Origin of the sequence: Devosia geojensis, assembly GCF_000969415.1 — a bacterium.
Classification (GTDB): Bacteria; Pseudomonadota; Alphaproteobacteria; order Rhizobiales; family Devosiaceae; genus Devosia; species Devosia geojensis.
In genome coordinates, this window is sequence record NZ_JZEX01000192.1 from 1 (window position 1) to 54,248 (window position 54,248).

General features: G+C 66.3%; 61 protein-coding genes and 1 tRNA gene (1 of these 62 running past the window's edge). 41 read left to right on the top strand and 21 right to left on the bottom strand.

What is annotated here, in order from left to right:
* The first annotated feature begins 436 nt into the window (after positions 1-436).
* From leuD to leuB, 5 genes are read left to right on the top strand one after another with little or no spacing between them, the layout of a single operon-like run.
* Entirely contained in the window at positions 437-1,042 is a 606-nt protein-coding gene (gene leuD, locus VE25_RS20430) for a 3-isopropylmalate dehydratase small subunit (RefSeq protein WP_046110529.1), read from the top strand.
* 2 nt (positions 1,043-1,044) lie between these two features.
* Entirely contained in the window at positions 1,045-1,434 is a 390-nt protein-coding gene (locus tag VE25_RS20435; protein ID WP_046110530.1) for a RidA family protein, read from the top strand.
* Positions 1,434-1,886 (top strand): GNAT family N-acetyltransferase, encoded by a 453-nt coding sequence (locus VE25_RS20440; RefSeq protein WP_046110531.1) that lies wholly within the window; start codon positions 1,434-1,436, stop codon positions 1,884-1,886. The genes VE25_RS20435 and VE25_RS20440 overlap by 1 nt, the downstream gene beginning before the upstream one ends.
* Positions 1,879-2,331: a GNAT family N-acetyltransferase gene (locus VE25_RS20445; RefSeq protein WP_052732119.1), complete on the top strand. Its 453-nt coding sequence runs from the start codon at positions 1,879-1,881 to the stop codon at positions 2,329-2,331. The genes VE25_RS20440 and VE25_RS20445 overlap by 8 nt, the downstream gene beginning before the upstream one ends.
* A 34-nt stretch (positions 2,332-2,365) precedes the next feature.
* Positions 2,366-3,463: a 3-isopropylmalate dehydrogenase gene (gene leuB, locus VE25_RS20450; protein ID WP_046110532.1), complete on the top strand. Its 1,098-nt coding sequence runs from the start codon at positions 2,366-2,368 to the stop codon at positions 3,461-3,463.
* A gap of 136 nt (positions 3,464-3,599) precedes the next feature.
* On the opposite strand, the gene VE25_RS20455 is transcribed toward leuB, so the two are convergent.
* Positions 3,600-4,604 (bottom strand): LLM class flavin-dependent oxidoreductase, encoded by a 1,005-nt coding sequence (locus VE25_RS20455; protein WP_046110533.1) that lies wholly within the window; start codon positions 4,602-4,604, stop codon positions 3,600-3,602.
* 221 nt (positions 4,605-4,825) lie between these two features.
* Here VE25_RS20455 and VE25_RS22095 point away from each other — a divergent pair, with 221 nt between their 5' ends.
* Together VE25_RS22095 and VE25_RS22100 are read left to right on the top strand one after the other, a co-directional pair.
* Positions 4,826-5,404 carry an acyloxyacyl hydrolase gene (locus VE25_RS22095; RefSeq protein WP_052732120.1) on the top strand — a complete coding sequence of 193 codons (579 nt, stop codon included), beginning with the start codon at positions 4,826-4,828 and terminating at the stop codon, positions 5,402-5,404.
* 76 nt (positions 5,405-5,480) lie between these two features.
* Positions 5,481-6,032, top strand: a complete 552-nt coding sequence (locus VE25_RS22100) for an acyloxyacyl hydrolase (RefSeq protein WP_052732121.1) — start codon at positions 5,481-5,483, stop codon at positions 6,030-6,032.
* 160 nt (positions 6,033-6,192) lie between these two features.
* Here the strand turns inward: VE25_RS22100 and VE25_RS20470 are convergent, their stop codons facing one another.
* The gene (locus VE25_RS20470; protein ID WP_046110534.1) at positions 6,193-7,383 is read right to left on the bottom strand and encodes a BaiN/RdsA family NAD(P)/FAD-dependent oxidoreductase; all 1,191 of its coding nucleotides are present in this window, start codon (positions 7,381-7,383) and stop codon (positions 6,193-6,195) included.
* Positions 7,384-7,701: 318 nt separating this feature from the next.
* Here VE25_RS20470 and VE25_RS20475 point away from each other — a divergent pair, with 318 nt between their 5' ends.
* From VE25_RS20475 to VE25_RS20485, 3 genes are read left to right on the top strand one after another with little or no spacing between them, the layout of a single operon-like run.
* Positions 7,702-8,742 (top strand): aspartate-semialdehyde dehydrogenase, encoded by a 1,041-nt coding sequence (locus tag VE25_RS20475; RefSeq protein ID WP_046110535.1) that lies wholly within the window; start codon positions 7,702-7,704, stop codon positions 8,740-8,742.
* Positions 8,742-9,038: a YciI family protein gene (locus VE25_RS20480; protein ID WP_046110536.1), complete on the top strand. Its 297-nt coding sequence runs from the start codon at positions 8,742-8,744 to the stop codon at positions 9,036-9,038. The genes VE25_RS20475 and VE25_RS20480 overlap by 1 nt, the downstream gene beginning before the upstream one ends.
* 44 nt (positions 9,039-9,082) lie before the next feature.
* Positions 9,083-9,946, top strand: a complete 864-nt coding sequence (locus VE25_RS20485) for an EamA family transporter (protein WP_046110537.1) — start codon at positions 9,083-9,085, stop codon at positions 9,944-9,946.
* A 38-nt stretch (positions 9,947-9,984) separates the two neighbouring features.
* Here the strand turns inward: VE25_RS20485 and VE25_RS20490 are convergent, their stop codons facing one another.
* From VE25_RS20490 to VE25_RS20500, 3 genes are all read right to left on the bottom strand, one after another.
* Complete coding sequence (locus VE25_RS20490) at positions 9,985-10,311, bottom strand: EF-hand domain-containing protein (protein WP_052732122.1); 327 nt, start codon at positions 10,309-10,311, stop codon at positions 9,985-9,987.
* A 92-nt stretch (positions 10,312-10,403) separates the two neighbouring features.
* Positions 10,404-10,652, bottom strand: a complete 249-nt coding sequence (locus VE25_RS20495) for an EF-hand domain-containing protein (RefSeq protein ID WP_046110538.1) — start codon at positions 10,650-10,652, stop codon at positions 10,404-10,406.
* Positions 10,653-11,017: 365 nt separating this feature from the next.
* Positions 11,018-11,659: a carbonic anhydrase gene (locus VE25_RS20500; RefSeq protein ID WP_046110539.1), complete on the bottom strand. Its 642-nt coding sequence runs from the start codon at positions 11,657-11,659 to the stop codon at positions 11,018-11,020.
* Positions 11,660-11,732: 73 nt separating this feature from the next.
* Here VE25_RS20500 and VE25_RS20505 point away from each other — a divergent pair, with 73 nt between their 5' ends.
* Positions 11,733-11,939: a DUF1737 domain-containing protein gene (locus tag VE25_RS20505; RefSeq protein ID WP_046110540.1), complete on the top strand. Its 207-nt coding sequence runs from the start codon at positions 11,733-11,735 to the stop codon at positions 11,937-11,939.
* Between the two features lie 109 nt (positions 11,940-12,048).
* On the opposite strand, the gene VE25_RS20510 is transcribed toward VE25_RS20505, so the two are convergent.
* A complete protein-coding gene (locus VE25_RS20510) occupies positions 12,049-12,309 on the bottom strand; it encodes a YdeI/OmpD-associated family protein (RefSeq protein ID WP_046110541.1) in 261 nt (86 codons plus the stop codon).
* 9 nt (positions 12,310-12,318) lie between these two features.
* Positions 12,319-12,723: a VOC family protein gene (locus VE25_RS20515; protein WP_046110542.1), complete on the bottom strand. Its 405-nt coding sequence runs from the start codon at positions 12,721-12,723 to the stop codon at positions 12,319-12,321.
* Between the two features lie 77 nt (positions 12,724-12,800).
* Between VE25_RS20515 and VE25_RS22105 the strand changes: the two genes are divergently transcribed.
* Positions 12,801-13,286: a MarR family winged helix-turn-helix transcriptional regulator gene (locus VE25_RS22105; RefSeq protein WP_052732123.1), complete on the top strand. Its 486-nt coding sequence runs from the start codon at positions 12,801-12,803 to the stop codon at positions 13,284-13,286.
* 4 nt (positions 13,287-13,290) lie between these two features.
* Here VE25_RS22105 and VE25_RS20525 read toward each other — a convergent pair whose 3' ends face one another.
* On the bottom strand, positions 13,291-13,857 hold the full coding sequence (locus VE25_RS20525) for an NUDIX domain-containing protein (protein ID WP_046110543.1): 567 nt from the start codon (positions 13,855-13,857) through the stop codon (positions 13,291-13,293).
* Between the two features lie 195 nt (positions 13,858-14,052).
* Between VE25_RS20525 and VE25_RS22110 the strand changes: the two genes are divergently transcribed.
* The 21 genes from VE25_RS22110 (at position 14,053) to VE25_RS20630 (ending at position 32,755) form a co-directional block, all read left to right on the top strand.
* Entirely contained in the window at positions 14,053-14,577 is a 525-nt protein-coding gene (locus tag VE25_RS22110; protein WP_052732124.1) for a hypothetical protein, read from the top strand.
* A gap of 170 nt (positions 14,578-14,747) precedes the next feature.
* Positions 14,748-15,134 carry a succinate dehydrogenase, cytochrome b556 subunit gene (gene sdhC / locus VE25_RS20535; protein ID WP_046110544.1) on the top strand — a complete coding sequence of 129 codons (387 nt, stop codon included), beginning with the start codon at positions 14,748-14,750 and terminating at the stop codon, positions 15,132-15,134.
* Entirely contained in the window at positions 15,134-15,529 is a 396-nt protein-coding gene (gene sdhD / locus VE25_RS20540; RefSeq protein ID WP_052732125.1) for a succinate dehydrogenase, hydrophobic membrane anchor protein, read from the top strand. The genes sdhC and sdhD overlap by 1 nt, the downstream gene beginning before the upstream one ends.
* A gap of 5 nt (positions 15,530-15,534) precedes the next feature.
* Positions 15,535-17,346, top strand: a complete 1,812-nt coding sequence (gene sdhA / locus VE25_RS20545) for a succinate dehydrogenase flavoprotein subunit (RefSeq protein WP_046110545.1) — start codon at positions 15,535-15,537, stop codon at positions 17,344-17,346.
* On the top strand, positions 17,346-17,798 hold the full coding sequence (locus tag VE25_RS20550; protein ID WP_046110546.1) for a hypothetical protein: 453 nt from the start codon (positions 17,346-17,348) through the stop codon (positions 17,796-17,798). Before sdhA ends, VE25_RS20550 begins: the two co-directional genes overlap by 1 nt.
* Positions 17,795-18,226 carry a DUF3052 family protein gene (locus VE25_RS20555; protein WP_046110547.1) on the top strand — a complete coding sequence of 144 codons (432 nt, stop codon included), beginning with the start codon at positions 17,795-17,797 and terminating at the stop codon, positions 18,224-18,226. Before VE25_RS20550 ends, VE25_RS20555 begins: the two co-directional genes overlap by 4 nt.
* A complete protein-coding gene (locus VE25_RS20560) occupies positions 18,223-18,513 on the top strand; it encodes a hypothetical protein (protein WP_046110548.1) in 291 nt (96 codons plus the stop codon). Before VE25_RS20555 ends, VE25_RS20560 begins: the two co-directional genes overlap by 4 nt.
* Before the next feature lie 100 nt (positions 18,514-18,613).
* On the top strand, positions 18,614-19,396 hold the full coding sequence (locus tag VE25_RS20565; RefSeq protein ID WP_046110549.1) for a succinate dehydrogenase iron-sulfur subunit: 783 nt from the start codon (positions 18,614-18,616) through the stop codon (positions 19,394-19,396).
* A complete protein-coding gene (locus tag VE25_RS20570; RefSeq protein WP_052732126.1) occupies positions 19,396-20,112 on the top strand; it encodes a class I SAM-dependent methyltransferase in 717 nt (238 codons plus the stop codon). Before VE25_RS20565 ends, VE25_RS20570 begins: the two co-directional genes overlap by 1 nt.
* 16 nt (positions 20,113-20,128) lie before the next feature.
* Positions 20,129-20,344, top strand: coding sequence for a hypothetical protein (locus tag VE25_RS20575; protein WP_046110550.1), 216 nt, complete (start codon positions 20,129-20,131; stop codon positions 20,342-20,344).
* 187 nt (positions 20,345-20,531) lie between these two features.
* Entirely contained in the window at positions 20,532-21,212 is a 681-nt protein-coding gene (locus VE25_RS20580; protein WP_046110551.1) for an AprI/Inh family metalloprotease inhibitor, read from the top strand.
* A gap of 15 nt (positions 21,213-21,227) precedes the next feature.
* Complete coding sequence (gene zapE / locus VE25_RS20585; protein ID WP_046110552.1) at positions 21,228-22,370, top strand: cell division protein ZapE; 1,143 nt, start codon at positions 21,228-21,230, stop codon at positions 22,368-22,370.
* Positions 22,371-22,477: 107 nt separating this feature from the next.
* A complete protein-coding gene (gene mdh / locus VE25_RS20590) occupies positions 22,478-23,440 on the top strand; it encodes a malate dehydrogenase (protein ID WP_046110553.1) in 963 nt (320 codons plus the stop codon).
* A 44-nt stretch (positions 23,441-23,484) separates the two neighbouring features.
* The gene (sucC, locus tag VE25_RS20595) at positions 23,485-24,678 is read left to right on the top strand and encodes an ADP-forming succinate--CoA ligase subunit beta (RefSeq protein WP_046110554.1); all 1,194 of its coding nucleotides are present in this window, start codon (positions 23,485-23,487) and stop codon (positions 24,676-24,678) included.
* A 5-nt stretch (positions 24,679-24,683) separates the two neighbouring features.
* A complete protein-coding gene (locus VE25_RS20600; RefSeq protein ID WP_046110555.1) occupies positions 24,684-25,220 on the top strand; it encodes a hypothetical protein in 537 nt (178 codons plus the stop codon).
* A gap of 3 nt (positions 25,221-25,223) precedes the next feature.
* Positions 25,224-25,598, top strand: coding sequence for a cupin domain-containing protein (locus VE25_RS20605; protein ID WP_046110556.1), 375 nt, complete (start codon positions 25,224-25,226; stop codon positions 25,596-25,598).
* An 8-nt stretch (positions 25,599-25,606) separates the two neighbouring features.
* Entirely contained in the window at positions 25,607-26,515 is a 909-nt protein-coding gene (gene sucD / locus VE25_RS20610; protein WP_046110557.1) for a succinate--CoA ligase subunit alpha, read from the top strand.
* A 167-nt stretch (positions 26,516-26,682) separates the two neighbouring features.
* The gene (locus VE25_RS20615; protein WP_046110558.1) at positions 26,683-29,685 is read left to right on the top strand and encodes a 2-oxoglutarate dehydrogenase E1 component; all 3,003 of its coding nucleotides are present in this window, start codon (positions 26,683-26,685) and stop codon (positions 29,683-29,685) included.
* 21 nt (positions 29,686-29,706) lie between these two features.
* A complete protein-coding gene (odhB, locus tag VE25_RS20620; RefSeq protein WP_046110559.1) occupies positions 29,707-31,002 on the top strand; it encodes a 2-oxoglutarate dehydrogenase complex dihydrolipoyllysine-residue succinyltransferase in 1,296 nt (431 codons plus the stop codon).
* 195 nt (positions 31,003-31,197) lie between these two features.
* Positions 31,198-31,662 carry a hypothetical protein gene (locus tag VE25_RS20625; RefSeq protein ID WP_046110560.1) on the top strand — a complete coding sequence of 155 codons (465 nt, stop codon included), beginning with the start codon at positions 31,198-31,200 and terminating at the stop codon, positions 31,660-31,662.
* A 178-nt stretch (positions 31,663-31,840) separates the two neighbouring features.
* Entirely contained in the window at positions 31,841-32,755 is a 915-nt protein-coding gene (locus VE25_RS20630) for an IS30 family transposase (protein ID WP_046110561.1), read from the top strand.
* Between the two features lie 294 nt (positions 32,756-33,049).
* On the opposite strand, the gene VE25_RS20635 is transcribed toward VE25_RS20630, so the two are convergent.
* The 5 genes from VE25_RS20635 to VE25_RS20655 form a co-directional block, all read right to left on the bottom strand.
* Complete coding sequence (locus VE25_RS20635; protein WP_046110600.1) at positions 33,050-35,701, bottom strand: FtsK/SpoIIIE family DNA translocase; 2,652 nt, start codon at positions 35,699-35,701, stop codon at positions 33,050-33,052.
* A gap of 266 nt (positions 35,702-35,967) precedes the next feature.
* Entirely contained in the window at positions 35,968-37,335 is a 1,368-nt protein-coding gene (locus VE25_RS20640) for an ammonium transporter (RefSeq protein WP_046110562.1), read from the bottom strand.
* Positions 37,336-37,362: 27 nt separating this feature from the next.
* Complete coding sequence (locus VE25_RS20645) at positions 37,363-37,701, bottom strand: P-II family nitrogen regulator (RefSeq protein WP_046110563.1); 339 nt, start codon at positions 37,699-37,701, stop codon at positions 37,363-37,365.
* Between the two features lie 397 nt (positions 37,702-38,098).
* Complete coding sequence (locus VE25_RS20650) at positions 38,099-39,481, bottom strand: ammonium transporter (RefSeq protein ID WP_083989092.1); 1,383 nt, start codon at positions 39,479-39,481, stop codon at positions 38,099-38,101.
* A 35-nt stretch (positions 39,482-39,516) separates the two neighbouring features.
* Positions 39,517-39,855: a P-II family nitrogen regulator gene (locus VE25_RS20655; RefSeq protein WP_046110564.1), complete on the bottom strand. Its 339-nt coding sequence runs from the start codon at positions 39,853-39,855 to the stop codon at positions 39,517-39,519.
* A 281-nt stretch (positions 39,856-40,136) separates the two neighbouring features.
* On the opposite strand from VE25_RS20655, the gene VE25_RS20660 reads away from it, so the two are divergent.
* From VE25_RS20660 to VE25_RS20680, 5 genes are all read left to right on the top strand, one after another.
* Positions 40,137-41,369: an FAD-dependent monooxygenase gene (locus VE25_RS20660; protein ID WP_046110565.1), complete on the top strand. Its 1,233-nt coding sequence runs from the start codon at positions 40,137-40,139 to the stop codon at positions 41,367-41,369.
* 81 nt (positions 41,370-41,450) lie between these two features.
* Positions 41,451-41,804 (top strand): ArsR/SmtB family transcription factor, encoded by a 354-nt coding sequence (locus VE25_RS20665; protein ID WP_046110566.1) that lies wholly within the window; start codon positions 41,451-41,453, stop codon positions 41,802-41,804.
* Positions 41,805-41,826: 22 nt separating this feature from the next.
* Positions 41,827-42,321 carry an SRPBCC family protein gene (locus tag VE25_RS20670; protein ID WP_046110567.1) on the top strand — a complete coding sequence of 165 codons (495 nt, stop codon included), beginning with the start codon at positions 41,827-41,829 and terminating at the stop codon, positions 42,319-42,321.
* A 45-nt stretch (positions 42,322-42,366) separates the two neighbouring features.
* A complete protein-coding gene (locus VE25_RS20675) occupies positions 42,367-42,909 on the top strand; it encodes an SRPBCC family protein (RefSeq protein ID WP_083989093.1) in 543 nt (180 codons plus the stop codon).
* A gap of 3 nt (positions 42,910-42,912) precedes the next feature.
* Complete coding sequence (locus VE25_RS20680; protein WP_046110568.1) at positions 42,913-43,644, top strand: DNA alkylation repair protein; 732 nt, start codon at positions 42,913-42,915, stop codon at positions 43,642-43,644.
* On the opposite strand, the gene VE25_RS20685 is transcribed toward VE25_RS20680, so the two are convergent.
* From VE25_RS20685 to trxA, 3 genes are read right to left on the bottom strand one after another with little or no spacing between them, the layout of a single operon-like run.
* Positions 43,641-43,850 (bottom strand): Trm112 family protein, encoded by a 210-nt coding sequence (locus VE25_RS20685; protein ID WP_046110569.1) that lies wholly within the window; start codon positions 43,848-43,850, stop codon positions 43,641-43,643. The genes VE25_RS20680 and VE25_RS20685 overlap by 4 nt on opposite strands.
* Before the next feature lie 17 nt (positions 43,851-43,867).
* Positions 43,868-44,536 (bottom strand): LON peptidase substrate-binding domain-containing protein, encoded by a 669-nt coding sequence (locus tag VE25_RS20690; RefSeq protein ID WP_046110570.1) that lies wholly within the window; start codon positions 44,534-44,536, stop codon positions 43,868-43,870.
* A 54-nt stretch (positions 44,537-44,590) separates the two neighbouring features.
* Positions 44,591-45,535 carry a thioredoxin gene (gene trxA, locus VE25_RS20695; RefSeq protein WP_046110571.1) on the bottom strand — a complete coding sequence of 315 codons (945 nt, stop codon included), beginning with the start codon at positions 45,533-45,535 and terminating at the stop codon, positions 44,591-44,593.
* Positions 45,536-45,720: 185 nt separating this feature from the next.
* Between trxA and VE25_RS20700 the strand changes: the two genes are divergently transcribed.
* Positions 45,721-45,795 (top strand) — tRNA-Gly (locus VE25_RS20700).
* 314 nt (positions 45,796-46,109) lie between these two features.
* Here the strand turns inward: VE25_RS20700 and VE25_RS20705 are convergent.
* Positions 46,110-47,915, bottom strand: a complete 1,806-nt coding sequence (locus tag VE25_RS20705; protein WP_046110572.1) for an ABC transporter ATP-binding protein — start codon at positions 47,913-47,915, stop codon at positions 46,110-46,112.
* 311 nt (positions 47,916-48,226) lie between these two features.
* Here VE25_RS20705 and VE25_RS20710 point away from each other — a divergent pair, with 311 nt between their 5' ends.
* Together VE25_RS20710 and VE25_RS20715 are read left to right on the top strand one after the other, a co-directional pair.
* Complete coding sequence (locus VE25_RS20710; RefSeq protein WP_160300011.1) at positions 48,227-49,309, top strand: four-carbon acid sugar kinase family protein; 1,083 nt, start codon at positions 48,227-48,229, stop codon at positions 49,307-49,309.
* Positions 49,306-50,049, top strand: coding sequence for a FadR/GntR family transcriptional regulator (locus VE25_RS20715; protein WP_083989094.1), 744 nt, complete (start codon positions 49,306-49,308; stop codon positions 50,047-50,049). The genes VE25_RS20710 and VE25_RS20715 overlap by 4 nt, the downstream gene beginning before the upstream one ends.
* A 129-nt stretch (positions 50,050-50,178) precedes the next feature.
* On the opposite strand, the gene VE25_RS20720 is transcribed toward VE25_RS20715, so the two are convergent.
* The 4 genes from VE25_RS20720 to VE25_RS20735 all read right to left on the bottom strand — a co-directional run.
* Positions 50,179-51,345 (bottom strand): iron-containing alcohol dehydrogenase, encoded by a 1,167-nt coding sequence (locus tag VE25_RS20720; RefSeq protein ID WP_083989095.1) that lies wholly within the window; start codon positions 51,343-51,345, stop codon positions 50,179-50,181.
* Positions 51,345-52,304: an ABC transporter permease gene (locus tag VE25_RS20725; RefSeq protein WP_046110574.1), complete on the bottom strand. Its 960-nt coding sequence runs from the start codon at positions 52,302-52,304 to the stop codon at positions 51,345-51,347. Before VE25_RS20725 ends, VE25_RS20720 begins: the two co-directional genes overlap by 1 nt.
* A 4-nt stretch (positions 52,305-52,308) precedes the next feature.
* Positions 52,309-53,256: an ABC transporter permease gene (locus VE25_RS20730; protein ID WP_046110575.1), complete on the bottom strand. Its 948-nt coding sequence runs from the start codon at positions 53,254-53,256 to the stop codon at positions 52,309-52,311.
* Between the two features lie 66 nt (positions 53,257-53,322).
* On the bottom strand, positions 53,323-54,248 hold the 3' portion of the coding sequence (locus VE25_RS20735; protein WP_046110576.1) for an ABC transporter substrate-binding protein. It continues 700 nt past the right edge of the window; the window shows 926 of its 1,626 coding nt (coding positions 701-1,626); the start codon falls outside the window, past its right edge; it ends in the stop codon at positions 53,323-53,325.

The following is a 54,248-nucleotide window of genomic DNA, read 5'->3' on the forward strand; positions in this document are numbered from 1 at the left end:
GGGAGGCAGTGCCCAACCCATTGATCTGGCGCGAGAATAAAAACTTATCCCCGCGCCTTCCACCGGCCCTATCCTCTTCCTCGCACCCCGCCGCTACACACGCGGCATGGACGAGATGTCGGGCGGGGGCGTTGGGGCAGCCGGGTCGCCGGCGGGCAGGGTGTCTGTTACGGACCGGCGGATCAACGAGCGTCCGCATGCTTCGTGTACGGCTCACAAATCCCAGCGTGTGGGGCGGCTAACGCTTCCCATCTAAAACTAAATAGGAGGCGAAAGCCGCCCCGCATTCGTGTGTCCGAAAGGACCACAACCGCAGGACCGAGCGTCCGGGCGGCGCACCCGCACGCGCCGCCGAACGCTTTGCCCGCAAGCCGCACTTGACCTAAACCGCGCATTTGCGTCAAAGGAAGGCCAGTTTCGCGAAGGCTCGTTCCCGATGGAAAAATTCACGACATTGACGGGTGTGGCGGCTCCGCTGCCGATCATCAATATCGACACGGACATGATCATCCCCAAGCAGTACCTCAAGACCATCAAGCGCACCGGTCTTGGCACGGCGCTGTTCTCGGAGATGCGCTACAACGAGGACGGCTCGGAGAACCCGGAGTTCGTGCTCAACAAGAGCGCCTACCGCGATGCCAAGATCATCGTGGCGGGCGACAATTTCGGCTGCGGATCTTCGCGCGAGCATGCGCCCTGGGCGCTCCTCGACTTCGGCATCCGCTGCGTCATCTCGACGAGCTTTGCCGACATCTTCTACAACAACTGCTTCAAGAACGGCATCCTGCCGATCGTCGTCACCCCCGAGCAGCTGAAGCTCCTGCTCGACGATGCCGAGCGCGGCTCCAACGCAACGCTCACCGTCGATCTGGAAAGCCAGACGATCAAGGGTCCGGACGGCGGCACGGTGCATTTCGACATCGATCCGGCCCGCAAGCACATCCTGCTCGAAGGGCTCGACGACATCGCCGGCACGCTGAAGTCCGACCCGTCCATCTCCGCCTTCGAGGGCAAGATGGCGGCCGCGCGTCCCTGGCTCTAAAGATGGTCCAGCGGATCTCGACGGGATCGCCGTTCGAAGCGACCTTCGGCTATTCGCGCGCCGTGCGGCACGAGGACACCGTCTATGTCTCGGGCACCACCGGCTACGACTACGCCACCATGACCATGCCCGAGGGGGTCGGCGAGCAGGCGAGGAACGCGCTCGCCACCATCGACACGGCCTTGAAGCAAGCGGGGTCGGGCATCGAGGACACGGTGCGCGTCGTCTACTATGTGGGCGACCGCGCTCATGTCGACGAAGTCGTCGCCGCCGTCGGCCCGGTCTTCCGCGACATCCGCCCCGCCGCCTCCATGCTCATCGTCTCGATGATCGAGCCGGGCATGAAGATCGAGATCGAGGTCACCGCCCGCATCGGGGCGCACAAGAGCTGATGGACATCGCCCTCAAGCTCGATCCCGACGAGGCCGACGTCAGGGCGGTGCGCGACGGATTGATCGCCTTCAACCGCAAGGCCTCGGGCCGGGAAGCGGGCTGGCAGCCTTTTGCCGTCCACCTCAACGATCCCACGAGCGGCGAAGCCGTAGGCGGGATAACCGGCTTTACCACTTTCGATTGGGTGTTCGTCGAGCTCTTTCATATTCCGGAGCACTTGCGCGGGCAGGGTCACGGCCGCGCGCTCATGGCAAAGGTCGAAGCGTTCGGACGTGAGCGCGGCTGCATCGGCATCTGGCTCGATACCTTCAGCTTCCAGGCCCGTCCCTTCTACGAAAAGCTCGGCTTTTCCGTTTTCGGCACGCTCGAGGATCATCCGATCGGCGGCCGGCGTTACTTCATGAGCAAACGGCTCGATGCCGCGAATGCGCTGGAGAACGACAATGGCTGACGACCGCGATAACCATGAGCCAAAGGTGGACATCCGGTTCACCCTCGAGCCCGCCGATGCCGATATCGGCGTCCTCGTGCAGACGATCCGCGACGCCAATACGGCCAACGGGGCGGGCCCGGACGGCTACCAGCCGGTCGGCTTCTTCATCGCGGACGAGACGACTGGCGAGACCATCGGCGGCCTCAGCGGCTATGCGCTCTTCGACTGGCTCTTCGTCCAGTTCCTCGCCGTGCCCGAGACTTTGCGCGGAAAGGGCCTCGGCGCCGAGCTGCTGAACCAGGCCGAGAGCTGGGCGCGCGAGCGCGGGCTCGCCGGCATCTGGCTCGACACCTTCGCGTTCGGCGCTCCGGACTTTTACCGCAAGCACGGCTTTACCGAATTCGCCGCGATCGAGGACCATCCGCCCGGTTCGCGCCGCCATTTCTTCCTCAAGCGCTTCTGACGCGCACCGCACCAACGCAAACGGAACCTTCCCAATGTCCCATTCCCTCCTCCTCCTTCCCGGCGACGGCATCGGCACCGAGATCATGGTCGAGGTCGAAAAGATCATCGCCTGGACCAACGGCGAGGGCCTGACGGACTTTTCGACCGACCACGGGCTCGTCGGCGGCGCCGCCTTCGACAAGCACCAGGTCGCCGTGACGGAAGAGGACGTCGAGAAGGCCAAGGCCGCCGATGCGGTGATCTTCGGGGCGGTCGGCGGGCCGAAATGGGACGACGTGCCCTATGAGCACCGGCCGGAAGCCGCGCTCCTGCGGCTGCGCAAGGAGCTCGGCGTCTTCGCCAACCTGCGTCCCGCCATCTGCTACCCGGCGCTCGCCGAAGCCTCCTCGCTGAAGCGCGAGCTCATCGAGGGGCTCGATATCCTCATCGTGCGCGAATTGACGGGCGGCGTCTATTTCGGCGAGCCCAAGCAGATCACCGACCTCGGCAACGGGCAGAAGCGCGCCGTCGACACCCAGGTCTACGAGACCTATGAGATCGACCGCATCGCGCGCGTCGCCTTCGATCTCGCCCGCACCCGCTCGGGCAAGGTGCATTCGGCCGACAAGAAGAACGTCATGAAGTCCGGCGTCCTCTGGGACGAGGTGGTGCGCAGCGTCGCCAGGGACTATCCGGACGTCGAGTTCCACCACATCCTCGCCGACAACGCCGCCATGCAGCTGGTGCGCAATCCCAAGCAGTTCGACGTGATGGTCACCGACAACCTCTTCGGCGACATCCTCTCGGACGCCGCCGCGATGCTGACCGGGTCGCTCGGCATGCTGCCCTCCGCCTCCCTCGGCGCGCCCGATCCGGTCACCGGCAAGCGCAAGGCCTTCTACGAGCCCGTCCACGGCTCGGCCCCCGACATCGCCGGCAAGGGCATCGCCAACCCCATCGCCATGATCGCGTCCTTCGCCATGGCGCTGCGCTATTCGTTCGGGCTGGTCGAGCTCGCCGGCAAGGTGGAGGCGGCGATCGCCGCCGTCCTCGGCGATGGCCTGCGGACCGCCGACATCGGCGAGAGCAACCGCAAGACCATCGGCACCGAAGAAATGGGCGCGGCGATCCTCAGCAAGCTCAAGGTTTAAGATTCCGCTCTGGAGCCATTTCCCCACGGGGTCATCCCCGCGCAAGCGGGGAACTCTGTTTGCCGGTACGAGTCAGGAAACGGAGATTCCCGCTTTCGCGGGAATGACCCTGTGGAGAGACCAGTGTTCTGCCACCTCAAGCCTCCAGCCCGAACGCCTCGGCGATCAGCCGGTAGCTCTCCCGCCGCTTCTCGTAGGAGTGCATCTGCGTGGTGATCATCACCTCGTCAGCACCGGTCTCCTCGCGCTTCTCCTCGATCCTGGCCTTGACCGTTTGCGGGCTGCCGATGATCCAGAGCGGGCGCTGGTTCTCGATGATGGCGAGCTCGCGCTCGGTATAGTCGTGGGCGGCCGCTTCCTCGGGGGGCACGAGCTTTCGCTGCTGGCCGGAATGGAAGAGCGCCCAGGAGAGCGCCTGCGAGCCGGAAAGGAACTGCGCCTCCTCATCGGTTTCGGCGCAGATCACCGAGACGCAGACGATGGATTTCGGTTCCGGGAACGCCGGGCTCGGCACGAACGCGTTGCGGTAAGCGGCGATCGCCGGTCCGCCCGGGGCCGGGCTGAAATGGGCGGCGAACGCATAGCCCATGCCGAGCTCGCCGGCCCCGCTGGCGCTCGCGCCCGAGGAACCGAGGAGCCACATCGGCGGCAGGCCGACGCCGCCCGGCGCCACGGCGACCCGCGAGAGCGGATGGTCGGCGGGGAAGGTGCCCTCCTCGAAGGCCATCAGCTCGGCAAGGTAGTGCGAAAATTCCTCGCCCCCGCCGGTCCTCAGCGCGCGCATCGCATAGCCGTCGCCCCCCGGCGCGCGCCCGAGCCCCAGGTCGATGCGCCCGGGATTGAGCGCCTCGAGCGTCCTGAACGCCTCGACGATCCGCAGCGGCGCATGGTTGAGGAGCATCACCCCGCCCGAGCCGACGCGGATGCGGCTGGTCGCCGCCGCGGCGCTGGCGATCAGCACTTCGGGGGAGGCCGAGCCGATCGAGGGCATGCCGTGGTGCTCGGCGAACCACAGCCGCGAATAGCCCAGCGCCTCGCCCGTCTGCGCCAGCTTGACCGTCTCGGCCAATGCCTCGCTCGTCGTCACCCCCTCGGCAATCGGGGCAAGGTCGAGGATGGAGAGGGGGAAGGGGCTGGCCATGGGTTATGAACCTGATGCAGGGAAAAGACGAAAGTTCCCGCTCCTATTATCGTCATTCAACGATGAAGGCGAGGCCGGAGTGGCTGCGACACCGACGTGAGGACCGGCTGCGCTGTTACCCGCCGACCACAGCGAACGCGAATTCGTCGGCTGCTGATTGACTCCGCGAGCCCTCTCAAGGCTTTATCTGCATTCCGGTCATTTGTCGGAAAGTTTGTGTGATGCGTCGGACGTGCCTGGCCCTGCTCCTTGCCCTACTCGGGGCCGAGGTCGCGCAGGCGCAGGAGCAGACCTTCTTTCTGCCCAGTGTCGTCGATGAAGTGCGCGTGGGCATCCACGCGCACGAGGCGCATTATTCGCTCTGGCCCGTCTATATGGACGAGTGGGATCTCTCGCAGATCCACGATGTCAGCTTCGACGTGCTCTTCCGCTCGCCGCAGGTGGACGTTTTCCGCTGGATCGGCTCGCCGCGCCCGGAGCTCGGCACCACGATCAATCTCGCCGGCGTCGAGAGCACGTTCCATGCGGCCCTCACCTGGCAGGTGCCCGTATTCGACACGCCGCTCTTCCTTGAGGGCACGTTCGGGGCGGCGCTGCACAACGGCTATATGAACGGCGCGCCCGACGGGCGGCGCAACCTCGGCTGCCGCATCAATTTCTACGAGCGCTTCGGCGTCGGGGTGAACATCACCGAGAGCGCGACGGCGCTGCTCACCTACGAGCATACGTCGAACGCGGATCTCTGCGATTCCAACAGCGGCTATTCGAATTTCGGTTTGCGCATCGGCATGAAGTTCTAGCGCCAGGTGAACGGGATGCGTGACGGCGGCGGGCTTTGACGCTATTGAGTGGGCCGCGAAGCGTGCGGGGTGGCATATGCGTAGTGTTTCGGTTCTGGGTCTTGCGGCCGTCCTGACAGGACTCGGCCTCTCGGGCGCGGCGGCGCAGCCCATCGTCTTCGACGAAATCCGCGGCGGGCTCTACGCCCACAGCATCGACGAGGGCTCGTTCGATGCCAGCCGTATCGAGGACGCCAATGTGGAGCTCCTCTTTTCCATTCCCTCGCTCGACGAGGTCACCCTTCTCGGGCAACTGCGCCCGCATATCGGTGCCACCATCAATCTCGGCGGGCTCGAGAGCATGCTCTATGCCGGCATGAGCTGGACCGTGCCGCTCGGCGATACGCCGATCTTCGTGGAAGCGGCCTTCGGCGGCGCCGTGCACAATGGCGAGCTCGAGGGCGCCGAATACCCCATGCGCGATCTCGGCTGCCGCGTGCTCTTCCATGAATCGCTCAGCCTCGGCGTCAACATCACCGAGCAGGCCAGCATCATGGCGACCGTCGAGCATGCCTCGCACGGCTCCATATGCGAGGGCGACAACCGCGGCCTGACCAACCTCGGCGTGCGCGTCGGCTGGAAGTTCTGACCCCTCATCCGGCGCTGCGCGCCACCTTCTCCCACGAGGGGAGAAGGGAAGGGGGCTTACCTAGAGTTTATGCGGAACGTAGGCTGGACGGATGAGGCGTGAGGCACCTCCCTTCTCCCCTCGTGGGAGAAGGTGCCCCGAAGGGGCGGATGAGGGGGTGCTAGATCGCCTGCCCCGCCGCCCAGCCGGAGGCCCAGGCCCACTGGAAGTTGTAGCCGCCGAGCCACCCGGTCACGTCCACCACCTCGCCGATGAAGTGGAGGCCCGGCACCTTCTTCGCCTCGAAGGTCTGGCCGTCGAGCTCTCGGGTATCGATGCCGCCGAGCGTCACCTCGGCGGTGCGGTAGCCCTCCGAGCCCACGGGCTTCAGAGCCCAGCGCTTGATCAGCGCCTCGACGGCGGCGAGGTTCTTGTCGGAAAAATCTCCGATCATGCCGGGAAGGTTCAATTCCTCGCCCAGCATCTGCGCCAGGCGCCTGGGCAAGTGCGCGGCAAGCACCGTCTGGATGGCGAGCTTGGGCGTTTTGGCCCGCGCCTCGCGCAGCATCTCCATCGCATCCCGCTCCGGCAGGAGGTCGACGACGATGGCGTCGCCCTCGCGCCAATAGGACGAGATCTGCAGGATCGCGGGGCCGGAAAGCCCGCGATGGGTGAAGAGCAGCGCCTCCTCGAACCGCGTCTTGCCGTGGCCGACGACGGCGTTGGTCGAGACGCCGGCGAGGGGCTTCAATTTTTCCAGCGCCCCCGTCTCGAAGGTCAGCGGCACCAGCGCCGGGCGCGTTTGCGTCACGGCGAGCCCGAACTGCTCGGCGAGTTTGTAGCCGAGGCCCGTCGCCCCCATCTTGGGGATCGACTTGCCGCCGGTCGCGACCGTCAGCTTCTCGCAGGTCACCGAGCCCGAGGAGAGGCGGACGGCAAAGCCTGCTTCCGTCTTCTCGACCGCCTCGATGCTCGTTCCGAGTTCCACCGTCACCCGCGCCCGCTTCAATTCCGTCATCAGCATGTTGATGATCTCGAGCGCCGAGCCGTCGCAGAAAAGCTGGCCCAGCGTCTTCTCGTGATGGGCGATGGCATGCCTGTCGACGAGCTTGATGAAATCGGCCGGCGTATAGCGCGAGAGTGCCGAGAGCGCGAAGCGCGGGTTCTGGCTGAGGAACCGCTCGCGCCCGGTGGCGACCGTCGCGTTGACATTGGTGAAGTTGCAGCGCCCGCCGCCCGAGATGCGGATCTTTTCGCCCGGGCTCGTCGCGTGGTCGACGAGCAGCACCTGGCGTCCGCGCCGCCCGGCTTCGATCGCGGCCATCATGCCGGCGGCGCCGGCGCCGAGGACGATGGCGTCGTAGTGGGTCATCTTTGATCTTTCGCTTGGAGCCGCTCCCATAGCGCGAACATTGGTGGCAAGCAAATTCATTGACTCTTAGCCAATAGCGCGTATGAGAAACGCTGGTTGATCCAAGGATCAGATTGATGCGCAGCGTCTTGACGAGCTTCGAGCTTGCCGCCGGCCCCGTGGGCACGGCCCGCGCTGCCATGACCACCAAAACGACCAAAACCGCCTGAGGCTTTTCCCCGGGTCGTCTCCCGCCGGGGAGAGGCCCGCAAAGAGCCAGGCCGCGGCACCGGTGCTGCGCGGGAGCGGATCAGGTCAACGGGACGGAGTTCCTAGCAAATGGGTTATCGCGTAGCTGTCGTCGGCGCCACGGGCAATGTGGGCCGGGAAGTCCTCAACATCCTCGCCGAGCGCAAGTTCCCGGCCGACGAGGTGGTGGCGCTCGCCTCCTCGCGCTCGGTCGGGCGGGAAGTGAGCTGGGGCGACAAGATCCTCAAGGTCAAGAACCTCGAGGACTATGATTTTTCCGGCATCGACTTCGCCATCATGTCGGCGGGCGGCTCGACCGCCAAGGAATGGGCCCCTAGGATCGCCGCCAAGGGCGCCATCGTCATCGACAATTCGAGTTACTGGCGCTACCACGCCGACGTGCCGCTCGTCGTGCCCGAGGTCAATGCCCACGTGCTCGATGCCTTTATGGCTAACCCCAAGCGCACCAATATTATCGCCAACCCCAACTGCTCGACGGCGCAGCTCGTCGTGGCGCTGAAGCCGCTCCACGACGCGGCGACCATCAAGCGGGTGGTCGTTGCCACCTACCAGTCGGTCTCGGGCGCCGGCAAGGACGCCATGGACGAGCTCTGGGCGCAGACCAAGGGTATCTTCGTCAATGACAAGCCGGCTCCGGCAAAGTTCCCGAAGCAGATCGCCTTCAACGTGATTCCGCACGGCGGGGACTTTATGGAAGACGGCTATACGACCGAAGAGTGGAAGATGACGGTCGAAACCAAGAAGATCCTCGATCCCAAGATCAAGCTCACGGCCACATCCGTGCGTGTGCCGGTGTTCGTAGGCCATTCGGAGGCCGTTAATATCGAGTTCGAAAAGCCGATTCTCGCGGACGAGGCGCGCGAGATTCTGCGCGAAGCGCCGGGCATCGCCGTCATCGACAAGCGCGAGGCCGGCGGCTATGCGACCCCGGTCGAAGCGGTGGGCGAATACGACACGTTCGTGTCGCGCATCCGCGAGGACGTGACGGTCGAGAACGGGCTTGCCATGTGGGTGGTCTCGGACAATTTGCGCAAGGGCGCCGCCCTCAACACCATCCAGATCGCCGAGACGCTCATCGAACGGGGCCTGATGGACCGCAAGGCGGCCTGATGCGCTACATCGCGATCTTCGAGGACATCGCCGATGGCTCGGCCATCCGTGCCGACCTGACCGAGGCGCACCAGGCGTTCCTGCGCCAGCACAAGGGCAAGCTCCGGCTTGCCGGGGCCGTGCGCGAGGAGCATGGCGGCAGGCCGGTCGGCGGCGCCTGGGTGTTCGATACGGATACCCGAGAGGAAGCCGACGCGATCGTTCGGGCCGACCCGTTCTTTGCCGCAGGCCTGCGCGCCACCTACAAACTTCTCGCCTGGGGCACCGCTCCGGGCTATGAGGACGTGGTGCTGTAATTTCCCGGGTGCGCGGCCACCGCGCACCTCTTTAAGCCATTGCCATGCCGCTGCGCGACGTTCTTCTCGCCCTCGTGGTCGTCACCATCTGGGGCATCAACTTCACCGTCATCAAGCTCAGCGTCACCGAGCTGCCGCCGATCCTTGCGGCGGCGCTGCGGTTCTTGTTTGCCGCGGTGCCGGCGGTGTTCTTCGTGCCGCGCCCGAAAGCGTCCTGGACGCTCGTCGTCGGCTATGGGTTGCTGATGGGCTTTGCGCTCTATGCGCTTCTCAACATGTCGATCTATCTCGGCATGCCGGCCAGCCTCTCGTCGGTCGTCCTGCAGGTGCAGGCGATTTTCACCATCCTTCTCGCCTTCGCCTTCCTCGGCGAGCGGCCGCGCAAGCTCCAGCTCGTCGGCTCGGCCGTTGCCTTTGCGGGCATCGCCGTCATCGGGCTCGCGCGCTCCGAGGGCGCGGCGCTCTTTCCGTTCCTTTTGACGATCGCGGCGGCTTTCGCCTGGGGCGGGGCCAATATCGTCTCCAAGAAGGCTGGGGCGACCAACATGGTGGCCTTCACCGTCTGGGGCAATCTCGTCGCGCCGCTGCCGCTCCTGCTGCTCTCGCTTGTGCTCGACGGCCCGCAGGCCGTGCTCACGGCGCTCTCCCATCCGACGTGGGAAGTTGCCGGCATCATCGCGTTCCTCGCCTATCCGACGACGCTGTTCGGGTTTGCGGTGTGGAGCGGGTTGCTGCAGCGGCATCCGGCGGCGAGCGTTGCCCCGTTCACGCTCCTGGTGCCGGTCGCGGGCATGGCCTCAGGTATGCTGGTGCTGGGCGAGCGGGTGGCGGCGATCGATATCGCCGGCGGCGTGCTCATTCTCTTCGGGCTGGCGCTGATCGTCATGCGCTTCCCAAAACGCGCATGAAATAAAGCCCCGGCGCGCGGCCGGGGCCTTGTTGCCGGTTACTGGGACTCCGAGGGCACTTCCCCGGCGGGCGGTGCAGGATCGGCAGGGGCGGTCGTCGGCGGAGCCGCCGGCGCTGCCGGCGCCGGAGCGGCTGCCGCGCCCTGCTGCATGATCGCGACCTCTTCGGCCGAAAGGCCGCCGCTGCCGTCGGTGTCGGCGGCGTCGAACTCTTCCTGGGTCAGCTGCGGCCAGGCCACGGTGATCTCCTCGAAGGAGAGCTCGCCATTGGCGTCGGCGTCGAGGTCGGCAAAAGTCGTCGCCTGGGCGAAAGCCGCCCCGGTCAGCAGGCCGACGGCGGCGAGGGAAAGCACAAGCTTCTTCATTTCAATACCTTATCGAAGGGAGGAGGAAGCGCCGGCGGAGGCCGGCGCCTTGTCGTGGTGTGCGCCCCGCGGCTGGCGCGGGGCGGCGTGCCTTACATGGCCGGCGCGCTCGTTGCCGAAAGGGTGGCGAACTCGTCTTCCGAGAGCTCGCCGCTGGCATCGAGGTCGGCGGCGGCAAAGGCTTCGGCGGTCACGTCCGGCAGGGCAGTCTGCACCTCGGTGAGGCTGAGGCCCCCGCTCGCATCGGCATCGAGCGTTGCGAAGTCGGGTGCGGCTTCCTGGGCCATGGCGGCGGTGGAAAGGCCGAGAGCGACGAGCGCGGGCAGGACAATCTTGTGCATAGGCGTGATCTCCGGTTGGGTGGATCGCGGTCCCGCGAGTGCCGGACCGACGGATGCGTTGCTGCGATCCGCAGGCAAGACCGTGAGCGGGCTTTGTGACCCGCGGGGGCCGGAAAGCGGGTAATATTCTGGAGTTTTGCGGGCAGGCGGCGCGGCGAGCCGGCAGGTATAACGGCAAGTTGAAGGCCGCCCGCTGAGGCCGCCCGGCAATCGAGGCGGGCAGGCGTCGCACAGTTGCCAAATCAACGGCGCAATGCTCAACGGTACATTTTTGTGGCAGGGTAGTATTGGCCGTTCACGCCCGCGTGAACGGCCGGTCGAACTCTGGGTTTGCCCAATATCGAAGGATCAGATCGATCGGAAGATCAAACGTCCGGTCGCGAAAAATCGCCGGTGTCGGGGTTCATCACCCACAATTCACCGGTCGAAATGTCGAACCATGCCCCATGTAAGGCAAGTTTTCCTTCCGTCTCAAGCTTGGCGACGTAAGGAAAGGTCCGCAGGTTGCCGATGGAGTTGCGGATGGAGATCCGTTCCAGAGCCGTCTGCCGTTCGGCTGGCGTCATCAGCGCGTTCTGCCCGACCTGAGCGGAAACGGGGCCGAGCATGCTCATCCACTTGCCGATGAAGTCGCCGGCATCGAGCGGCTTGGCGTTCGGCGAGAGGGCGGCGTGGATGCCGCCGCACCGTCCGTGGCCCATGACGACGATGTTGGAGACCTCGAGCGAGACGACCGCGAACTCGATGGCGGCGGACGTGCCGTGCTGGCCCCCGTCCGGCTGGTATGTCGGCACGAGGTTGGCGACGTTCCTCAGGACGAACAGCTCGCCGGGTCCGGCATCGAAGATCGTCTCGGGCGCCGCGCGGCTGTCGCAGCAGGCGATGATCATGGTGGTCGGGCTCTGCCCTGTCGCCGCCAGTTCGCTGTAGCGGCTCTGCTCGCGGGCGAACCGGCCGGCGAGGAAGTTGGCATAGCCTTGAATGAGGTGTTCAGGAAACCGGTGCATGTCGGATCGAATAGCTGTAAGCAGCGGGGAGTTCAACACGTCTCGGTTTGCACTGGAGACATTGGGGGTCTGCATGCTGATTTACCGGTTCCTGTCGGGCGAGGACGATTCCGCGTTCTGCCACAAGGTCACCAAGGCGCTTTCTGAGGGTTGGGAGCTCTACGGCTCGCCCACCTACGCCTACGATGCGGTGAGCAAGAAGATGCGCTGCGGCCAGGCGGTCACCAGGATCGTGCGCGAGCAGCCATACGATCCCGACAAGAAGCTGGTGGACTATTAGGGCGGCCCGTGTAAGCTGCTCATGCAGCCACAACCGCGACTGTCGTCCCCGGCTTTCGCCGGGGTGATAGCGAGGTGAGGTGAAGTTTGGCGCCAACGCAACGCCAACCTCACTCGCGCGGCCCGTTGTACTCCATCTTCATATAGGCGTCGCCGCGCGCCAGCTCGTCGAGCATCTGGTCGATGCGCTTCTGGCGGGTATCCGCACGCTTGGCGCGCGCGATCCAGCCGAGATAGTCGTTGCGCTGGTAGGCGGGGCGCATCTCATATGCGCGCTCGAGGTGCCGCTCCTTCAGCAGCCGGCCGATATCGGCGGGCATGGGCTGGAGCGCACGCTTCAGGTTTTCGCTCGAAGGGGCTGAGGTCGTCATGGCTTCACCTCACTGGGTGGTGATCACCACGGATGCGGCGCTGCGCGTCGCCGGGCCGTGATGGACCGCTTCGATGTTGTTGCCGTCGGGGTCGAGGGCGAAGGCGGCGTAGTAGCCGGGATGGTAGGGCCGCTCGCCCGGCGCGCCGTTGTCGGTGCCGCCATTGGCGAGGGCCGCCTCGTGGAAGCGCCGGACGGCGTCGTGGTCGGCGGCCTGGAAGGCCAGGTGCACGCGCGTCACGTAGTCGTCGGCCTTGTCGACGAAAAGCTCGTCGGCGGCGAAGGCGCCTTCGAACTCGTAGGTGATGCCGAGCCCCAGCGTCTCCAATACGGCGCGATAGAAGCGCTTGGATCGCTCCACGTCCGCCACCCGCAGATGCACGTGATCCAGAAGCCGTCCCTGGTGGAACTCCATCGCCGCTCCTCCTTGCCGTATTTGTATAGCTATGCTAAATATAAGCTAAGCTAACAAATTGAGTCAAGAGGACGGCCATGCTCAGCGAAAAGGACCGGCGCACCCTGCAGATCTTCCACCGCGCCGCCGTGCCGCTCGATCGGGCCGTGCAGGCCGCCGACCGCGCGAGCGGCTGCAGCGGGGCGCAGCTGCAGGCGCTTTCCGCCATCGTCTTTTTCGGCGCCACCACGCTTTCGGCTCTCGCCGCGCATGAGCGCATCGCCGCGCCCACGGCTTCGCGCATCGTCGAGAGCCTGGTGCAGGCCGGGCTCGTCGACCGCACGCCGGCGCCCGGCGACCGACGCGCCAGCCAGCTCGTCGCGACGCCCAGGGGACGGGCAGCGCTCACTACGGCGTGCGATGCGCGTGTCGACATGCTGGAAGGGGTGCTGGAGGATTTCACCCGCGAGGAGTGGGCGGCGCTGGCGGTGACGGCGCGCGCCCTCAACCGCGTCTTCGGCCTCGACGGGGGCGGGCGCTACATTCCGCGCGCCGAGCTGCTGGCCGAGACGGAAACCGTCTGAGCCTTCAGGCCTGCCGGTTGAGCTTCAGCCACTGCAACATCAAGACGGTCTTGGCGTCGATGATCTCGCCGCGCCCGATCATGGCGTAGGCGGTCTCGAAATCGAGTTCGATCACCTCGATGTCCTCGCCCTCGTGGCTGAGGCCGCCGCCTTGCGCGATCCGGTCGCCGGGGCCGTAATGGCCGATGAAGCAGGCGCATTTCTCGGTGAGCGAGCCGGGGCTCATATAGAGATCGAAGAGAAAAGTGAGGGTTTGCGGGCGGTAGCCCGTCTCCTCCTCCGCCTCGCGCCTTGCGCAGGTTTCCGGGTCGTCCCCGTCGAGCAGCCCCGCGCAGGCCTCGATGAGGAAGCCGGAATCGCCGTTGAGGTGCGCGGGCAGGCGGAACTGGCGCGTCAGCACCACCCGGTCGGCAAGAGGATCGTGGAGCAGCACGGAGGCACCGCTACCGTGGTCGTAGACCTCGCGGGTCAGCGTCTGGCGCGTGCCGTCGCGGCGCGGGTGGCTGAGCTCGAACTGGGTCAGGCTCCCCCAGTTCTGGGCAAGGGTCCGGCGATCGTGGATGGTGACCATGAGGGCGTCTCATTGCGTGTCGGGCAAAAGCTTGTCGCCGATTTGCCCGCGCCCCGCCAGCCGTCGCGCCGCATGGGCTCCATGGCTTAATCGCAGGTGAACGTCTCCTTCAGCGCCGGTTCGAAGCCGCCTCCCTAGAGAGCGCCCCCATTCGCGGCGCAGGACGCCGCTTCAATCAACAAAGGAGACCAAAAAGTGAAGACCATTACCCGTATCGTTCTCGTCGCTGCCGCCGGCCTTGCCCTCGCGGTTCCCGCCCATGCGGCCAGCCGCGCCGTGCAGATCAACGCCGATATTTTCGGTGATCGCTGCGCCGCCCAAGGCGGCCTCCTGCAGTCGGATGGGGCGACCTATCTCTGTCAGACGCCGGCCATCGACATGCTCTGCAAGTTCGTCGCGCCGTCGGCCGCCCAGTGCGCCTGGGCCGGCATCGACAACACCCGTGCGGTGGTGCGGCTCATCGGCATGTCGAGCGGCGCGGTGCCCAGCACCAGCAGCGGCATCGCCTACAAGCCCGACAATGGCGGCGGCATCGACCTGCCGGACCTGCCGATCGACAACGGCAATGGCGGCGGTGGCGGGATCGACCTGCCGGACCTGCCGATCGACAACGGCAACGGCGGTGGCGGCGGGATCGACCTGCCCGATCTTCCGATCGACAACGGCAATGGTGGCGGCGGCGGCATCGATCTGCCCGATCTTCCGGTCAACAACAACTGATCGGCCCCTCCATCACGCCTCCTGCGGCCGGGCATTCCCTGTCCGGCCGCATGCTGCAAAAGTTTAAGCGGGCGCAAGCTTTCCGCCTTTGACGCGGCGCGTTCGCGACGCTAGAAGTCTCGAACCATTCCAAACTGGCGCGGTCTCCCGCCGCGCGGCAGGAAGGCTTCATGGCAGCGCGTCCCAGACCCACATCCCCTCACCTTTCGATCTACCGCTTCACCATCACCATGACGATGTCGATCGTCCACCGCGCCACCGGCATCGCCAACTATGCCGGCACGGTGCTGCTGGCCGCCTGGCTCGCCGCGGCAGCGTGGGGCGAGGATGCGCTGAACGTCGTCAACACGATCTACGGCAGCTGGTTCGGGATGATCGTCCTCTTCGGCTACACTTGGTCGCTGCTCCACCACATGCTCGGCGGCATCCGCCATTTCGTGTGGGATCTCGGCTACGGCTTCGAGCCGGGCCAGCGCGAGGGCCTCGCCTGGGCCAACCTCATCGCCTCGGTGGTGCTCACTCTTCTGGTGTGGACCCTCTTCGTGTGGATGGCCTGATGCGCGAACATGTCGTCACCCGCGAGATGATCGCGAACCCCAAGAGCAAATACGGGAACCCGAAGGCGGCGACCCGCCACTTCTTCCTGCAGCGCCTCTCGGGCGTCTCCAATATCGTCTTCACGCTCTTCCTGGTCTTCATCGTCGTGCGGCTCGCCGGCGAAGGCCGCGCCGACGTCGTTGGCCTTCTCGGCAACCCGCTCGTCGGCATTCCCTTCGCCATCCTCTTTGCCATCGTCGCTTTCCACATGCGGATCGGCATGAACGAGGTGATCGAAGACTATGTCAGCGAGGAGCGCACCAACCGGCTGACCATGGCGCTCAACGCGTTCTTCGCCCTCGCCGTCGGCCTTGTCGGTGTCGTCTCCATTCTAAAGATCGTCTTCTGGGGTTAGGCCTGATGGCTAGCGCATACGAACTCATCGACCACGAATTCGACGTGGTGGTCGTCGGGGCTGGCGGGGCGGGCCTGCGCGCGACGCTCGGCATGGCCGAGCAGGGCTTCAACACCGCCTGCGTGACCAAGGTCTTCCCGACCCGCTCGCACACGGTCGCCGCCCAGGGCGGCATCGCCGGCTCGCTCGGCAACATGGGGCCGGACAGCTGGCAGTGGCACATGTACGACACCGTCAAAGGGTCGGACTGGCTCGGCGACAACGACGCCATGGAATACCTCGCCCGCGAGGCGCCGGCCGCGATCTACGAGCTCGAGCACTATGGCGTGCCCTTCTCGCGCACCGAGGAGGGCAAGATCTACCAGCGCCCGTTCGGCGGCCACATGACCGAGTTCGGCGACGGCCCGCCGGTGCAGCGCACGTGCGCGGCGGCCGACCGCACGGGCCACGCCATCCTCCACACGCTCTACGGGCAGTCGGTCAAGAACAACGCCCAGTTCTTCATCGAATACTTCGCGCTCGATCTCATCATGGGCGAGGACGGCGCCTGCCAAGGCATCATCGCCTGGAAGCTCGACGACGGCACGCTCCACCGCTTCCGCGCCAAACTGGTGGTGCTGGCGACGGGCGGCTATGGCCGCTCCTATTTCTCGGCGACCTCCGCCCACACCTGCACCGGCGACGGCAACGGCATGGTGGCGCGCGCCGGGCTCCCCCTCCAGGACATGGAGTTTGTGCAGTTCCACCCGACCGGCATCTACGGCGCGGGCGTTCTCATCACCGAAGGGGCGCGCGGCGAGGGCGGGTACCTCACCAATTCGGAAGGCGAGCGCTTCATGGAGCGCTACGCGCCCAATGCCAAGGACCTCGCCAGCCGCGACGTCGTCTCGCGCTGCATGACGATGGAAATCCGCGAGGGGAGGGGCGTTGGCCCGAAGAAGGACCACATCTACCTCCACCTCGACCATCTCGACCCCAAGGTCCTGCACGAGCGCCTGCCGGGCATCACCGAATCGGCCAAGATCTTCGCCGGCGTCGACTTGACCCGCGAGCCGATCCCGGTGCTGCCGACGGTGCACTACAACATGGGCGGCATCCCGGCGAACTATCACGGCGAGGTGCTGGACCCGACGCCCGAGAACCCCGATCGCGTCGTGCCCGGTCTCATGGCCGTGGGCGAAGCCGCCTGCGCCTCGGTGCACGGGGCCAACCGGCTCGGCTCCAATTCCCTGACCGACCTCGTCGTTTTCGGCCGCGCCGCGGCGCTGCGCGCCGGCAAGGTCCTCGACCGCAACGCGCCGGTGCCGGGGATCAATCAGGCAGAGGACGACAAGATTCTCGCCCGCTTCGACCGGCTGCGCAACGCCAATGGCGGCAAGCCGACGGCGAAGCTGCGCGATGCCATGCAGCGCACCATGCAGGAGGACGCCGCGGTCTTCCGCACCGGCAAGACGCTGCGCTCCGGGGTCGAGCGCATGAGCGCCATCTTTGCCGAGTTCGCCGACGTCAGGGTCACCGACCGCTCGATGATCTGGAACTCCGATCTCGTCGAGACGCTCGAGCTCGAGAACCTGATGATCAACGCGCTGACCACCGTGGTTTCGGCCGAAGCCCGCCATGAGAGCCGCGGCGCCCACGCGCGTGAAGATTTCCCCAGCCGCGACGACGAGACCTGGCGCAAGCATTCGCTCGCCTGGATTGGCGCGGACGGGCAGGTTTCGCTCGGCTACCGCCCGGTGCACGTCGATCCGCTGACCCCGGAAAGCGAAGGCGGCATCAGCCTGAAGAAGATCGCGCCCAAGGCGCGGGTGTATTGATGCGGCGCCTGGCCGTCATCGCGGCTCTGCTGGCGCTGGCCCTGCCGGCCCACGCGCAGCCTGGGGCGACGAGCGATGCGGAGCTTGCCGAGGCGCTGCATGGCTGCTGGTTCCGCAAATCCTGGAGCGCCGAGATCGAGGCGCAGCGGGCCGATCCCGATTTCCGCATCTCCAGCCAGATGTGCTTTGCCGGCGGGCTCGAGGGTGAGGTCGACGACTCCTTCTGTCAGGGCTACAGCTCGGATGACTGCGGCGTGCTCCTGGCGTCCTACGCGCTCAGGGATGGCAAGCTCTGGCGCGACTACGGCCCCGATGCAGCCGATGGGCGCCTCAGCGTTTGCGACGTGACCCTGGACGGCAATCGTTGGCTCACGCTCTCCAACTGCCAATGGGTGGAAGGGGACGCCGGACCGATTGAGGATATCGCCTACGAAAGGATCGTGGACCTGTGAACGGCCCGGCGGGATATTCCGGCACGCCGCTGGCGCAAAAGCTCGGCCTCAAGGACGGGCAGCGGGTGCTGTTCGTCGATCTGCCGGAGACGCTTGCCGGGCTCGCTTCCTCGCGTGCCTTCGCGGCTGCCGAGCGGGTGACGCTGTCGCAGGTCGGCGATGCCGGACGCGGCTACGATGTCGTCCACATCTTCACCGCTGCCCGCGCCGTGCTCGAGGACATGCTCGCCCGCTGCATGCAGCTGATCGCGCGCGATGGCATGATCTGGGTCTCGTGGCCCAAGAAAGCCGCCAGGATCGCCACCGACGTCACCGAGGACGTCATCCGTGAAACCTGCCTGCCGCTCGGGCTCGTCGACGTCAAGGTCTGCGCCGTCGATGCCGTCTGGTCGGGCTTGAAACTCGTCATCCGCAAGGAACTGAGATGATCCGAGGTCTTGCCGCTCTCGTGCTCGCGGCCGTCGCTCTGGCTCCGCCGGCACTCGCCGCGCCGACGGCGGCCCAGAAAGCCGAATTCCACGCGGTGTGTGTCGGCATCAGCGGCAACGATGCGCTCTGCACCTGCAAGGCGGATGCGGCGATGGACCTCATCGACGAACGGTTCATGGGTGTCGTGATAAGCTCGATGAAGGGCGGCGCGCCGGCCGCTTCCGACTACGAGGCCTACAACACCTACGTCGCCAGATCGAACCAGATCTGCAAACCGGACTACTGAGCGTTCCAGACCGCTTTCTGCGGCTCGTGAACGCCACTACATAGAGACTGGACTACCGCGCCGTCTGCGGACGGCGCGACCCCGAAAGGACACGCGAACCATGGCCGAACTGGTGCTTCCCAAGAATTCCCGACCCGCCAGGGGCAAGACCTGGCCGCGGCCGGAAGGCGCCAAACGCGTGCGCGAGTTCCACATCTACCGCTACGATCCGGACAAGGCCGACAACCCGCGCATCGACACCTATTTCGTCGACCTCGACGATTGCGGCCCGATGATCCTCGACGCGCTCCTGTGGATCAAGAACGAGGTCGATCCGACGTTGACGCTGCGCCGTTCCTGCCGCGAGGGCATCTGCGGGTCGTGCTCGATGAACATCAACGGGCTCAACACGCTCGCCTGCACCAAGGGCATGGACGAGAGCTCGGGGCCGATCAAGGTCTATCCGCTGCCGCACATGCCGGTGGTCAAGGACCTGGTGCCGGACCTTTCCAACTTCTACGCCCAGCACCGCGCCATCGAGCCGTGGCTGAAGACGGTCAGCGAAACCCCCAAGGACGAGTGGCGCCAGTCGATCGAGGACCGCGCCAAGCTCGACGGGCTCTACGAATGCATCCTTTGCGCCTGCTGCTCGACCTCGTGCCCGTCCTACTGGTGGAACGGGGAGAAATATCTCGGGCCCGCCGCGCTCCTCCAGGCCTATCGCTGGCTGATCGACAGCCGCGACGAGACGCAGGCCGAGCGCCTCGATGACCTCGAGGACCCGTTCAAGCTCTATCGCTGCCACACCATCATGAACTGCGCCAAGGTCTGCCCCAAGGGGCTGAACCCGGCCAAGGCCATCGCCGCCATCAAGAAGATGATGGTCGAGCGCCAGGCGGCCTAGTGGCGGGAACCTACCCCGAAGGCTTTTACGATGATCGCCGCGCCCACACGGCGCATGCGGCACGCACCGTGCTCGGCCTCGTCTTCCCGTACCTCACGCCCAGGCGCGTCGTCGACATCGGCTGCGGCACCGGCACCTGGCTTGCCGCCGCGCTGGAGCTCGGCGCGACGGACGTCGAGGGCATCGAGGGCGAGTGGGTCGCGCAGGACATGCTCGACGACACGCGCATCGCCTTTGCCGCGCGCGACCTCGAGCAATCGTTCGCCTTCGAAACCCCCTTCGATCTTGCCATCTCGCTCGAGGTTGCCGAGCACCTGTCGCCCGCGCGTGCCGACGGGTTCGTCGCCGATCTCGTCGCGGCCTCGCCGGCGGTGCTGTTTTCGGCGGCCGTTCCGGGGCAGGGCGGGGTCAACCACGTCAACGAGCAGTGGCAGAGCTACTGGGCCCGGAAATTCGCCGGCCACGGCTACGCCGCCTACGACATCGTGCGTCCTGCCGTGTGGGCGGATGACGCGATTCCCGCCTGGTACCGGCAGAACGTCCTCCTTTATCTCGCCGCCGGTCACCGGAGCGCGCAAGGGTTGACACGGGCGTCGATCGAGACCCTCGATATCGTCCATCCGCGCTTCTGGGAGCGGGCCAACCGCGAGCTCGCCTATGCCGGGGCTCTGCCGGAATCGGAAGTGCTGGCGCGCCGGGCGCGCGGTGAGGGCTGAGAGAAGGGGCAAGCCAATGGCGTTCCAAACCATCATTCACGTGCGCGACGTCTCGACGGCCAGGGTGCTGGTCGCCGCGCTCAAGGCCCACGGCTTCCATCCGCTCGAGGGCGGCGATGGAGGCCTGCCCGGCGTCACCGGCCTCAAGGGCACCGCCATCTCGGTGCCGGAGGAGGAAGCGCAGGACGCCGCGATCCTTGCCGGCGATCTGTTGCGCGAGATGGAACAATAGACCGGTCAATATACGTTGAACCGGTGGTTGCAGGGCCGGGCATTTGCCAAGCGCCTCAAAAAACCGCCACAATACTGCGCGCCAACTGCCCGATGCGGGCAGGGCGATTGAACAGGGATCGGTCATTGGCTATAAGCGCGGCCAATCCCTTAACCTTGGTTTAGCCCCGCGGGGCAGGAGCAAATCCATGACGGTTCGGATGCGCGGCTCGGCGTCCTTCTTCGGTCTTGCGGCAACAACGGCCATCGTGCTGGCCGGCTGTTCCTCAACGGCCGATACCCGCAATCTCAACGTGGTGGGCCAGGCCCAGCCGCAAACCCTCGCCCCGGTGCAGGGCTCGACGGTGGCGCAGAACACGCTGCCCCCGCTCGGCGGCGTGCAGGGGCAGGCAGCCCCCGGCCTTTCCGGCCAGCCGACGCTCGGCGGGGTGCAGGCCCAGCAGCAGGCGGCCCTTGGCGGCCAGACGGCCGCGCCGGGCCTTTCCGGCCAGCCGGTCCTCGGCGGCGCCCCCGCGGCGACGACGCCCGCCGCTCCGGGAGCCACTGCGCCCGGCGGCTCTTTCGTCAGCCTCGATCCGCTGGCGGCCAATATCGGCACGGGGCCGGAGGGCACGTGGACGGTGGTTTCCGGCCAGTCGCAGTGCCGGCTGAACCTGCCGCTGACCGCCGGCAGTGCTCCCGGCTACAACCGCGCCTCGGCTCCGGGCTGCACGCTGCCGGGCCTGTCGACCGTCGCCGGCTGGCGCCAGGTCGGCAGCCAGATCCAGCTCGTCGACGGGGCCAACTCCATCGTGGCGTTCCTTGCGCCGAGCGGGGGCAACTACATCGGCACGCTCGCCGGGGGCCAGCCGATCACCATGCAGCGCTAGCCGCGGCCGCACGCCGTGCAGGCCAGAGCCAGGGCGCGGGCGCCGGGCCCCGTCAGCCACGCCTACAAGGCGCTCGCCGACCGGGGCGCCATCTCGCCCGATCCGGCGCAGATGGAGGCCGCGCATCTTCTCGATGGCATCGCAGAAGCCCTCGGCGAGAGCCGCCCGGCCAGCTTTCTCGCGCGCTTCAAGGAGCGCGAGCCCGTCAGGGGCGCCTACATCTGGGGCGAGGTCGGGCGCGGCAAGACCATGCTGATGGACCTCTTCTTCTCGGTCGCGCCGATCAAGGCGAAGCGCCGCGTCCACTTCCACGAGTTCATGGACGAGGTCCATGCCGGCATCGCCGCCTTCCGCAAGACGGCCAAGGCGAAGGGCGACGAAACGGACCCGATCGAGGCGGTGATCAAGCCCATCGCCAGGTCGACGCGGCTCCTCTGCCTCGACGAGTTCCACGTCCACGACATCACCAATGCGATGCTGCTCTATCGCCTGTTCGACAAGCTCTTTTCGCGCGGCGTCGTGCTGGTCGCGACCTCCAATGTCGTGCCGGACCGGCTCTACGAGAACGGGCTCAACCGCGACCTTTTCCTGCCCTTCATCAAGCTTTTGAAGGAGCACGCGACCATCGCGTCGCTGCCGGCTCGGAAGGACTACCGGCGCGAGAAATTCTCGGGCCGCGAGGTCTATGCCTTCGGCACGGGGCCTGATGCGCGCGAAAGGATGGACGCGCTCTGGCTCGCCATCACCGGCGGCGAGCCAGGCGAGCCGACGAGCATCGAGAGCATCGGCCGGCAGATCCCGGTGCCGCTGGCCGCCATGGGCGCGGCCCGCTTCGGTTTTTCAGATCTTTGCGAGAAGCCGCTGGGCGCGCGCGATTTCGTGCGCCTCTCCCATGCCTTCGACAGTTTCGTCATCGACGGCGTGCCGCAGTTCGATCGGCTGAAGTCGGACGCGGCCAAGCGCTTCATCCTTCTCGTCGACACGCTCTACGACCGCGGCGTCAAGCTCGCGGCGAGCTTCGCTGTGCCGCTGGAAGAGTTGGGAAAGGACGACAAGACGGCCTTCGAATTCGAGCGCACGGTGTCGCGGCTGATCGAGATGGCCTCGAACGATTATCTTAGCGCGCCGCTGCGCGAGCCGGAAGCAGAATCTCGCTAAGAGGCACGTGCGAGACGAGACCGGTTTAGACGAAGGGTTCACTTGCACCTCTCCGGGGCAGGGGGTAAGAGGTGCGCCAATTCAACGCAGTCGGGGATGGAAGCTTCATGGCGCGCAGAAAGATCGCTCTCATCGGGTCTGGCCAGATCGGTGGCACTCTTGCTCACCTGGCTGCCCTCAAGGAACTGGGCGACATCGTTCTCTTCGACATCGTCGACGGCGTGCCGCAGGGCAAGGCGCTCGACATCGCGCAATCGGCTCCGGTCGAAGGCTATGACGCGGTCATCAAGGGCACCTCGCAATACGCCGATATCGCCGGCGCCGACGTCGTCATCGTCACGGCGGGCGTACCGAGGAAGCCCGGCATGAGCCGCGACGACCTGCTCGAGATCAACCTCAAGGTCATGGAGCAGGTGGGCGCGGGCATCGCCAAATACGCCAAGGACGCCTTCGTCATCTGCATCACCAACCCGCTGGACGCCATGGTCTGGGCGCTGCAGAAGTTCTCGGGGCTCCCGGCCAACAAGGTCGTCGGCATGGCGGGCGTTCTCGATTCCTCGCGTTTCTGCCACTTCATCGCCGAGGAGCTCGGCGTGTCGATCGAGGACGTCAATGCCTTCGTGCTGGGCGGCCACGGCGACACCATGGTGCCGCTCGCCCGCTACTCGACCGTCGCCGGCATCCCCCTGACCGACATCGTCAAGATGGGGTGGCTGACTAAGGAGCGGCTGGAAGAGATCATCCAGCGCACCCGCGACGGCGGCGCCGAGATCGTGGGCCTGCTCAAGACCGGCTCGGCCTTCTACGCGCCCGCCGCCTCGGCCATCGCCATGGCCGAAAGCTACCTCAAGGACAAGAAGCGCGTGCTGCCGGCCGCCGCCTTCCTCGAGGGCCAGTATGGCGTCAAGGGCACTTATGTGGGTGTGCCGATCGTCATCGGCGCCAACGGGGCCGAAAAGGTCATCGAGATTTCACTCAACAGTGCTGAACAGAAGGCGTTCGACAAATCGGTCGCCGCCGTCGAGGGCCTGATCGCGGCCTGCAAGACCATCGCGCCCAAGCTCGCCTGAGCCGACCCGCGCCAAGAGACCTCTCCCCAACACGGGACTGACAGATGAATATCCACGAACACCAGGCCAAGGCGCTCTTGAAGGACTATGGGGCGCCGGTCGCCGCAGGCGTCGCCATCTTCTCGGCTGACGAGGCGGAAGCGGCGGCCAGGTCCTTGCCGGGACCCCTCTATGTGGTCAAGAGCCAGATCCACGCCGGCGGGCGCGGCAAGGGCAAATTCAAGGAGCTTTCTCCCGACGCCAAGGGCGGGGTCAGGCTGGCCAAGTCCGTCGAGGACGTCGTCGCCAACGCCCGCGAGATGCTGGGCAACACGCTCGTGACCAAGCAGACCGGCCCCGCCGGCAAGCAGGTCAACCGCCTCTACATCGAGGACGGCGCCGATATCGCGCGCGAGCTCTACTGCTCGCTGCTCGTCGACCGTGGAACGGGCCGCGTCTCCTTTGTCGTCTCGACCGAGGGCGGCATGGACATCGAGGCGGTCGCCGCCGAGACGCCGGACAAGATCGTCACCGTCGACATCGACCCGGACAAGGGTGTGACCGACGCCGACGTCGCCGAGATCTCGTCGGCCCTGAAGCTCGAGGGCGACGCCGCCAATGACGCCAAGAGCCTCTTTCCGATCCTCTACAAGGCCTTCACCGAGAAGGACATGAGCCTTCTCGAGGTCAACCCACTGATCGTCATGGACGACGGGCACCTGCGCGTCCTCGACGCCAAGGTCTCGTTCGACAACAACGCCGCCTTCCGCCACGAGGACATCGCGCAGCTGCGTGATCTCACCGAAGAGGACGCCAAGGAGATCGAGGCTTCCAAGCACGATCTCTCCTACGTCGCCCTCGACGGCAATATCGGCTGCATGGTCAACGGCGCGGGCCTTGCCATGGCCACCATGGACATCATCAAGCTCTATGGGGCCGAGCCCGCCAACTTCCTCGATGTGGGCGGCGGCGCCAGCAAGGAAAAGGTCACGGCCGCCTTCAAGATCATCACCGCCGACCCCAATGTCGAAGGCATCCTCGTCAATATCTTCGGCGGCATCATGCGCTGCGACGTCATCGCCGAGGGCGTGATCGCCGCGGTCAAGGAGGTCGGGCTTAAGGTGCCGCTGGTCGTCCGCCTCGAAGGTACGCGCGTCAAGGAAGGCAAGGCCATCCTCGACCAGTCCGGGCTCAACGTCATCTCGGCCGACGATCTCGACGACGCGGCCCAGAAGATCGTCGCGGCGGTGAAGGGATAAACGCCATGCACGCCTCGCGCCCCGCCGTCTCCGTCCTGCTCGCAGCTCTTCTCGTCGCGGCGCCCGCCGCCGCTCAGGAGAAGACCAAGAGCAAGGCGCCGGCCCGGCCGATCACGGTCGAGCTTCTCGAGACCTGCGAGCTCTTCGCGCGCGGCGACGTGCTGGCGAGCTCGAGCGCGACCGAGAAGGGCTGGAGCGTCACCGAAGCCGTGACCGACAGCGTCTTCGTTTCCTCCTTCGAGGCCTCGCGTTCATTCGAAGGGATCGGCGATGCCGACCTCTTCGTGCTCGTCGAGGATTACCCGCAGCTGACGCTCGGCTATTGCCGCATCGACATCAGCGAGCCGCAGGGCGAGGCGGGTGTTGCCGAGCTCGACGGCCTCGATCGCCTTGCCGGCGACCTCGAGGAGAACGCCGACGGCACCTATGGCGCCTGGAACGGCACGGGCGAGGACGCCAGCTACATGCTCCTCTCCAACCAGGACGAATACAGCTTCGGCCTGCAGCTGACGATCATCGAACCGGTCGAAGGCGGTCAGTAGGCGATGCCCGTCCCCCGAAAGATCCACCTGCTCGAAGCGGCCGACGCGCGCATCGGCAAGGTCTTCGATCCCCATATCGCCGGCGACGTCAACGACGCGCAGGTCAAGATCGCCAAGTTCGGCGAGGTGTTCGACTGGCATGCCCATGAAAACGAGGACGAGGCGTTCCTCGTGCTGCGCGGCCGCATCGCCGTCGATTTCCGCGACGGCGCCGTCGAGATGGGCGAGGGCGAGTTCCTCGTCGTTCCCAAGGGCGTCGAGCACCGGCCGCGCTCATTGACCCACGAGCCGGTCGTGCTGATGTTCGAGCCGGCGACCACCCTCAACACCGGTAACGCCGACAGTGCGCTGACCGTCACCGAACTCAACCGACTCTAGGAAGCTCAATGTCGATTCTCGTCAACAAGGATACCAAGGTTCTGGTGCAGGGGCTGACCGGCAAGACCGGCACGTTCCATACCGAGCAGGCGCTGGCCTACTACGGCACCAAGATGGTCGGCGGCGTGAACCCCAAGAAGGGCGGCGAGACCTGGACCTCGGGGCTCGACGCATCGGCGAGCCTGCCGATCTTTGCAACGGTTGCCGAAGGCAAGGACGCAACGGGCGCCAACGCCTCGGTCATCTACGTGCCGCCGGCGGGCGCCGCCGCCGCCATCCTCGAGGCGATCGAGGCCGAGATCGAACTCATCGTCTGCATCACCGAGGGCGTGCCGGTCCTCGACATGGTCAAGGTGAAGGCCGCGCTCGAAAAATCGAAGTCGCGCCTCATCGGCCCGAACTGCCCGGGCGCGCTGACACCCGAAGAATGCAAGATCGGCATCATGCCGGGGTCCATCTTCTCCAAGGGCTCGGTGGGCATTGTTTCCCGCTCGGGCACGCTTACCTATGAAGCGGTGTTCCAGACGACCAACGAGGGTCTCGGACAGACGACCGCGGTCGGCATCGGCGGCGACCCGGTCAAGGGCACCGAGTTCATCGATGTCCTCGAGATGTTCCTGGCCGACGAGGCTACAAGATCGATCATCATGATCGGCGAGATCGGCGGCTCGGCCGAGGAAGACGCCGCGCAGTTCCTCATCGACGAGGCCAAGCGCGGCCGCAAGAAGCCCATGGCCGGGTTCATTGCGGGCCTCACCGCGCCCGCAGGCCGCACCATGGGTCATGCTGGCGCCGTAATTTCGGGCGGTAAGGGTGGCGCCGAAGACAAGATCGCGGCCATGCAAGCGGCCGGGATCAAGGTGTCCAAGTCCCCGGCACGCATCGGGGCGACGCTGGCCGAGGTCCTCAAGGGCTGACGGTCACGAATTGATGAGCCGTAGCGCGGGCGGGGCGCGCTGCACGTTTTAACGCGATACAAAGGACAAAGCGGTCAGTATCGGGTGGAAAACTGAACCGCATTTGGGGTCGGCACCTGCCGGCTCGTTGAGAAGGATGGCGGGGCGAGAGGCCTCGCGACAGAGCAATGACACGACAGGAAAAGAACGACACGTTCTTGCTGACCTCGTTCCTCTACGGAGGCAACGCCGACTACATCGAAGAGCTCTATTCCCGGTTTAAGACCGATCCCGCGAGCGTCGATGAAACCTGGGGCTCCTTCTTCTCCAAGCTCGAAGATTCCGGCGCCGACGCCAGGCGCAACGTCGAGGGCCCGTCCTGGGCCCGGCGCGACTGGCCGCAAGCGGCCAATGGCGACCTGGTTTCCGCCCTCGACGGCGACTGGGGCCAAATCGCGGTCAAGACCGAAAAGGCCGTGACGAAGAAGGCCGAGGCCGCCGGCGCGCCCGCGCCCAGCGCCGAGGCGGTGCTGCAGGCCACCCGCGATTCCATCCGCGCCATCATGATGATCCGCGCCTACCGCATGCGCGGTCACCTGCATGCGGACCTCGACCCCTTGAAGCTCAAGGCCGAGGAACCGGCTCCAGAGCTCGATCCGGCCAGCTACGGCTTTTCCGAAGGCGATTACGGGCGCAAGATCTTCATCGACAATTATCTGGGGCTCGAATACGCCACCATCCCCGAGATGCTGGCGATCCTCAAGCGCACCTATTGCGGCACGCTCGGCATCGAGTTCATGCATATCTCCGATCCCGAGTCCAAGCAGTGGATCCAAGAGCGCATCGAAGGCCCGGACAAGGAGATCACCTTCACCCCGGAGGGGAAGAAAGCGATCTTCAACAAGCTCGTGGAAGCGGAAGGCTTCGAGAAGTTCCTCGACGTCAAGTACACCGGCACCAAGCGCTTCGGCCTCGACGGGGCGGAATCGCTCATCCCGGCGCTCGAGCAGATCATCAAGCGCGGCGGCGCGCTCGGTATCAAGGACGTGGTGCTCGGCATGGCCCACCGCGGCCGCCTCAACGTGCTGACCCAGGTGCTGGCCAAGCCGCACCGCGCGCTCTTCCACGAGTTCAAGGGCGGGGCCTTCTATCCCGAGGACGTCGAGGGCTCGGGCGACGTCAAGTATCACCTGGGCGCTTCGTCGGACCGCGAGTTCGACGGCAACAAGGTGCACCTGTCGCTGACCGCCAACCCGTCCCACCTCGAGATCGTCGATCCGGTGGTCTTGGGCAAGGCGCGCGCCAAGCAGGACCAGCACATCTCGCCCGAGGGCAAGCTCGTCTCCTTCGATCCCGAGAGCAAGCCGGACCGCTCGACGGTCCTGCCGCTGCTGCTCCATGGCGATGCGGCCTTTGCCGGCCAGGGCGTCGTCGCCGAGTGCTTCGGGCTTTCGGGCCTCAAGGGTCACCGCACGGGCGGGTCGATCCACTTCGTCATCAACAACCAGATCGGCTTTACCACCTCGCCGCTCTATTCGCGCTCCTCGCCCTATCCCACCGACGTCGCCAAGATGATCGAGGCGCCGGTGCTACACGTCAACGGCGACGATCCGGAGGCGGTGGTGTTCGCCGCCAAGGTCGCGGTCGAATACCGGCAGACCTTCGGGCGTCCGGTGGTCATCGACATGTTCTGCTACCGCCGCTTCGGCCACAACGAGGGCGACGAGCCGAGCTTCACCCAGCCGCTGATGTATTCGCGCATCCGCAGCCACAAGACGACGCTCGAGCTTTACGGCGAAAAGCTCGTGGCCGAAGGCCTCCTCACCGCCGAGGAGATCGAGGCGACCAAGGCCGAATGGAGGGCCAGGCTCGAGGGCGAGTTCGAGGCCGGCCAGGACTATCGGCCGAACAAGGCCGACTGGCTGGATGGCGTGTGGAAGGAAATGAAGCCGGCCGAGCAGGACGGTCCGCGCCGCGGCAACACCGGCGTCGAGATCGAGCAGCTCACCAGGCTCGGCGTCGAGCTGACGCGCGTGCCCGAGGGCTTTGCCGTCCATCGCACCGTCAAGCGCTTCATGGACAACCGCCTCGCCGCCATCGAATCCGGCGAGGGCATCGACTGGGCGACCGGCGAGGCGCTGGCCTTCGCCACCCTCGTCACCGAAGGGCATCCGGTGCGGCTTTCCGGCCAGGACGTCGAGCGCGGCACCTTCAGCCAGCGCCATTCGGTGCTCAACGACCAGCAGGTCGACGGCAAGTCCTATACGCCGCTCAATAACCTCTCGCCCGACCAGTGCCGCTACGAGGTCATCAACTCGATGCTCTCGGAAGAGGCCGTGCTCGGCTTCGAATACGGCTATTCGCTGGCCGAGCCCAAGGCGCTGACCATCTGGGAAGCCCAGTTCGGCGACTTCGTCAACGGCGCGCAGGTGGTGATCGACCAGTTCATCTCGTCGGGCGAGCGCAAGTGGTTCCGCATGTCGGGCCTCGTCATGCTCCTGCCGCACGGTTACGAGGGCCAGGGCCCCGAGCACTCCTCGGCCCGCCCCGAGCGTTTCCTGCAGCTGTGCGCCGAGGACAACATGCAGGTCGCCAACTGCACGACCCCGGCCAACTACTTCCACATCCTGCGGCGGCAGGTGAAGCGGGACTTCCGCAAGCCCCTGATCCTGATGACGCCGAAGTCGCTGCTCCGCCACAAGCGGGCGGTCTCGAGCCTCGTCGAGCTCGGGCCGGACTCCTGCTTCCATCGCCTGCTCTGGGACGATGCGGAAACGCCGGGCGCGCCCAAGACGACGGTCAAGCTTGCCGCCGACGACAAGATCCGCCGCGTCGTGCTCTGCACCGGCAAGGTCTACTACGACCTGCTCGAGGATCGCGAGAAGCGCGGGCTCGACGATGTCTACCTGTTGCGCGTCGAGCAGCTTTATCCGTTCCCGGCCAAGGCGCTGCTCGATGAACTGAACCGCTTCCCCAATGCGGAGGTGGTCTGGTGCCAGGAGGAGCCCAAGAACATGGGTGCCTGGGCGTTCATCCAGCCCTATGTGGAATGGGTGCTTGACCAGATGGGCCGCACCGGCCAGCGTGTGCGCTATGTCGGCCGGCCGGCCGCGGCCTCGCCGGCCACGGGCCTGATGCGCACGCACCTGGCGCAGCTTCAGGCGTTCCTCGACGAAGCATTCGCCGCCTAAGGCAGAAACAAGGATCAAACAATGTCGACAGAAATCCGCGTGCCGACGCTGGGCGAAAGCGTCACCGAAGCCACCATCGGCCAATGGTTCAAGAAGGTGGGCGACGCCGTCGCCGCCGACGAGCCGGTGGTCGAGCTCGAGACCGACAAGGTGACCATCGAAGTGCCGGCACCCGCCGCGGGCGTTCTCGAGGCGATTGCCGCCAATCCGGGCGACACGGTCGATGTCGGCGCGCTGCTGGGCGCCATCGCCCCCAACGGCGCCGCGGCCAAGCCGGCCGAGACCGCCAAGCCTGCCGAACCCGCCAAGCCCGCCGAGGCCAAGGCGCCCGCCCCGCCGGCCGCCAGCCAGCAGGCCGCGCCCGCCGCAGCCGCCTCCGATCGGGCCCCGGCCCCGTCCGCCCAGAAGCTGATGGCCGAGAACAACCTCTCGGCCGGCGACGTCGCGGGCTCCGGCAAGGCCGGCCAGGTCCTCAAGGAAGACGTGCTCGCCGCCATGAGCAAGCCGGCTCCCGCGCCGGTTCCGCCGATCCCCGGCACGGTCGACGCGCAGCCGACCGAGCGGCCGCAGGCCAAGGCCCCGGCGGCTCCCCGCGCCCCGGTCGCCGCCGATGACGAGGCGCGCGAGGAGCGGGTCAAGATGACCCGCCTGCGCCAGACCATCGCGCGGCGTTTGAAGGACGCGCAGAACACGGCCGCCATGCTCACCACCTTCAACGAGGTGGACATGAAGCCGGTCATGGACCTCAGGAACCAGTATAAGGAGCTCTTCGAGAAGAAGCACGGCGTCAAGCTCGGCTTCATGGGCTTCTTCACCAAGGCCGTCGTCCATGCCTTGAAGGAAATCCCGACGGTCAATGCCGAGATCGACGGCGACGACCTCATCTACAAGAACTACGCCCACATCGGCGTGGCGGTCGGCACCGACAAGGGTCTCGTCGTGCCGGTGGTGCGCGATGCTGACCAGATGACGATCGCCGAGATCGAGAAGGCCATCGGCGTCCTCGGCAAGAAGGCGCGCGACGGACAGCTCTCCATGGCCGACATGCAGGGCGGCACCTTCACCATCTCCAATGGCGGCGTCTACGGCTCGCTGATGAGTACCCCGATCCTCAACGCGCCGCAGTCCGGCATCCTCGGCATGCACAAGATCCAGGAGCGGCCGGTGGTCGTCGACGGGCAGATCGTCATCCGCCCGATGATGTACCTGGCGCTCTCCTACGATCACCGCATCGTCGACGGCAAGGAGGCGGTCACCTTCCTCGTGCGCGTCAAGGAGAGCCTCGAGGCCCCCGAGCGCCTGGTGCTCGACCTTTAGCTCTAAACCGCCGTATTCGTCTGCTTTTGAGAGGGGCCCGCCGCCGGCGGGTCCTTCACGTTTTGTAGAGGGCGGTTGTCCGGCGCATCGGGATTAAGCCTTCGGCAAGGATTGCGCCGCATTGAGGCGTGGTCTTGGATGCAGCGTTCCCGGTCCGCCGGCACCGCCCAAAAAAGAGTTCTTTCGGAGTGCGCCTTGCGCCATCTCATGCGTTTCTCGGTCGCGCTGGTCGTCGCGACCCTCGGCCAGTTGAGTCCCGCCTTTCCCGCCCGCGCCCAGCCCGATGACGCCGCCCTCATCGGCGAGCTCATGGCCTTCCACGGCTCGGAGACCATCGTCTCGGTGATGACGACGCATTGCTACGAGACGACCGGGCTCGATCCGGCCTACCGGCAAGCCGCCGAGGACTGGTACCTGAGGAACATCGGCTTTCTCGATCTCGCCGACCGGGTGATCCTGCGTCTGGGGGGAGCCGAAGAGGCCGAGCGGCGCGCCGCCGAGACCTATGCCGGCAGCCAGATCATGAGCGCCTACAACCAGGCCGGCGACAAATCCGCCTTCTGCCAGGAATTCCTCGCCCAGGTCGAAAGCGGCCGCTTCGACATCGACAAGCAGCTGCCGGGGCCCCTGGAACGCGCGCGGGAGATCGCGTCGCAGTAGTGGCGAGCTCCGCCATCAGGTCCTCGATGCCCCCAACTCTCGATGTCGCCCTGGTGATCCGCGCCAGCCGCAAGGTGTGTGAACGGGGCAGGAAACGCAGCCGCTCGTGCTCGTGGTGGTTCAGGGCTGGGTCCGCTGAGTTCTCAAACGAAGTGCAACACCAGCTTAAGGTGTTGCGATGGGACAGCGGTATGGACAGTTCAAAGTTGAGGAGCGGATCGAGATTGCCCGGCTATCGGCAGCGGGGGTCTCGATCCGGCAGATCGCTGCAGCTCTGGATCGCGCGCCATCGTCGGTTTCTCGGGAGCTGAAGCGCAACAGCGGCAGCACGGTGGGCTACAAGCCGAGCTATGCCGACCAGCAGGCCAAGGCGCGACGTTGGAGCGGCAGCCGGCTTGAGCGTGATGACGAGTTGCGCGCCCTGGTGCTGGGGCAACTGGCGATCGGCTGGTCGCCCGAGCAGATCGCCGGGCGGTCGGGCCGGATCGGCACCGAGACGATCTACCGGTTCATCTATGCCCAGATCGCGCGCCACAACGACTTCAGCTGGCGCCGCTACCTGGCGCGCGCCAAGTTCAAGCGCGGCCGGCGCTCGGGCCGGGGCGGCAGTCCGGCCTTGCACATGAGCCACCGGGTCGGGCTGAGCGAACGGCCCGCCGAGGTGGACCAGCGCAGCAGCGCCGGCCACTGGGAAGCCGACCTGATGGCCTTCGCCCGCTACGGTCAGAACATCCTCATGCTGCACGAGCGCATGAGCCGCATTCTGGTCGGCAGCCGGCTGCCGTCAAAGCAGGCCGAACCGGTTGCCCGGGCCCTCAGGGCTGCCCTCGAGCCCCTGCCGCAGTCGCTGCGCCAGACCGTCACCTTCGACAACGGCACCGAGTTCGCCCGCCACTACACGCTCAACCCGACCGGCATCGCCACCTACTTCTGCGACCCTCATGCCCCCTGGCAAAAGGGCGGCATCGAGAACGCCATCGGCCGCATGCGACGCTTCCTGCCCCGCAAGACCGACCTGGCCAGTATCGACGACAAACTCTTCATCGAGCTCATTGCCGCCTATAACAACACACCCAGAAAATGCCTCGACTAGAAAACCCCAGCCGAAGCCTTCTCAATCCAACTGTTGCACTTCGTTTGAGAACTCAGCGGACGCAGTAAACGACGCCACTGCGACTGGCACAATACCTCCGACCCACAGGGGTCATTCCGCGAAAGCGGAAACCTCTGTTATCCTTGTTGGTCCTGCCAACGGAGGTCCCCGCGTTCGCGGGGATGACGCGGTGAGGGTTGGTGGTTGGAGTGCAAAACCGCACCCGCGCCGTTTACTGGGTCCCGGCTTTCGCCGGGATGACAGGCGGTGGGTAGGGCAGAATAGTGCGACGGGCTAGTACTGGTCCGCCCCCACCAGGATCTCGCGCTTGCCGGCGTGGTTGGGCGACGAGATCACCCCCTCCTGCTCCATGCGCTCGATGAGGGTGGCGGCCTTGTTGTAGCCGATGGCGAGGCGCCGCTGGATGTAAGAGGTCGAGGCCTTCTTGTCGGTTAAGACGATGTGGACGGCCTTGTCGTAGAGCTCGTCGCCGGAGCCCGCATAGTCGTCGCCGGTCATCTCGGGGGTGATCTCGCCGTCCTCGTCCTCGGTGATGGAATCGAGGTATTCGGGCGTGCCCTGGCTCTTGAGGTGACTGACGATGGCCTCGACCTCGCCGTCGGCGACGAACGGGCCGTGGAGGCGCTTGATGCGCCCGCCGCCGGCCATGTAGAGCATGTCGCCATTGCCCAGGAGCTGCTCGGCCCCCTGCTCGCCGAGGATGGTGCGCGAGTCGATCTTGCTGGTGACCATGAACGAGATGCGGGTCGGGAAGTTGGCCTTGATGGTGCCAGTGATGACGTCGACCGAGGGGCGTTGCGTGGCGGTGACCATGTGGATGCCGGCCGCGCGCGCCATCTGCGCCAGGCGCTGGATGGCGCCCTCGATGTCCTTGCCGGCCACCATCATCAGGTCGGCCATCTCGTCGACGATGATGACGATGTAGGGCAAGGGCTCGAGGTCGAATTCTTCCGATTCGAAGATCGGCTCGCCGGTCTCGCGGTCGAACCCGGTCTGCACGGTGCGGGTCAGCACCTCGCCCTTCTTCCTCGCTTCCGAGACGCGCTGGTTGAAGCCGTCGATGTTCCTGACACCGATCTTGCTCATCTTGCGGTAGCGGTCCTCCATCTCGCGCACCGCCCATTTGAGCGCGACCACCGCCTTTTGCGGATCGGTGACGACGGGGGTCAGGAGGTGCGGGATGCCGTCATAGATCGACAGCTCCAGCATCTTGGGGTCGATCATGATCAGGCGGCACTGCTCCGGCGTCATCTGGTAGAGGAGCGAGAGGATCATGGTGTTGATGCCGACCGACTTGCCCGAGCCGGTGGTGCCGGCGATCAAGAGGTGCGGCATGCGCGCCAGGTCCGCGATCACCGGCTCTCCGCCGATGGTCTTGCCGAGGCAGATGGGCAATTTGCCCTTCATCTTCTCGAAGTCGGAGGAACCGAGCATCTCGCGCAGGTAAACGGTCTCGCGCGTCTTGTTGGGCAATTCGATGCCGATGGCGTTGCGGCCGGGCACCACCGCGACGCGCGCCGAGATGGCGCTCATCGAGCGAGCGATGTCGTCGGCGAGCGAGATGACCCGGCTCGACTTGATGCCGGGTGCCGGCTCCAGCTCGAAGAGGGTGACGACCGGACCGGGGCGCACATTGATGATGTCGCCCTTGACGCCGAAATCTTCCAGCACGCCCTCGAGCTGGCGGGCCAGGGCTTCGAGGTGCTCGGGGCGATGCTCTTCCGGCACGCCGGTGTGGCGCGGCTCGGCGAGAAGGCTCAGGGGCGGCAGCTCGAAGCCGCCGCCATCCTCGAGCAGCAGAGAACCCTGCGCCTCGCGCATGACGCGCGCGCCCGGCGCCGGGCGCTGGGCGGGCGCGGCAACGCGGGCCGAGACGAACCGCGAATCGCCCTGCCGAGTATCGGCGATGGCTGCCGGCTCGCGCCGGGCCGCGGAGGAACGGGTCGCCGCCGGCGGCGCCGGATCGATGTCGAAGGGCACGTCGTCGTAGTCTGGCTCGTCGGGATAGTCGATGACCGCCTCGTCCTCGTAGCCGCCCGCGTGCCGGTGCGCACCGGGCTCCGGGGAAGCGACGCTCGGCGCGGCGATGCGGCGCTCGCCGCCGAACTGCGGCTCGCGGCGCGGCTCGGCCGGCGCGGAACGGCTCTCGAAGCCGGGCTCGGCCGTGTGATCGTCGAATTGCTGGCCGGTGGCGCGGCGCTCCTCCTGCCGGGCGCGGGCGCGCCGGAAGGCGGTGCGGGCCGAATACCCCATGTGGACGAGAGCGCCGATGGCGATATCGAAAATGGGATTGGACTCGCGCTCCCCCTCTCCATCCTCCTCGCGCGCGGCGGCGCGGTTGCGCTCGGCGCCGGCGGTCCCGGCGGCGGGCTCGGTCTTGCCGAGGCCGAGCGCGATCCAGTAGGCCGCAAGCGCCGGGGCGGCGATGATGATGGCAAAGAGGGCCGCCGTGATCGGTTGCGGATCGGCGCCGGCGACGACCGCGGCGAGATTGGTGAAGCCCGTGCCGACGAGGCCGCCGAGCCCGGTCGGCAGCGGCCAGGTCTCGGGCATGGGCACGAAGGCGAACACCCCGCAGGCGAGGACCGACGACAGCACCCAGGCTCCGGCGCGCAGGCCGAAGCTGACGATGCGCTGCCGGCGGGCCATGGCCCAGCCCCAGAGCGCCAGCGGCAGCAGCAGCACGAGGCTGGCGAGCCCGAAGACCTGGAACATCAGGTCAGCGACGACCGCGCCCGGAAAGCCCAGCCAGTTCTGCGGGATCTTCGCCGTCGCATAGGAAAGGCTCGGATCGTCCACCGACCAGGAGGCGAGCGAGACGAGCGCGATCGCGACGATGGCAAGCAGCACGAAACCCGCCAGCCGCAGCGGAATGCGGATGGCGATGGAAAGCCCCGGGGAACTCTCGCGCGGCGGCGGCGCCATGCGGCTGGCGCGGGTCGCGGGAGTGCGGATTTCGTCGAGGATGGGGGTCGGATGTGTCGGCATTCTCGTACGCAAAACAGATCGCCCGGCCGTGCGGGAATCGCTGGCCCAGAGTGCCGCGATCCTAGACTGCCTGTGGTTAATCGCATGCTAACCATGAGACCGCTCGGAATGGACGATGCAGGGCTGCAACGAAAAGGGCCCGCCGCGGGTGCGGCAGGCCCAGTCGGGAGACGGGCCGGAGCGTTTCGCCCCGGCTCACGGGATCAGTTGTAGGCGCGCTCGCCGTGGGTCGACAGGTCGAGGCCGTCGCTCTCGGCCGCGTCCGAAACGCGCAGGCCCCCGAACAGCACCCGCACGATGGTGATGGCGATGACCGTGACCACCGCCGACCAGGCGACGGCGATGACGACCGCGACGATCTGCGTCACCAGCTGGCCGCCCATGGTGTAGCCGTCGAGCGGGTAGCCGCCGAAGCCGGGATTGGCGACGATGGCGGTTCCGATGGCCCCGACGATGCCGCCGACGCCATGGATGCCGAAGACGTCGAGGCTGTCGTCGTATTTGAGCATCGGCTTCAAGGTCACGACCGCCCACAGGCAGATGAAGCCGGCGACGGCGCCGAGGACGATCGCCCCGAACGTGCCCGAGAACCCGGCGGCCGGCGTGATGGCGACGAGCCCCGCCACGGCGCCCGAGACGGCGCCGAGGGCCGAGGCGTGGCCGCGGGTCACGCGCTCGCCGATCGCCCAGGCGAGGGCCGCGGCGGCGGGAGCCGTGATGGTGTTGAGGAAGGCCTGGGCGGTCAGGCCATTGGCCTCGAGGTTGGAGCCGGCGTTGAAGCCGAACCAGCCGACCCAGAGCAGGCACGCCCCGATGAAGGTCAGCGACAGGTTGTGCGGCGCGATCGGCTCCTTCATGTAGTCGCGGCGCGAGCCCAGCATCACGGCAGCGACGAGCGCGGCGACGCCCGAGTTGATGTGGACGACCGTGCCGCCGGCGAAGTCATAGGCGCCCATGCCGAAGAGCAGGCCGGGACCCGCCCACACCATGTGGGCGATCGGCAGGTACGAGAACGTGAACCAGAGGGCGAGGAACGCCATCAGCGCGCCGAACTTCATGCGCTCGGCGATGGCGCCGACGATGAGGGTTGCGGTGATGGCCGCGAACGTCAGCTGGAAGCAGACGAACACCAGTTCGGGCAGCTCGAACCCGGCCGAGAAGGTGGCCGCGCGCGAATCGGGCGTGACGCCGGCGAGGAAGAACTTGGAGAAGTCGCCGATGAAGGCCGAAAGACCGCCCTCGCTCGGGCCGGCGAAGGCCAGCGAATAGCCGTAGGCGACCCAGAGCAGGGCGATCATGGCGAAGCCCGCGAACACCTGGGTGAGGACCGAGAGCACGTTCTTGGAGCGCACCAGGCCGCCATAGAAGAGCGCCAGGCCCGGAATGGTCATCAGGATGACAAGGACGGTCGACACCAGCATCCAGGCGGTATCGCCCTTGTCGACGACGGCGGCGACGGCTTCGACAGCTTCCTCGGCCGGGGCCGCGGCTTCCTGCGCGAAGGCCGGCAGGCTGGTGGCGAGGGCGACCGCGACGGCCGCAGGCAGGGTTGAAAGTCTTTGCAGGTTCATTGGGGTTGGACTCCGCGGGGGAACTGGTCAGAGCGCGTCCGGACCGGTCTCGCCGGTGCGGATGCGGGTTGCGGCCAGAAGGTCGATGACGAAGATCTTGCCGTCGCCGATGCGCTCGGTGTTGGCGGCCTCGCGGATGGCGGCGACGACCGCGTCGACGCGATCGCTGGCGACGGCGACCTCGAGCTTGAGCTTGGGCAGGAAGTTGACGGTGTATTCGGCGCCCCGGTAGATCTCGGAATGGCCCTTCTGGCGGCCATAACCCTTGACCTCGGTGACGGTCATGCCGTGCACGTCGAGGGCGGAAAGCGCCTCGCGCACGTTCTCGATGCGCGAAGGTTTGATGATTGCAATCACCAGTTTCATGAAGTCTCCTCCTGGGGCGGCGAACGGCCGGTGGGATGCCGAGGAAGACTCAAATGGCGTGCCAGATGCGCGCGTGATGAAATCTGCGTGAATTTACAGGCTGTTAAGCAAACCGGGCATCCGGGATGCCTCAATCGGAATCACGATCTGCACATGGATTAGGCAATCTGCGCACGTCGTGAGCAATAATATGGCAGTCTTGTGACAGCCGTTTTGCTGGGCTTGCAAGTCCGGCCGGCGGCGATGCCGCGCGGGCGCCGGTCTTGCAAGGGGTGTGCAGCCCATGCCGGTTTGCGAGTGGGAAGCCTCTGTGGCGGGCCAAGAGGGAGCACAGGCTGCACGCCGCTTGCAAGAAGCGGGGTGGCGGCCCGGCCGGAGCCGGACCGCCGGATTCACCTCAAGAGAACTCGGGATAGGCCTCGACGCCCACTTCCGCCTTATCGAGCCCCAGCGCCTCGTCTTCCTCGCTCGGGCGCAGGCCGATGACCGTCTTGATGACGAACCAGACCGCGAAGGAGACGATGAAGACGAAGAGGCCGACGATGACGATGGAGGCGAGCTGGCCCCAGAGGGTCGCGTCGGGATTGGTGAAGACCACCGCGATGGTGCCCCAGATGCCAGCGAAGAGGTGCACGGGGATCGCGCCCACCACGTCGTCGATCCTGAACCTGTCGAGCAGCGGAACCGTCAGCACCACGATGAGGCCGCCGACCGCGCCGATGAGGCTGGCGGTGCCGAGCCCCGGCATCAGCGGCTCGGCGGTGACCGAGACGAGCCCGGCGAGCGCCCCGTTGATGACGAAGGTCAGGTCAACCTTCTTGTAGATGATCTGGGTGAGGATCATCGCGGCCAGGGCCCCGCCGACGGCGCCGGCATTGGTGTTGGCCATGATGCGCCCGACATCCGAGACGTCGCCAACGGTGCCCATGGCGAGCTGGGAGGCGCCGTTGAAGCCGAACCAGCCGAGCCAGAGGATGAACATGCCGAGCGTGGCCAGCGGCATCGAGGAACCGGGCATGGCGTTGACGGTGCCGTCGGCGTTGTACTTGCCCTTGCGCGCGCCGAGCAGGATGGCGCCGGCGAGCGCCGCCCAGCCGCCGACCGAGTGCACGACCGTCGAGCCGGCGAAGTCGAGGAAGCCGAACTGCGTGTCGAGGAAGCCGCCGCCCCACTTCCAGGAGGCCTGGATCGGGTAGATCAGCGCCGTCAGCACGACGGTGAAGACCAGGAACGGCCAGATCCTGATGCGCTCGGCGAGCGTGCCCGAGACGATCGAGGCGGCCGTGGCGCAGAACATCACCTGGAAGAAGAAGTCGGCGCTGGTGGCCGCATAGGAGATGTCGGCCACCTCGCCGGTGCCCACGCCCACCGCTTCCAGAGCAGCGATGGCGAACGCGCCCAGATACCCGCCGGTCTCGTCCGAGCCGATGGCCCAGGCCCCCAGCGGATACATGAGGTTGTAGCCGATGAGGTAGTACATGATGCAGGCGATGGAAAAGAGCGAGATGTTCTTCAAAAGCTGCATGGAGACGTTCTTGGTGCGCACCATGCCGGATTCGACCATGGCGAAGCCCGCGGCCATCCAGAACACCAGGAAACCGCCGATCAGCATCAGCAGCGAATTGAGGATGAAGACCATTTCATCGGGAAAGCCGGGAGCGGCGGCGGCCTCGGCGGCTTCGCCGGCGACCTCTGCGTCCTGGGCGAGGACCGGGAGCGCCAGGAGCAGCGATGCGGCGGCCGCAGTCCCGAGCAGTTTGATGGGCTTGATGTCCCTCATTGTCGTTTAATCCCCCATAAAAAAGAGCTGTGTTTCTAGAGCGCGGCGGCGCCGGTCTCACCCGTGCGGATGCGGGTGACGGCCAGCAGGTCGAGGATGAAGATCTTGCCGTCGCCGATGCGCCCGGTCTGGGCGCTCTCGCGGATGGCGAACGCCACCGCGTCGGCCTGGCCGTCGTCGACGGCGATCTCGACCTTGAGCTTGGGCAGGAAGTGCACGGCATATTCCGTGCCGCGATAGATCTCGGAATGACCCTTCTGGCGGCCATATCCCTTGACCTCGGTCACGGTCATGCCGTGGACGTCGAGCGAGTTGAGGGCCTGGCGGACCTCCTCGAGCCGCGACGGCTTGATGATTGCAACCACCAGCTTCATGGATGCTCCTTTCTCAGCACATGCGATGACATGACTGACTCAAGTCGCGTGCCAAACTGCCGCCATAATCGACAACATGCTGATTCTTTTAGGAAAATTGGATCGAGATGTGCGCCGCGCCGCCGTTGCGCAACCGATGGGCGGCAACTTGCCGCCAAAATAACCAGCAACATTGCGATATTGACCACGAATTGAGCACTATTTCGGCGCGGCGTTGTGGCGGCTGGACTTTGCGCCGCCGGCGCGGGATTCTTGCCCGAACGAGACAGCGAGGCGCGACGATGGCCCAGGCACAGGACGACATCCAGCGGTACGACATCCTGATCGTGGGCGGCGGGCCGGCAGGGCTGACGCTGGCGCTGGCCTTCGCGCGGTTCTTATCGGGCGCACACATCGGCCTCGTCGAGCGGCGGGCGCTCTCGGTGCCGAGGGACAGCCGGGCGAGCGCCATCGCCGCCGGGGTCAGGCGCATCTTCGAGACGCTCGGGATCTGGTCGCAGATGGAAGCCGCCGCCCAGCCGATCCGGGCGATGAAGATCACCGATTCGGGCACGGGCGACATCGCCCGGCCCCTGTTCCTAGATTTCGAGGGCGACGTGGCACCCGGCGAGCCTTTCGCCCACATGGTGCCCAATACGACGATGGCAGAGGTGCTGCTGGAGGCGATCGAGGGCCGGATCGAGGTCATCGCGCCGGCCGAGGTCGCCGGCTTCGTCGTCGAGGGGAACCTCGCGCGGTTGCGGCTCGCCGACGCACGGCTCCTCGCCGCTCCGCTGATTGCCGCGGCCGACGGGGCGCAGTCGGGCCTGCGCACCATGGCCGGCATCTCCACCGTCGGCTACGACTACCACCAGGCTGGGATCGTCACCACCATCGGCCACGAGCTCGACCACGAGGGCGTCGCCTACGAGCACTTCCGGCCGGCCGGCCCCTTCGCCAGCCTGCCGCTCCCCGGCAAGCGCTCCTCGCTCGTCTGGACCGAGAGCACCACCGAGGCGGCGCGGCTGACCACCCTCGATCCCGAGGCGCTCGCCCGCGAGATCGAGGCGGCGATGGGCTCGACCCTCGGCGCCGTCACCATCGAGGAGCGGGTGCAGAGCTTTCCGCTGCGCCTGCAGATCGCCCGCCAGTTCGCCGGCGAGCGGCTGGCGCTCATCGGCGACGCGGCCCATGTCATCCACCCGATTGCCGGCCAGGGGCTCAATCTCGGCCTCAAGGACGTGGCCGCGCTCGCAGAAGCGGCGATCGAGGCGATGCGGCTGGGGATGGACCCGGGCGCTCCCGACGTGCTCGATCGCTACCAGCGCTGGCGCCGGTTCGACACGGCGCAGATGGCGCTGGTGACCGACGGCATGAACCGGCTGTTTTCCAACGACATCGCCCCGGTACGGGCGTTGCGCGACGTCGGTCTCGGCCTCGTCGACCGCGCCGGACCGGTCAAGAACGCGATGATCCGCGTCGCCGCCGGCGTTTCGGCAAGCGGCCCGCGGCTGCTGCGCGGCCACCCGATCTGATTGCCGCTCACCACTTCATTGCCGCTTGACAAAGCGCGTGTTCTATATAACAATATAGTTATAGAATGTTCAGGTTATGAAATGACCGAGTCCGAACGCCTCGACGCCACCTTCACCGCCCTCGCCGACCCGACCCGCCGGGCGATCCTCGCCCGGCTGATCGAGGGAGAGGCTTCGGTGATGGAGCTGGCCGAACCCTTCGCCATGAGCCAGCCGGCGATTTCCAAGCACCTGAAGATGCTGGAGCGCGCCGGGCTCATCTCGCGCGGGCGCGACGCGCAGCGCCGCCCCTGCCGCATCGAGGGCGAGGCCCTGAAGGCCGCGACCGGCTGGCTCGAACAGTACCGCAAGGTCTGGGAAGGCAATTTTCGCCGTCTGGACGCTCTGCTGGACGATCTTCAGTCGACCGCCGGCCGGCCCGAGCGCGACAACTGAGAACAGCACCGAGGAGGCAACGATGCCGAGCAAACTGGAAGTACGGGCAGACGGCGAGAGCGCCGTGGTGATCGAACGCAGCTTCGCGGCGCCGCCTGAGCTGGTCTTCGACTGCTGGACCAAGCCGCAATTCGTCAAGCAATGGCTGACCGGCCCCGACGGCTGGCGCTTCACGGTCTGCGAGATCGACCTCAGGGTCGGCGGGCAATACCGCTATGTCTGGCAGAACACGCAAGGGGTCAGCATGGGCATGACCGGGACGCTCAAGGAAATCGTGCGCCCGGAAAAACTCGTTTCGAGCGAGATCTTCGACGAGGACTGGACGGGCGGCGAAGCGCTGGTCACCGCGGTGTTCTCGCGCGAAGACGGAGGCACCAGGGTCACGCAGACCGTCCTCTATTCCTCGGCCCAGGCCCGCGAAGGCGCGCTCGCCAGCGGCATGACCGAGGGCATGGAGGCCGGCTACCAGCGGCTCGACCGCGTGTTGGAGGGACTGACGACGCAGAAGGCGTCGTAGCCCTCGTCATTCAAATCGGATTTCATCGCATCAAGGGAGGGTGCCATGGATCGACTTGCCCTGAGGACTGCGGCGGCCGTCGCGTTCTGCCTTACCGGCGCCACCACGGCGCAGGAGACGCACGACCTCGAGATCACCCGCGAGTTCGAAGCGCCCGTCGAGGCGGTATGGAACGCGTGGAGCGACGGCGATGCCGTCAGGGCCTGGTGGGGACCGCGGGGCTTCACCGTTCCGGTGGCGCAGATGGACTTCCGCATCGGCGGCACCTCGCTCGTCTGCATGCGCCCGCCACAGGGACCAGACCTCTGCAACAGCTGGACTTACAGCCAGATCGTGCCCCATGAGCGGATCGCGTTCGACCTCGATTTCGTCGATGTCGAGGGCGAGCCCGTCGATCCCGCCGCCATCGGCCTGCCGCCCGATATCCCCGACGTCGTGCCGCACCTCGTCACCTTCGAGGCGACGGACACCGGCGGCACGCGCATGAGCGTGCTCGAAAAGGGCTACGGGTCGGCCAAGACCGTCGAGATGTCGCGCATGGGGCTCGAGCAAGTGCTCGACAAGATGGCCGCCTACCTCGCGGAGTAGCCGATGAGCGATCCGACGCCGACCGCCGAGGCCTTCATCGCCGCCCTCTGGGCCAACCAGTCCGACGCGGAGCTGAAGAAGATCGCCCGCTATTTCAAGGCGGGACCCGGCGACTATGGCGAGGGCGACCGCTTCATCGGCGTGCGCATGGGAACCGTCTTCGAGCTGGCCAAGGCACACATCGCCATGCCCCTCGGCGAGATCGAGGAGCTCCTCGACAGCGACATCCATGAGGCGCGGGCCGGCGCCGTCTCGATCATGGCCAGGAAGGCGGCGGCGAAAAAGACCGGCGAGGAGGGGCGGCGCGAACTCTTTGAGCTCTACCTGCGCCGGCACGAGCGCATCAACAACTGGGACCTCGTCGACCTCGGCGCCTGGAACGTCGTCGGGCGCTATCTCGCCGACAAGCCGCGCGACGTGCTCTACCAGCTGGCGCGTTCGCAAAACCTCTGGGAGCGACGCACGGCGATCCTTGCGACCCTGCATTTCGTCAAGCAGGGCGAAGCAGACGATGCGCTGGCGCTGGCCGAACGTCTCCTCGCCGATGAGGAAGACCTCATCCACAAGGCCGTCGGCGGCGTGCTGCGCGCGCTCACCGGCAAGCACCGCGAGCGGCTGACGGCCTTCCTTGAGCGGCATGCGCCCACCATGCCGCGCGTGATGCTGCGCTACGCGATCGAGCACTTCCCGCCCGAGGAGCGGGCGCACTACATGGGGTTGAAGAAGAAGCCCTAAAGCACCGTCTTGATCTCGTCCGGATCGAAGCTTCTCGCCTCGTCGAGGCTGAGCATCGGCACGCCCTGGCGGATGGGGAAGGCGAGGCGCGCGGCGATCGAGATGAGCTCGCTGCCGTCCGGGGAAAGCGTCAGCCGCGTCTTGGTCAGCGGACAGACCAGTATTTCGAGGGTGCGGACGTCGACGACGTGGCGCGGCTCGGTCATCGCCTCCGGCTCCCCTGTCAGTTGAGCGGCGCCCCGCCCCCGGCGCCGCCGCGATGCATCTCGTATTCGGTCATGGCGATGAGCGTCTCGGCGCGATCGAGGAGGGATGGCGCCTCCAGCAGCACCTGCTTTTCGGCCGCCCCATAGGGCGAAACCATGCAGCAGAAATTGACGAGGTCGGCGGTGCCGGTGCGCTCGATCTCGTCCCAGTTGAGCTCGATATTGGCGAACTCGGCATAGTCGCGCATCATCTTGACGAAGCGCTCGCGGTCGACCTCCTCCTCGCCGTGGTCGCGCACGAAATCGCTGGCGAAGGGCGTGGTGTCGATGACGCATTGCCGGAAGGGCGTCATCACGGTGAGCTCGGATTTCAGCATGAACCGCGTGATGCCCTCGAGGATGATGAAGTAGCGCCCTTCCCCGTTCTCCTCGAAATGCGTCAGGCGCCCGAGGCACCCGATCTTCTGCAGGGGCGCGCGGCCCGGCGGGCTTTCGAGCGAGGTGTCCTCGGGCTGGATGAGGCCGACGAGCCGGTCGCCGCGCAGCGCCGCGTCGACCATCTCGACATAGCGCGGCTCGAAGATGTTGAGCGGCCGGTGCGAGAAAGGCAGCAACAGGGCTCCGCTCAGTGGGAAGACCGGAACGGAATTGGGAACATCGAGGGGCGAAACGGGGCGCTTGAGCATGGCTTTTACTGGTCTGTGAGCCCGGCCAACGGCCGGGCCCGTCATTGTACCTAGTTAGGAAAAGAGTGCGGCGGAAAGCAGCCGACGGCCCCTGACGGTCGCCGGGTCCTTGGGACCCCAGGCCTCGAAGAGCTCGATGAGCTTCCTGCGCGCCCCGTCCTCGTTCCAGGCGCGGTCGCGTTTCATCAGCGCCACCAACGCCTCGGCGGCGGCGAGCCGGTCGCCCTGCGCGTTGAGCACGACCGCGAGGTCGAAGCGGGCCTGGTGATCGTCCGGATCGGCGTCGAGCCGCGCCTTGAGGCCATCGGCTTCGCCGAGGCCGGCAGCCTCGGTCAGGAGCTTGAGGGACCCGGCGAGCGCGGCATAATCGTCGCCGGTGCGGGCCTCCTCGGGGATCATGTCGAAGGTCGCCTGCGCCTGTTCGCTCTCGCCGGCAGCGAGGTAGACCTTGGCAAGGCCGATGAGCGCGGCGGCGTGCGTCGGCTCGCGCTGCAAGACGAGGCCGAAGATCTGGGCGGCGCGCGACAGGTCCCCCTGACCGAGCGCTTCGTTGGCGGCCGCCAGCGCCTCGCCGATCTGCTCCTCGAGCGAGCCCGCCTGCGGCTGCGGGGCGGGAGCGGCGGCGATGACGCGGTCGGCGAAGCGCCGCACCTCGCTCTCGGGCATGGCGCCCATGAACGCGTCCACGGGCCGCCCGCCGGCGAAGGCGAAGACGGCGGGGATCGACTGGATGCCGAGTTGACCGGCGATGGCCGGATTCTCGTCGATGTTGATCTTGACGAGGCGGATTTTGCCGGCCTTCTCGTTGACGACCTTCTCGAGGGCGGGGGTCAACTGCCGGCAGGGGCCGCACCAGGGCGCCCAGAAATCGACAAGCACCGGCGCCTCGAGCGAAGCGTCGATCACATCGGCCTTAAAGGCGCGGTCCGACGAATCCGTGACGAAGCCGCCGGCCGGTTGCGTTGCCTCTGCGGGGGAGCCATTGAGGGTGATGGTCATCGAAAAAGGGCCTTCGTGCGTTCTTGTTTAGAATGCTTATAGCTCTTCTTGCGCCGCAAAGCAGGCACCTGGCAACCCTCATGGGGAACGAAGCCGCAAGGCGCCAAAATATGGGTTGCAATCGAGCTTTCGATTGGGCATATAGGCGCGCGTCGCGGTGCCAACAAGCGCCGGGGGCATGGAGCGCGGGTGTAGCTCAGGGGTAGAGCATAACCTTGCCAAGGTTAGGGTCGTGGGTTCGAATCCCATCGCCCGCTCCAAATATCAAGGCTCGGCAAAGCCTCGATGACAAAAGGGCCGCAAGGGCCTTTTTTGCTTTTCAGACATCGTCGGAATGCTGCGGTTGGAGGCTCTAGTCCATTCTGGTTCCGCGCAGCCCTAACGCAGCACCTGCCGGTCGATACTGACTTGCCACCTCCAGTGGTAGGCTTACGCATCAGGATTCCCTTCCGCTTCCCGGATTATCGCATCGGCCCCGATCGCTCTGCTGACGAGGATGAATTCAGCCGCGTCCAGGCGGCATGCCAGGGCCGGCACGGGCGCGCCGGAAGCTCGCGGCATGACGCCGGGCGCCTCAGGCCATGACAAGGTGGCCGGACGAAACCTGCCTGTATTCCCTTGGCGGCGGTACATAGTCCGCCGGGCGCACGGGACTGCGAACATCCTCGTTGCCGACGGCGCGGCGACGGTTGCGCTGGGCCGGATCGGCGACCGGCACAGCCGCAAGGAGCTTCCTGGTATAGGGATGCTGAGGATTGGAGAAGATGTCGGCCCGCGAGCCGATCTCGACGATTTCGCCCAGATACATCACCGCCACCCGGTGGCTGACGCGCTCGACCACGGCCATATCGTGCGAGATGAACAGATAGGAAAGCCGCAGGCTTTCCTGCAGCTCGAGCAGGAGGTTGACCACCTGCGCCTTGATCGAGACGTCGAGGGCCGAGACGCTCTCGTCGGCGACAATGACGCTGGGCTCGACCGCAAGCGCCCGGGCGATACAGATGCGCTGGCGCTGACCGCCCGAGAGCTGGTGCGGATAGCGGTTGGCCATGGCGGGCGACAGCCCCACGCGCTCGAGGAGCGCGGCGACCCTGTCGGGCACCTCGGCGGGCCTGGCCATGGCGTGGAGCAGCATGGGCTCGGCTATGGCGGCGCCCACTGTCATGCGCGGATTGAGGCTGGCGAAGGGATCCTGGAAGATCATCTGCATGCGCTTGCGGCGGGCGCGCATCGCCTCTTCGGAAAGCCCGGTCACTTCCTCACCGTCGAGCCGCACCGAGCCGGAGAGCGGTGAGATGAGCTGGAGGATGGAAAGCCCCGTCGTCGATTTGCCGCAGCCGGATTCGCCGACGATCGAGAGCGTTTCGCCGCGCTTAAGCGATAGCGATACGTTCTCGACCGCGTGGACTCGGCCTTTGACCCGGCCGAGAAGCCCGGACTTGATGGCGAACCGCGTGACGAGGTTGTTGACCTCCAGCACCGGTGGCCCCTCGTGATCGACGGTATCGAGGCTGGCGGCGGGCTCGCCCAGCACACCCGTTTCGGGGTCGGCTATGGCGAATCGGCGGGGGCGGGGCTCGCCCGCCATCGAGCCCAGCTTGGGCACGGCCGAGAGCAGCGCCTTGGTATAAGGCTGGCGTGGATGGGCAAAGATCTCGACCGTCGCCCCCTCCTCCACCAGCCGGCCGTGCCGCATGACGACCGTGCGGTCGGCGATCTCGGCGACGACTCCCATGTCGTGGGTGATGAAGAGGACCGACATGTCCTCCTCGTCCTGCAGCGATTTGATGAGCTCGATGATCTGGGCCTGGATGGTGACATCGAGGGCGGTGGTCGGCTCGTCGGCGATCAGCAGTTTGGGGCCGCAGGCCAATGCCATGGCGATCATCACGCGCTGGCGCATGCCGCCGGAGAACTGGTGGGCATGTTCGGCATAGCGCGCCGCGGCATCGGGGATGCGCACACGATCGAGCTGGCGGATGGCCTCGGCGCGCGCCTCCGCATGGGAAATCGCCTTATGGGCGAGAATCGCCTCGGCAATCTGCTCACCGATCGGCATCACCGGGTTGAGGCTCGTCATCGGCTCCTGGAAGATCATGCCGATGCGCTTGCCGCGCACGGCGTTCATCCGCTGGTCGGTAAGCCCCAGGAGCTCCTCGCCCTCGAGCCGGATACTGCCCTCGATGCGGGTGAGCTTCGGGTCGAGCAGCTGCATCACCGACATGGCGGTGACGCTCTTGCCTGAACCCGATTCGCCGACAAGGGCGACGGTCTCGCGCTTGCCGACAGTAAAATCGATGCCGTGGACCACGGACGTCCACTGGCCGCGGTTCCGGAACGAGGTCTTCAATCCGGCAACGGACAGGACAGGAACGACCATCGCGTGCTCCTCCGCAAGGGGTGCCCGAAACGCGCGTCCCGGTCTTTGCCGGCGCCGTCGGGTCATGTCAGGCTGCCGTGCCGGTGCACGACGGTTCGCGGCATCTAGCGGCGCCTGACATCATTTGTCAAGTTATCACTGACATGTTTGAGCTGTGCTTTTCATGCTGAAAACAGATGATTTTCAGCAATTTAGGCGTCATGCTGGAGAAATTTAGATTTGCCCTCTGCGACGAAAGTTGACAGGTTCACAGAGACGTTTACAAGCAAGCCGAGCTGCTCGTCGGCTTTATGAGTGGAGACCCGGACGTGGTGCGCGTGGCCATAGTGGCGGACGATCTGACAGGGGCGCTGGATGTCTGTACGCCGCTGGCGGCACGGGGGCTGCGCTGCTATGTGGCCACTCGCCCCGACGGGCTCGAGGCGGCGCTGGCCCGCGGTGGCGATATCGTTTGCGTCAACACCGCCACGCGCGAGACCGATCCGGAGGCAGCCCGCCGCATCGTCGGCGCGGTGGCAAGGCGCATCGCCGAAGCCTCCCCGGCAATCGCCTTCAAGAAGATCGACTCTCGGCTCAAGGGGCATGTGGCGATCGAGGTCGAGGCGTGCCTTGCCGAATTCGGGCGCCGGCGCGCCATCCTCGCCCCGGCCGTGCCGAGTCAGGGGCGACGGGTCGAGGCCGGCTACGTGACCGGCAGGGGCCTTGCCGAGCCGCTCGGCATGGCCGGCGTGCTCGGCAACCGGCTGGCCTACGCGGCGCCCGACAGCGCCGATGAGGCCGATCTCGAGCGGATCGCCCGGGCCGACTGGCGCGACGTGCTACTGGTCGGTGCGAGCGGGCTTGCCGCCGGCCTTGCGGCGGTGCTTTCTCCGCAAGCTGCGATGACCGCGAAGCCGATCAACGGACCATTGCTGGTCGCAGTCGGTTCCCACGATCCCATCACCGTCGAGCAGGTGAGCCGCGCCGCCGCGCAGCGGGACGTGCTTCACCTCACCTCCGATGACGGCGCGATCAGCATGCCCACGTCCTTACCCCCGGTCGTGATCGTGCAAGCAACGATCGCACCGCAGCGGACCGACCGAGCACAGGCGATGGTGCGTTTCGGCGGCGAGGTGGCATCGCTCTTGCGACAGGGCGGATTTGCGACGGCGCTCGTTTCCGGCGGCGAGACGGGGCAGACGGTGCTGGGCAATCTCGGCGTCGATTGCCTCGAGGTCCTCGGGGAAGCTCTTGCCGGCATTCCCCTCACCGAGGCTCGGATTGGGGAACACCGCCTCGCTATATTGACGAAATCGGGCGGCTTCGGCACACCGGACGACATTGTCCGGCTCGCCGAAATTGCGCGACAGAACATGCACCCTGCCGATACCAGCATTCGGGGAGAACACGCATGACGGAGTCTAAGCCGAGAGCCGGCAGCTTCGATGAAGAGCCGCGGCACCGGACGCTTTTTGCCGACCGCGTCTACCAATTGCTGCTGACCCGGATTTCCACCGGCGAGTATCCTCCCGATAACAAGCTGCCAAGCGAGAAGGAGCTCTCTGAGCAGTTCGACGTCTCCCGCCCGATCGTGCGGGAAGCGCTGGAGCGGCTGCGCAAGGAAGGGCTCATCTATTCGCGCCAGGGCTCGGGCAGCTTCGTGCGCATGCGCACCGAGCAGCGTTCATTGGGCTTTCCGCCGGTCGAGACCATTGCCGACATCCAGCGCTGCTACGAGTTCCGCCTCACCATCGAGCCGGAGGCCGCCTATTACGCGGCGCTGCGCCGAAACGAAGCGGCAATCCGCGCCATAGCGCAGGTCGTCGACCTTTTGAGCACCGCCACCGACCAGCAGCGCCATCGCGAAGACGCGGATTTCGCCTTCCACCTCGCCATCGCCGATGCTTCCAACAACCACTATTACAGCTCCGCCATGCAGGCGTTGCGCAGCCATATCGCCGTCGGCATGAAGCTGCATGGCCTTGCCCTGATGGGCCCCGGCAGGGGGCTCGAGAAGGTCCTCGGCGAGCACCGCGAGATCTACGAAGCGATCCGCGACGGCGATGCGGAAGTCGCCCGCCAGCGCATGCGCCAGCACCTCGAAGGCTCGCGCAACCGCCTCTTCGAGGACCGCGTGCTGGACCTGTCGCTCTAGGTAGGGGTGGCCGCCTGGAGCGGCTCAGACTTTGACGAGGGTGAGCCGGTGCCTCCCTCCCCTCGAAGGGAGGGAGACGATGACGCCGTCGATCAACTAAAGCCGGAACAACACTAAGGTTGTTTGTGCCTAGTAGGCGGCCCGGTAGATGGCGAGGATGTCCTCGCTCGCTATCTCGCGCGGATTGAAATCCAGGAGCCGGCGGATGCCATGCGCCTCCTCGGCCATGGAGGGCAGGTCGTCGGCCGGTACCCCGAGCTTCGACATGCGCATTTCGATGCCGAGATCGAGGCAATACCGATGGGCGCTGTCGAAAAGCTTTGTGCCGTCAAAGCCCATGAGCTCGGCGACCGTCGCGGTCTTGGCGGTCTGCGCGGACGCGTTGAAGGCGAGGGTGTGCGGGAAGATCACCGCATTGGCAAGGCCATGCGGCACGCCGTAGCGGGTGCCGAGCGGGTAGGAAAGCGCGTGGCCCGCCGTTGTGTTGACCGGCCCCAAGCAGAAGCCGCCATAGAGCGCCGCCATGGCAAGACCCGCGCGCGCCTCGACGTCGGAGCCGTCGGCGACGGCCCGGGCGAGATATTGCCCGACAAGGGCGATGCCTTTTTGCGCGTAGATGTCGATCAAGGGATGAGCGCGGCGGCTGGTGAAGGCCTCGGCGCAATGGGCAAGCGCATCGACGCCGGTCGCGGCGGTCACCGCGGGCGGCAGGGAGACGGTGAGGTCCGGATCGACGACGGCGAGGTCGGCGACCATGTGGCGGCTCTCGACCGCCATCTTGCTCTGGCTTGAGGGATCGGTCACGAGGGCCCGCGCGCCCACTTCGCTACCGGTGCCCGCCGTTGTCGGTATAGCGATGAGGCCGATCGAGCGCGGGTCGGCCTTGCCGACCCCGACAATGTCCCGCAGCCCCTTGGAGCTGGTGGCGAGGACCGCGGCGAGCTTGGCGAGGTCCATGGCGCTGCCGCCGCCGAAGCCGATGACGAGATCGGGCGCGAAGGCTCGTGCTTCATCGAGGAGCTCATCGAGATTGGGCAGGTCCGGCTCGGGCTTGACCCTCGAAAAGACATGAGTCTGCGCCGGCAGGCCGAGCAGGTCGGTCCGCCCGGCGTTGAAGGCATCGGCCACCACCAGCACGCGCCGATCCGACCAGCCGGCGATGAGATCGCCCAATGCGCGCGCCTTGCCCGAGCCGTATTCGATCCGTGCCGGCTGCACGAAGGAGACAGGGCGCAGCAGGGGATTGGCGGACTCCTCGGGGGTTGCGGAAGCCGAAGCCGTAAGGGCCGAAGACATTATTTGGCACCCTTTGGGTTGAGAGCGTCGTTGAGGCCATCGCCGATGAAGCTGAAGGCGACGGACGCAATGGCAAGCGCAATGGCCGGGGCGGCGAGGAGGTGGGGATATTGCTGCCAGGTGCGCAGGCCATCCGAGATCATCAGCCCCCAGCTTGGCGTTGGCGGCTGCACGCCGACCCCGAGGAAGCTGAAAGCGCTCTCGAGTACCATGGCGCCGCCGAGGCCGGCGCTCACCGCCACGACCAGCGGCCCGATGGAATTGGGGATGAGATAGCGCAGGATGATCTGGCGGCTCGGCAGGCCGAGAGACCGGGCGGCCAGCACATAGGGTTGGCTGCGCACGCTCAAGATCTGCGCACGCACGGTACGCGCATAGGGCGGCCACATCACCAGCGAGATGGTGCCGAACACCATGATGAAGTCGACGAGGACGGTATTGCGGAAGAGCGTGTTGCCGCTCCACAGATACATCGCATCCATCCAGCGCCCGAGCGGGGGCTTCAGCGACGTATTGATGACGATGACGAGCAGGAGGTTCGGCACCGACATGAAGACGTCGGTGAACCACATGATGACGGCATCGGCCCGCCCGCCGAAATAGCCGGCGATGGCGCCCAGCGTCGAGCCGATCACCACCGAAATGGCGGTGACGACGATGGCGACGAGGAAAGCGGTGCGCGTGCCGTAGATCACCCGGCTCGCCACATCGCGGCCGAGCTCGTCGGTGCCGAGCCAATGGCTCATCGAGGGCGGCAGGTTCCGGGCGTCGAGATTCTGGGTGAGGAAGTCATAGGGCGTGAGCCACGGTCCGAAGATGGCAATAAGGATCAGGAGGGCGATGAAGGCGAGCCCGACCATGGCGATGCGGTTGGCGCGCAGCCGCGCCCAGGCATCGGACCAGAGGCCAGCCTGTTCGGCCGGGCGGGAAGCGCCCGTCGGCTCGATAGCGGTGGCCATGGTCTTACCTCCTCTCGGCGGCGCGCGGATCGAGCAGCGGGTAGGCGAGATCGATCAGCAGGTTGGAGATCATCACCAGCACCGAGGCGATGAGCGTGACGGCAAGGATGATGGGATAGTCGGAATTAAGCAGCGCCTGGATGGCGAGGCGCCCGAGGCCGGGCAGCCCGAAGACGAGCTCGACGAAGACGGCGCCGTTGACCAGCGTGATCATGATGAGGCCGAGCTGGGTGAGCACCGGCGTCAGGATCGGGCGCAGGATGTGCCGGGTGACGATCTTGCGGGCCGGCAGGCCCTTGGCCTTGGCGGTGCGCACGAAGTCCTCGCTCAAGACCTCGATCACCGCCGAGCGCGTCTGGCGCACGATCAGGGCGATAGGGTGGAAGGAGAGGACGAGAAGCGGCAGGATCACCCGGATGTCGAACAGTCCGCCCCAGCCATAGGGCACGCTGCCGCCGGGCAGGATGATGATCAGCAGCACCATGAGGATGGGGCCCGCCACATAGGCGGGAATGGCCCAGAGAAAGAGCGCCGAGCCCAAAATGGCGTAGTCGAGCGCGGTATTCTGCCGCAAGGCGGCGATGACGCCTAATGGAATGGCGACGATGGCGGTGAGGACAATCGCCAGCAGGCCGAGCTGGATCGACACCGGCGCCGCCGCGGCGATGGTGCGGCCGACCGAGCGGCCGGACGTCAGCGAGTTGCCGAAATCGCCGTGCAGCACGTTCCAGATGTAATTGCCGAACTGGACGATGAAGGGCCGGTTGAGGCCCGCCGCCTCGCGGATCGCTTCGATGCGGACCGGATCGAACGCGACCCCGCCCGGCTCGCGCAGGAAAATCAGCTTGATCGGATCCCCGGCGCCATAGAAGGCCAGCGCATAGACCGCCAGCAGCACCAGCACCACAGATGGTATCCAAAGAAGCAGCCGCTTGAGGGCATATGTAAGCATGGCCGACCTCGCCTCTGGAGGCCGCGCCTTGCGCGCGGCCCCGCCAATCCAGCGTGTGTGGAGACCTCAGGTGATCTCGATGTTCCAGGGAGCGACCACCTGCCAGTCGAGGTTCTTTTCCATGCCCATGATGTTGGGCAGGGCCCAGCGCGACATCGCCTCGATGTACCAGGGGATGAGCTGATAGTCCTCCCGGAACACCCGCTGGGCCTGCTGGGCCAGCTCGTTGCGGCGCGGATCGTCGATCGGCAGCGGCGCAGCCTCGTCGAGCAGACGATCGACTTCGGGATTGCTGTAGCCGTTCATCTTCTCCCTGGCGACACGTGAGGTCGAATGGATAATCGTGCGCAGGAACTCGGTGGCGTCCGGCACGCGCGAGCCCGCATCGTCGCGGATGACGTGCACGTCTGCCGGCGCGAAGTTGTCGAGGGTGGGCTTGAGTTCAACGGCGGTGATGCCGAGGTTCTGGCGCCACTGCTCGACGACGAACTGGGCCGCAGCCTGCTCGGCCGGGGCGATTACGCCGGCAAAGATGATGCGCGGCAGGCGGTCGGGCGAGCCATAGGTGGATTCGGCGAGCAGCCGGCGCGCCTCTTCCGGATCGTAAGGATAGGGTTCCCAGTCGGGATCGACGCCGTCGACGCCCACCAGGATCTGCTCGGCCTGCTTGTGCGGGCCGTTGGGGAACGAGGCGCGCATCATCTCTGCTCGGTCGACGGCGAGGACCAGAGCCTTGCGCACGTTGATGTCGTCGAAGGGCGGGGTCTTGGCGTTGAAATAGAAGTGCTGCCCGTTGGGGATCTCGGTGCCCATGCTGAATTCGGGGCCAAGGTCCTCGACGATGGTGGGCGTCACCAGCGCGGTATGGGCATGGTACTCGCCTTCCTTCAAGAGCGCCGTCGCCGTCACCGAATCCTCGATCACCCGCAGCTCGATCCGGGTGAGCTTAGGCTTGGAGCCGAAGAAATTCTCGTTCGGCTCCCAGGCGACGA

What these genes read in the sequence shown, in the direction of transcription:
- leuD (WP_046110529.1), top strand. Translation starts at nt 437, where the DNA reads ATGGAAAAATTCACGACATTGACGGGTGTGGCGGCTCCGCTGCCGATC.
- VE25_RS20435 (WP_046110530.1), top strand. Translation starts at nt 1,045, where the DNA reads ATGGTCCAGCGGATCTCGACGGGATCGCCGTTCGAAGCGACCTTCGGC.
- VE25_RS20440 (WP_046110531.1), top strand. Translation starts at nt 1,434, where the DNA reads ATGGACATCGCCCTCAAGCTCGATCCCGACGAGGCCGACGTCAGGGCG.
- VE25_RS20445 (WP_052732119.1), top strand. Translation starts at nt 1,879, where the DNA reads ATGGCTGACGACCGCGATAACCATGAGCCAAAGGTGGACATCCGGTTC.
- leuB (WP_046110532.1), top strand. Translation starts at nt 2,366, where the DNA reads ATGTCCCATTCCCTCCTCCTCCTTCCCGGCGACGGCATCGGCACCGAG.
- VE25_RS20455 (WP_046110533.1), bottom strand. Translation starts at nt 4,604, where the DNA reads ATGGCCAGCCCCTTCCCCCTCTCCATCCTCGACCTTGCCCCGATTGCC.
- VE25_RS22095 (WP_052732120.1), top strand. Translation starts at nt 4,826, where the DNA reads ATGCGTCGGACGTGCCTGGCCCTGCTCCTTGCCCTACTCGGGGCCGAG.
- VE25_RS22100 (WP_052732121.1), top strand. Translation starts at nt 5,481, where the DNA reads ATGCGTAGTGTTTCGGTTCTGGGTCTTGCGGCCGTCCTGACAGGACTC.
- VE25_RS20470 (WP_046110534.1), bottom strand. Translation starts at nt 7,383, where the DNA reads ATGACCCACTACGACGCCATCGTCCTCGGCGCCGGCGCCGCCGGCATG.
- VE25_RS20475 (WP_046110535.1), top strand. Translation starts at nt 7,702, where the DNA reads ATGGGTTATCGCGTAGCTGTCGTCGGCGCCACGGGCAATGTGGGCCGG.
- VE25_RS20480 (WP_046110536.1), top strand. Translation starts at nt 8,742, where the DNA reads ATGCGCTACATCGCGATCTTCGAGGACATCGCCGATGGCTCGGCCATC.
- VE25_RS20485 (WP_046110537.1), top strand. Translation starts at nt 9,083, where the DNA reads ATGCCGCTGCGCGACGTTCTTCTCGCCCTCGTGGTCGTCACCATCTGG.
- VE25_RS20490 (WP_052732122.1), bottom strand. Translation starts at nt 10,311, where the DNA reads ATGAAGAAGCTTGTGCTTTCCCTCGCCGCCGTCGGCCTGCTGACCGGG.
- VE25_RS20495 (WP_046110538.1), bottom strand. Translation starts at nt 10,652, where the DNA reads ATGCACAAGATTGTCCTGCCCGCGCTCGTCGCTCTCGGCCTTTCCACC.
- VE25_RS20500 (WP_046110539.1), bottom strand. Translation starts at nt 11,659, where the DNA reads ATGCACCGGTTTCCTGAACACCTCATTCAAGGCTATGCCAACTTCCTC.
- VE25_RS20505 (WP_046110540.1), top strand. Translation starts at nt 11,733, where the DNA reads ATGCTGATTTACCGGTTCCTGTCGGGCGAGGACGATTCCGCGTTCTGC.
- VE25_RS20510 (WP_046110541.1), bottom strand. Translation starts at nt 12,309, where the DNA reads ATGACGACCTCAGCCCCTTCGAGCGAAAACCTGAAGCGTGCGCTCCAG.
- VE25_RS20515 (WP_046110542.1), bottom strand. Translation starts at nt 12,723, where the DNA reads ATGGAGTTCCACCAGGGACGGCTTCTGGATCACGTGCATCTGCGGGTG.
- VE25_RS22105 (WP_052732123.1), top strand. Translation starts at nt 12,801, where the DNA reads ATGCTCAGCGAAAAGGACCGGCGCACCCTGCAGATCTTCCACCGCGCC.
- VE25_RS20525 (WP_046110543.1), bottom strand. Translation starts at nt 13,857, where the DNA reads ATGGTCACCATCCACGATCGCCGGACCCTTGCCCAGAACTGGGGGAGC.
- sdhC (WP_046110544.1), top strand. Translation starts at nt 14,748, where the DNA reads ATGGCAGCGCGTCCCAGACCCACATCCCCTCACCTTTCGATCTACCGC.
- sdhD (WP_052732125.1), top strand. Translation starts at nt 15,134, where the DNA reads ATGCGCGAACATGTCGTCACCCGCGAGATGATCGCGAACCCCAAGAGC.
- sdhA (WP_046110545.1), top strand. Translation starts at nt 15,535, where the DNA reads ATGGCTAGCGCATACGAACTCATCGACCACGAATTCGACGTGGTGGTC.
- VE25_RS20550 (WP_046110546.1), top strand. Translation starts at nt 17,346, where the DNA reads ATGCGGCGCCTGGCCGTCATCGCGGCTCTGCTGGCGCTGGCCCTGCCG.
- VE25_RS20560 (WP_046110548.1), top strand. Translation starts at nt 18,223, where the DNA reads ATGATCCGAGGTCTTGCCGCTCTCGTGCTCGCGGCCGTCGCTCTGGCT.
- VE25_RS20565 (WP_046110549.1), top strand. Translation starts at nt 18,614, where the DNA reads ATGGCCGAACTGGTGCTTCCCAAGAATTCCCGACCCGCCAGGGGCAAG.
- VE25_RS20575 (WP_046110550.1), top strand. Translation starts at nt 20,129, where the DNA reads ATGGCGTTCCAAACCATCATTCACGTGCGCGACGTCTCGACGGCCAGG.
- VE25_RS20580 (WP_046110551.1), top strand. Translation starts at nt 20,532, where the DNA reads ATGACGGTTCGGATGCGCGGCTCGGCGTCCTTCTTCGGTCTTGCGGCA.
- mdh (WP_046110553.1), top strand. Translation starts at nt 22,478, where the DNA reads ATGGCGCGCAGAAAGATCGCTCTCATCGGGTCTGGCCAGATCGGTGGC.
- sucC (WP_046110554.1), top strand. Translation starts at nt 23,485, where the DNA reads ATGAATATCCACGAACACCAGGCCAAGGCGCTCTTGAAGGACTATGGG.
- VE25_RS20600 (WP_046110555.1), top strand. Translation starts at nt 24,684, where the DNA reads ATGCACGCCTCGCGCCCCGCCGTCTCCGTCCTGCTCGCAGCTCTTCTC.
- VE25_RS20605 (WP_046110556.1), top strand. Translation starts at nt 25,224, where the DNA reads ATGCCCGTCCCCCGAAAGATCCACCTGCTCGAAGCGGCCGACGCGCGC.
- sucD (WP_046110557.1), top strand. Translation starts at nt 25,607, where the DNA reads ATGTCGATTCTCGTCAACAAGGATACCAAGGTTCTGGTGCAGGGGCTG.
- VE25_RS20615 (WP_046110558.1), top strand. Translation starts at nt 26,683, where the DNA reads ATGACACGACAGGAAAAGAACGACACGTTCTTGCTGACCTCGTTCCTC.
- odhB (WP_046110559.1), top strand. Translation starts at nt 29,707, where the DNA reads ATGTCGACAGAAATCCGCGTGCCGACGCTGGGCGAAAGCGTCACCGAA.
- VE25_RS20630 (WP_046110561.1), top strand. Translation starts at nt 31,841, where the DNA reads ATGGGACAGCGGTATGGACAGTTCAAAGTTGAGGAGCGGATCGAGATT.
- VE25_RS20635 (WP_046110600.1), bottom strand. Translation starts at nt 35,701, where the DNA reads ATGGCGCCGCCGCCGCGCGAGAGTTCCCCGGGGCTTTCCATCGCCATC.
- VE25_RS20640 (WP_046110562.1), bottom strand. Translation starts at nt 37,335, where the DNA reads ATGAACCTGCAAAGACTTTCAACCCTGCCTGCGGCCGTCGCGGTCGCC.
- VE25_RS20645 (WP_046110563.1), bottom strand. Translation starts at nt 37,701, where the DNA reads ATGAAACTGGTGATTGCAATCATCAAACCTTCGCGCATCGAGAACGTG.
- VE25_RS20650 (WP_083989092.1), bottom strand. Translation starts at nt 39,481, where the DNA reads ATGAGGGACATCAAGCCCATCAAACTGCTCGGGACTGCGGCCGCCGCA.
- VE25_RS20655 (WP_046110564.1), bottom strand. Translation starts at nt 39,855, where the DNA reads ATGAAGCTGGTGGTTGCAATCATCAAGCCGTCGCGGCTCGAGGAGGTC.
- VE25_RS20660 (WP_046110565.1), top strand. Translation starts at nt 40,137, where the DNA reads ATGGCCCAGGCACAGGACGACATCCAGCGGTACGACATCCTGATCGTG.
- VE25_RS20665 (WP_046110566.1), top strand. Translation starts at nt 41,451, where the DNA reads ATGACCGAGTCCGAACGCCTCGACGCCACCTTCACCGCCCTCGCCGAC.
- VE25_RS20670 (WP_046110567.1), top strand. Translation starts at nt 41,827, where the DNA reads ATGCCGAGCAAACTGGAAGTACGGGCAGACGGCGAGAGCGCCGTGGTG.
- VE25_RS20675 (WP_083989093.1), top strand. Translation starts at nt 42,367, where the DNA reads ATGGATCGACTTGCCCTGAGGACTGCGGCGGCCGTCGCGTTCTGCCTT.
- VE25_RS20680 (WP_046110568.1), top strand. Translation starts at nt 42,913, where the DNA reads ATGAGCGATCCGACGCCGACCGCCGAGGCCTTCATCGCCGCCCTCTGG.
- VE25_RS20685 (WP_046110569.1), bottom strand. Translation starts at nt 43,850, where the DNA reads ATGACCGAGCCGCGCCACGTCGTCGACGTCCGCACCCTCGAAATACTG.
- VE25_RS20690 (WP_046110570.1), bottom strand. Translation starts at nt 44,536, where the DNA reads ATGCTCAAGCGCCCCGTTTCGCCCCTCGATGTTCCCAATTCCGTTCCG.
- trxA (WP_046110571.1), bottom strand. Translation starts at nt 45,535, where the DNA reads ATGACCATCACCCTCAATGGCTCCCCCGCAGAGGCAACGCAACCGGCC.
- VE25_RS20705 (WP_046110572.1), bottom strand. Translation starts at nt 47,915, where the DNA reads ATGGTCGTTCCTGTCCTGTCCGTTGCCGGATTGAAGACCTCGTTCCGG.
- VE25_RS20715 (WP_083989094.1), top strand. Translation starts at nt 49,306, where the DNA reads ATGACGGAGTCTAAGCCGAGAGCCGGCAGCTTCGATGAAGAGCCGCGG.
- VE25_RS20720 (WP_083989095.1), bottom strand. Translation starts at nt 51,345, where the DNA reads ATGTCTTCGGCCCTTACGGCTTCGGCTTCCGCAACCCCCGAGGAGTCC.
- VE25_RS20725 (WP_046110574.1), bottom strand. Translation starts at nt 52,304, where the DNA reads ATGGCCACCGCTATCGAGCCGACGGGCGCTTCCCGCCCGGCCGAACAG.
- VE25_RS20730 (WP_046110575.1), bottom strand. Translation starts at nt 53,256, where the DNA reads ATGCTTACATATGCCCTCAAGCGGCTGCTTCTTTGGATACCATCTGTG.